The organism is Saccharibacillus sp. CPCC 101409 (genome assembly GCF_030518235.1).
Classification (GTDB): domain Bacteria; phylum Bacillota; class Bacilli; order Paenibacillales; family Paenibacillaceae; genus Saccharibacillus.
Genome location: NZ_JAULSA010000009.1, coordinates 172,517 through 221,949, shown reverse-complemented (window position 1 = coordinate 221,949; position 49,433 = coordinate 172,517). Strand labels below are relative to the sequence as shown.

The 49,433-nt window shown below is 57.5% G+C and carries 41 protein-coding genes and 1 other annotated feature (1 of these 42 cut by a window edge); of the genes, 6 read left to right on the top strand and 35 right to left on the bottom strand.

Annotation, left to right across the window (positions count from 1 at the left end; genetic code table 11):
- Window positions 1-301: transposase (locus QWJ34_RS18925; protein ID WP_302730243.1), on the top strand; the 301-nt coding region annotated here is incomplete at its 5' end.
- A 157-nt stretch (window positions 302-458) separates the two neighbouring features.
- Here QWJ34_RS18925 and QWJ34_RS18920 read toward each other — a convergent pair.
- The 7 genes from QWJ34_RS18920 to QWJ34_RS18890 form a co-directional block, all read right to left on the bottom strand.
- Complete coding sequence (locus QWJ34_RS18920; RefSeq protein ID WP_302730242.1) at window positions 459-1,265, bottom strand: hypothetical protein; 807 nt, start codon at window positions 1,263-1,265, stop codon at window positions 459-461.
- Between the two features lie 501 nt (window positions 1,266-1,766).
- Entirely contained in the window at window positions 1,767-3,320 is a 1,554-nt protein-coding gene (locus tag QWJ34_RS18915; protein WP_302730240.1) for a response regulator transcription factor, read from the bottom strand.
- The gene (locus QWJ34_RS18910) at window positions 3,317-5,131 is read right to left on the bottom strand and encodes a cache domain-containing sensor histidine kinase (RefSeq protein ID WP_302730239.1); all 1,815 of its coding nucleotides are present in this window, start codon (window positions 5,129-5,131) and stop codon (window positions 3,317-3,319) included. Before QWJ34_RS18910 ends, QWJ34_RS18915 begins: the two co-directional genes overlap by 4 nt.
- Before the next feature lie 139 nt (window positions 5,132-5,270).
- Window positions 5,271-6,905, bottom strand: a complete 1,635-nt coding sequence (locus QWJ34_RS18905; RefSeq protein ID WP_302730237.1) for an extracellular solute-binding protein — start codon at window positions 6,903-6,905, stop codon at window positions 5,271-5,273.
- A 61-nt stretch (window positions 6,906-6,966) separates the two neighbouring features.
- Window positions 6,967-7,839, bottom strand: coding sequence for a carbohydrate ABC transporter permease (locus QWJ34_RS18900; RefSeq protein ID WP_302730236.1), 873 nt, complete (start codon window positions 7,837-7,839; stop codon window positions 6,967-6,969).
- 13 nt (window positions 7,840-7,852) lie between these two features.
- The gene (locus tag QWJ34_RS18895; protein ID WP_302730234.1) at window positions 7,853-8,803 is read right to left on the bottom strand and encodes an ABC transporter permease; all 951 of its coding nucleotides are present in this window, start codon (window positions 8,801-8,803) and stop codon (window positions 7,853-7,855) included.
- Between the two features lie 172 nt (window positions 8,804-8,975).
- Window positions 8,976-9,839 carry a helix-turn-helix transcriptional regulator gene (locus tag QWJ34_RS18890; RefSeq protein ID WP_302730233.1) on the bottom strand — a complete coding sequence of 288 codons (864 nt, stop codon included), beginning with the start codon at window positions 9,837-9,839 and terminating at the stop codon, window positions 8,976-8,978.
- A gap of 123 nt (window positions 9,840-9,962) precedes the next feature.
- Between QWJ34_RS18890 and QWJ34_RS18885 the strand changes: the two genes are divergently transcribed.
- Complete coding sequence (locus QWJ34_RS18885) at window positions 9,963-10,808, top strand: NAD-dependent epimerase/dehydratase family protein (protein ID WP_302730232.1); 846 nt, start codon at window positions 9,963-9,965, stop codon at window positions 10,806-10,808.
- Between the two features lie 578 nt (window positions 10,809-11,386).
- Here QWJ34_RS18885 and QWJ34_RS18880 read toward each other — a convergent pair.
- From QWJ34_RS18880 to QWJ34_RS18815, 14 genes are all read right to left on the bottom strand, one after another.
- Window positions 11,387-12,643 carry a hypothetical protein gene (locus QWJ34_RS18880; protein WP_302730231.1) on the bottom strand — a complete coding sequence of 419 codons (1,257 nt, stop codon included), beginning with the start codon at window positions 12,641-12,643 and terminating at the stop codon, window positions 11,387-11,389.
- A 106-nt stretch (window positions 12,644-12,749) separates the two neighbouring features.
- Window positions 12,750-14,261, bottom strand: a complete 1,512-nt coding sequence (locus tag QWJ34_RS18875; protein WP_302730230.1) for a sensor histidine kinase — start codon at window positions 14,259-14,261, stop codon at window positions 12,750-12,752.
- Window positions 14,258-15,022: a response regulator transcription factor gene (locus QWJ34_RS18870; RefSeq protein WP_302730229.1), complete on the bottom strand. Its 765-nt coding sequence runs from the start codon at window positions 15,020-15,022 to the stop codon at window positions 14,258-14,260. Before QWJ34_RS18870 ends, QWJ34_RS18875 begins: the two co-directional genes overlap by 4 nt.
- A gap of 199 nt (window positions 15,023-15,221) precedes the next feature.
- Window positions 15,222-16,850 (bottom strand): tetratricopeptide repeat-containing diguanylate cyclase, encoded by a 1,629-nt coding sequence (locus tag QWJ34_RS18865; protein WP_302730228.1) that lies wholly within the window; start codon window positions 16,848-16,850, stop codon window positions 15,222-15,224.
- Window positions 16,851-17,065: 215 nt separating this feature from the next.
- On the bottom strand, window positions 17,066-17,785 hold the full coding sequence (locus QWJ34_RS18860) for a GTP pyrophosphokinase (RefSeq protein WP_302730226.1): 720 nt from the start codon (window positions 17,783-17,785) through the stop codon (window positions 17,066-17,068).
- Window positions 17,786-18,167: 382 nt separating this feature from the next.
- Entirely contained in the window at window positions 18,168-18,347 is a 180-nt protein-coding gene (locus tag QWJ34_RS18855; protein WP_302730225.1) for a hypothetical protein, read from the bottom strand.
- A 55-nt stretch (window positions 18,348-18,402) separates the two neighbouring features.
- The gene (locus tag QWJ34_RS18850; protein WP_302730223.1) at window positions 18,403-19,041 is read right to left on the bottom strand and encodes an ABC-2 transporter permease; all 639 of its coding nucleotides are present in this window, start codon (window positions 19,039-19,041) and stop codon (window positions 18,403-18,405) included.
- Complete coding sequence (locus QWJ34_RS18845; protein ID WP_302730221.1) at window positions 19,034-19,903, bottom strand: ABC transporter ATP-binding protein; 870 nt, start codon at window positions 19,901-19,903, stop codon at window positions 19,034-19,036. Before QWJ34_RS18845 ends, QWJ34_RS18850 begins: the two co-directional genes overlap by 8 nt.
- The gene (locus QWJ34_RS18840) at window positions 19,900-20,280 is read right to left on the bottom strand and encodes a GntR family transcriptional regulator (RefSeq protein WP_302730219.1); all 381 of its coding nucleotides are present in this window, start codon (window positions 20,278-20,280) and stop codon (window positions 19,900-19,902) included. Before QWJ34_RS18840 ends, QWJ34_RS18845 begins: the two co-directional genes overlap by 4 nt.
- A gap of 438 nt (window positions 20,281-20,718) precedes the next feature.
- Window positions 20,719-21,843 carry a nucleotidyltransferase domain-containing protein gene (locus QWJ34_RS18835; protein ID WP_302730218.1) on the bottom strand — a complete coding sequence of 375 codons (1,125 nt, stop codon included), beginning with the start codon at window positions 21,841-21,843 and terminating at the stop codon, window positions 20,719-20,721.
- Window positions 21,844-22,062: 219 nt separating this feature from the next.
- The gene (locus tag QWJ34_RS18830; protein ID WP_302730216.1) at window positions 22,063-23,058 is read right to left on the bottom strand and encodes a hypothetical protein; all 996 of its coding nucleotides are present in this window, start codon (window positions 23,056-23,058) and stop codon (window positions 22,063-22,065) included.
- Between the two features lie 88 nt (window positions 23,059-23,146).
- Window positions 23,147-23,935: an Rpn family recombination-promoting nuclease/putative transposase gene (locus tag QWJ34_RS18825; RefSeq protein WP_368046870.1), complete on the bottom strand. Its 789-nt coding sequence runs from the start codon at window positions 23,933-23,935 to the stop codon at window positions 23,147-23,149.
- Between the two features lie 317 nt (window positions 23,936-24,252).
- Window positions 24,253-27,060, bottom strand: coding sequence for a chitinase N-terminal domain-containing protein (locus QWJ34_RS18820; protein WP_302730215.1), 2,808 nt, complete (start codon window positions 27,058-27,060; stop codon window positions 24,253-24,255).
- A gap of 201 nt (window positions 27,061-27,261) precedes the next feature.
- Window positions 27,262-28,284: a UDP-N-acetylmuramate dehydrogenase gene (locus QWJ34_RS18815; protein WP_302730214.1), complete on the bottom strand. Its 1,023-nt coding sequence runs from the start codon at window positions 28,282-28,284 to the stop codon at window positions 27,262-27,264.
- 204 nt (window positions 28,285-28,488) lie between these two features.
- On the opposite strand from QWJ34_RS18815, the gene trhO reads away from it, so the two are divergent.
- Entirely contained in the window at window positions 28,489-29,370 is an 882-nt protein-coding gene (gene trhO / locus QWJ34_RS18810) for an oxygen-dependent tRNA uridine(34) hydroxylase TrhO (protein WP_302730213.1), read from the top strand.
- A gap of 223 nt (window positions 29,371-29,593) precedes the next feature.
- Here trhO and QWJ34_RS18805 read toward each other — a convergent pair whose 3' ends face one another.
- The 8 genes from QWJ34_RS18805 to tyrS form a co-directional block, all read right to left on the bottom strand.
- Complete coding sequence (locus QWJ34_RS18805) at window positions 29,594-29,770, bottom strand: hypothetical protein (RefSeq protein WP_302730212.1); 177 nt, start codon at window positions 29,768-29,770, stop codon at window positions 29,594-29,596.
- Window positions 29,771-29,893: 123 nt separating this feature from the next.
- Window positions 29,894-30,145: a YolD-like family protein gene (locus QWJ34_RS18800; protein ID WP_302730210.1), complete on the bottom strand. Its 252-nt coding sequence runs from the start codon at window positions 30,143-30,145 to the stop codon at window positions 29,894-29,896.
- Window positions 30,146-30,343: 198 nt separating this feature from the next.
- On the bottom strand, window positions 30,344-31,414 hold the full coding sequence (locus tag QWJ34_RS18795) for an LLM class flavin-dependent oxidoreductase (RefSeq protein WP_302730208.1): 1,071 nt from the start codon (window positions 31,412-31,414) through the stop codon (window positions 30,344-30,346).
- A 51-nt stretch (window positions 31,415-31,465) separates the two neighbouring features.
- Window positions 31,466-32,515, bottom strand: a complete 1,050-nt coding sequence (locus QWJ34_RS18790; RefSeq protein WP_302730206.1) for an acyltransferase family protein — start codon at window positions 32,513-32,515, stop codon at window positions 31,466-31,468.
- Between the two features lie 193 nt (window positions 32,516-32,708).
- Complete coding sequence (locus QWJ34_RS18785; RefSeq protein WP_302730205.1) at window positions 32,709-33,245, bottom strand: DinB family protein; 537 nt, start codon at window positions 33,243-33,245, stop codon at window positions 32,709-32,711.
- A gap of 75 nt (window positions 33,246-33,320) precedes the next feature.
- The gene (gene cysK, locus QWJ34_RS18780; RefSeq protein WP_302730204.1) at window positions 33,321-34,268 is read right to left on the bottom strand and encodes a cysteine synthase A; all 948 of its coding nucleotides are present in this window, start codon (window positions 34,266-34,268) and stop codon (window positions 33,321-33,323) included.
- A gap of 126 nt (window positions 34,269-34,394) precedes the next feature.
- Window positions 34,395-37,511 carry a beta-galactosidase, LacZ type gene (gene lacZ, locus QWJ34_RS18775; protein WP_302730259.1) on the bottom strand — a complete coding sequence of 1,039 codons (3,117 nt, stop codon included), beginning with the start codon at window positions 37,509-37,511 and terminating at the stop codon, window positions 34,395-34,397.
- 339 nt (window positions 37,512-37,850) lie between these two features.
- Window positions 37,851-39,146: a tyrosine--tRNA ligase gene (tyrS, locus tag QWJ34_RS18770; protein ID WP_302730202.1), complete on the bottom strand. Its 1,296-nt coding sequence runs from the start codon at window positions 39,144-39,146 to the stop codon at window positions 37,851-37,853.
- Between the two features lie 135 nt (window positions 39,147-39,281).
- Window positions 39,282-39,540: a binding site (T-box leader), on the bottom strand.
- Window positions 39,541-39,794: 254 nt separating this feature from the next.
- On the opposite strand from tyrS, the gene QWJ34_RS18765 reads away from it, so the two are divergent.
- A complete protein-coding gene (locus tag QWJ34_RS18765) occupies window positions 39,795-41,948 on the top strand; it encodes a 5'-nucleotidase C-terminal domain-containing protein (protein WP_302730200.1) in 2,154 nt (717 codons plus the stop codon).
- Between the two features lie 254 nt (window positions 41,949-42,202).
- Entirely contained in the window at window positions 42,203-42,793 is a 591-nt protein-coding gene (locus tag QWJ34_RS18760; RefSeq protein WP_302730198.1) for a DUF559 domain-containing protein, read from the top strand.
- A 375-nt stretch (window positions 42,794-43,168) separates the two neighbouring features.
- Here the strand turns inward: QWJ34_RS18760 and QWJ34_RS18755 are convergent, their stop codons facing one another.
- Window positions 43,169-44,149 (bottom strand): aldo/keto reductase, encoded by a 981-nt coding sequence (locus tag QWJ34_RS18755; RefSeq protein WP_302730196.1) that lies wholly within the window; start codon window positions 44,147-44,149, stop codon window positions 43,169-43,171.
- A 30-nt stretch (window positions 44,150-44,179) separates the two neighbouring features.
- Window positions 44,180-44,767, bottom strand: coding sequence for a class I SAM-dependent methyltransferase (locus tag QWJ34_RS18750; protein ID WP_302730195.1), 588 nt, complete (start codon window positions 44,765-44,767; stop codon window positions 44,180-44,182).
- A gap of 278 nt (window positions 44,768-45,045) precedes the next feature.
- On the opposite strand from QWJ34_RS18750, the gene QWJ34_RS18745 reads away from it, so the two are divergent.
- Window positions 45,046-45,768 carry a YoaK family protein gene (locus QWJ34_RS18745; protein WP_302730194.1) on the top strand — a complete coding sequence of 241 codons (723 nt, stop codon included), beginning with the start codon at window positions 45,046-45,048 and terminating at the stop codon, window positions 45,766-45,768.
- A 260-nt stretch (window positions 45,769-46,028) separates the two neighbouring features.
- Here the strand turns inward: QWJ34_RS18745 and QWJ34_RS18740 are convergent, their stop codons facing one another.
- The 4 genes from QWJ34_RS18740 to QWJ34_RS18725 form a co-directional block, all read right to left on the bottom strand.
- Window positions 46,029-47,021, bottom strand: a complete 993-nt coding sequence (locus tag QWJ34_RS18740; RefSeq protein ID WP_302730193.1) for an ABC transporter substrate-binding protein — start codon at window positions 47,019-47,021, stop codon at window positions 46,029-46,031.
- Between the two features lie 230 nt (window positions 47,022-47,251).
- Window positions 47,252-48,469: a winged helix-turn-helix domain-containing protein gene (locus QWJ34_RS18735; protein ID WP_302730191.1), complete on the bottom strand. Its 1,218-nt coding sequence runs from the start codon at window positions 48,467-48,469 to the stop codon at window positions 47,252-47,254.
- A 217-nt stretch (window positions 48,470-48,686) separates the two neighbouring features.
- Window positions 48,687-49,331 carry an alpha/beta hydrolase gene (locus tag QWJ34_RS18730; RefSeq protein ID WP_302730189.1) on the bottom strand — a complete coding sequence of 215 codons (645 nt, stop codon included), beginning with the start codon at window positions 49,329-49,331 and terminating at the stop codon, window positions 48,687-48,689.
- 33 nt (window positions 49,332-49,364) lie between these two features.
- On the bottom strand, window positions 49,365-49,433 hold the 3' end of the coding sequence (locus QWJ34_RS18725; protein WP_302730258.1) for a VOC family protein. Its footprint extends 891 nt past the window's final position; only the last 69 of its 960 coding nucleotides appear in the window; the start codon falls outside the window, past its right edge; its stop codon occupies window positions 49,365-49,367.

Here is a 49,433-nt window from a genome sequence, read left to right as displayed (position 1 = left end):
ACAGCTGACAGCTTTTGCCGGGCTAGACTCAGCCGTTCACGAATCGGGAACCTTCAAATCCAAAAAGAATCGAATCTCGAAACGAGGCTCTTCGTACCTTCGAACGGCGCTTTATCAAGCGACCGTAGCCGGCATTTCCAAGCAGGTTCACGGTCCGAGAAATTCGACTCTCTTCCAATTTTATCAGCAAAAACGGGACGAAGGCAAACCGGCAAAAGTCGCGATTGTGGCGACCTCACATAAACTTTTGCGCATCATTTTTGGCATATGGAACTCCGGATCGGCCTTTCAAGCTCGCTAAGTCCTGAAATTGGATATGGAATCCATTTTTATCTACTTTCTAAGGTAGGTTTATTTCAGTATGTTCTATTTGGAAAGCTCAACGATTGTTTTATTGGAAACTTGACTTTGATTAGCTGGTTTATAAGATGTTGGCGCTTTCTCTAAAATCAATTAACTTATTCTTTTTCATATTTATTAAAAATTTCTTTCAGCTTTTCTTCAATAAGAGTTTTCAGTTCTTCGCATAAATTATTTACGCTTTTCTTCAATTCATTTTTCTCAATTATCAATGTGTTATTATCATACAATTCATAAAAATTGGAATGAGACGCAATAAAATATTCTGGTTTTCCTTTCCATTCAATTATCGGGCTTCTTTGAGGACTATAATGTTTATTTCTATCGGCAAGTGCAAATTCAAACATAGTAATTAATGCCTTACTGTAATATTCATTCTCATATTCAATATAATCTCCCTCTGCATATCTAACTTTATTTAATAACTCTTCATCAAAGGCTATAATTTTAATATTTTCATATTCCTCAGGGTAAACTACATCGTAATCAACAATATATTCTCCATCATAAATCGGTATCTCTCCGTCTATAATTTCTCCATATAGTTCTTCAAAGCCACTATTGAAAATTCTCATGATGATTCTACCGGAAACATCTTTTATATCTATCTTATTAAATTTGTAAATAATATCATCGATCTCCATCAATTTATTCAACAATTCCTCTTCCACTCTATACTTATATTGCTTTGAAATAACTTCGTTTATAAATTCATCACTAATATGATTTACATATTTTCCTTTCGAAATATCGGTAGCAATGGAAATCAATTCTTCCATGATGGGTATATATATCTCGTTTTTTCTACCTATCACAGATTGATACTGAATTTGATGATATATTGTAATTTCACATTCGTTTAAAATAGGACTGTTATCACCACTGGTTCTATTTTTATTAGTCATTAGAGTTCACCTTCATTTCAGAATTATTTATGATAGGACTATTATTCCCTTGTGTTCTAAACTTATTGACTGCATATTTCTTCCCGGAAAAGAAACCCAATATTATACCGGAAATTAACCCTGAAATGATCCCAATTAATAGTGCGCCTATGGTAGTCGAAGGATTAAAAATTGTAAATAAAAAATCCATGCTTGTTTCACTCCTTAGCTTTGTGGTTTGCGCTAATTTCTTATAACGACTTATTCCCGAACCTCGCACCACATTCACTCTACCGAATATTCCCTAACTCCCTTCCAACACATCTCTTTCTTCTCCCCACTCCAAAACCCAAATTCTTCTAACTCCTAGTATATCGCCGTCTCCCTCACTTGAACATCCCATTTCCAGTAAAAATCATTCTTTTTCTCCAGCATTATTCTAATCTCCTCTCCCAAACCGCACAAAAAAAGCACAACCGACTCCACCCAGAATCGGCTATGCTCACCCTCCCATCCAATCCCCTACCTTATCGCCCCCACCACCCTCTTCCTATACTCCTTCGGCGACATGCCTTCCATCTTGTTAAAAATATGCGTAAAGTAATTCGAATCGTTAAAACCAATCGCTTCCGACACCTCGAAGATCTTCATATCCGTGCTTTTGAGCAGCAGCTTCGCTTTCTGCACGCGCAGATTCTGAATATAACCCGTGACACTCTCGCCGGTTTCTTTTTTGAACAGGTTGCTGAAGTAGCTCGGGTTGAGATGGACGTGCGAAGCCAGTTCGGTCAGGCCGCATTCGCCCATGTAGTGCTCTTCGATAAAACGGATCGCCTGCTTGATCGGGTTGTCGTTCTTGCCGGCCAGCCACTGGTTGTGGGCGTGCAGGAATTCGTCGATATACACGCGGAGCCAGGCGGCGATTTCTTCGGGGGTTTCGCATTTGTACACAGAGCCCCAGTCTATGGTGCGCGAAGCCATCGGCCACTCGGCAAATTGGACCTGGACCAGCCGGAGCAGAGCGGCGGCCAGCAGCAGCGCTTCGATTCGCGCGCCCTGGGGAGGCAGATCGCCGATCCGGCCGGCCCGCTCCAGCAGTTCTTTGCTCAGCCGTCCGCTTTCGCCCGACATGAGCCAGGACACGATTTCTTTTTCTTTTTCATACAGCGCTTTCTGGTTGATCAGCGCTTCGTTGACGGCTTTGCGTTCGGACGACGTTTCCCGCTCCGATCCGCCGCGATAACGCGTGTACGCCTGGCGCAGCTCCGCCGCGGTGCGGCACAGCCCCTGCTTGCGGCAGGACAGATCCAATTTCAGATAATGGTAAACCGCATCCGACAGCGACTGGAGCCAATCGGACGGCCGGTCGGCTTCGACGCCGCCGCGATCGGTCAGCAGCGCCCATTCGGACGAACTCAGCGGGAACAGCCGGAAGCCTCCGCCGTACCATTTATGTAAATACTCTTTGACGATATTCCCCACCGCAAACTGCAGCAGCGGAATATCCTGGGCGGTATACTGCTTCTCCGGCGACAGGTACGCGGCGATATCGAGGAAGTACAGCTCGCCGCCCGGCATTTGGCCGAGCAGGGATTCCACTTCTTCTTCGCTGCACGGCATGCCCATCAGCGCCGAGCGAAGCTGGCTGTCTTCGTGCTGGCGTTTCCAGTCTTCGAGCAGTCGGTGGGAACGATTTTCTTCGATCAGCCGGACGTACGTCCGGTCGAGCACGTCCAGGATATCGCTTTCCACGCACGGCTTGGTGAGGAAGTCCATCACGCCGAATTTGAGCGCGGACTGGGCGTAAGCGAAGTCTTTGAAGCCGGTAATCATCACGATCCTGGTGTCCCAGCCGCGGCTGCGGATCTCTCCTGCCAGCTCCAGCCCGTCCATATGCGGCATGCGGATATCGGTCAGCAGCAGATCCGGCACGCAGCGTTCCATCGCGGAGAGCGCGTCGCGGCCGTTGGACGCTTCGCCGGCTAGCTCCCATTCGGCGGAGCGTTTGCCGGCCAGCTTGATCAGACCTCTGCGAAAGTTCGGCTGGTCTTCGGCGATAAACAGCTTGCCCTTCATCCGGTTTCCTCCTCCAGGCTGTACTGCGGGATCGTTTTGAGTGGAAGACGCATATGCACGGTCGTTCCTTTGCCTTCGGCGCTGGCAATATCCACGCCGTAAGAAGCGCCGTAGACCAGCTCGATGCGCCGCAGCACACTTTTGAACCCGATTCCCGTCTGGCCGTTCCTGGGGCGCGCGTCCCCGTCGTTCGTAAGCGTCTTCAAAGCTTGCTCGTCCATCCCGCATCCGTTGTCGGCCACTTCGATATGCAGCGCCGTTTCGGATAAAGCCGCTTTGATGCGCAGCACCCGGTCTTCTTCCATATCGCGAAAAGCGTGCACAAACACATTCTCCACCACCGGCAGCAGCAGGCACCGCATCATGCGCAGTTCGAGCAGCGATTCTTCCGCCTGAATGATCGTTTCGACTTCGCCCGTAAACAGCTCGGTTTGAATCTTGATATAATTGCGCACCTGCTGAAGTTCTTCGCCCAGCGTCGTATCGGTCTGGACGGATTGAAGCGAATACTTGAGCATCTCGGAAATGGCATTAATCAGCAGCGCGGATTCCGTCTGGTCTTCGCCGTACAATTTCCAGTACAATTCATTGAACAGATTATGCAAATAATGCGGATTGAGCTGCGCCTGGATCGCTTTGAGCTCGGATTCGCGCTGGCTGATCTGGGCCAGATACACTTTGTCGATCAGCGTGCCGACCTGCTCGGCCATATCGTTGAAGCTTTCGCCGATATACCCGAGCTCGTCGCCGGAGCGGACCCGGATTCGCGCCGAGAAATCGCCGGCCCGCAGTCTGCGCAGGCCGAGCATCAGGCTGCCCAGCGGAGCCAGCAGCGTGCGCGAAGAGATCGTAATCAGCAGCGCGCTCAGCAGCACGACGCCGATCCCGGCAAACACAAAGATATGGATAATGTCTTTGTTCTTGCGCTGGATCTCCTGCAGGGAAACGCCGCCGTACAGCGTGAACCCGGCGGGTTCCAGGCGGTGGCGGACAAACAAATACGTGATGCCGTTCAGCCGCGCATACTGCGGATCGCCCGCTTCGATTATCCGCATAAGCGGCTCCCGCTCTTCGCGGCTCGTGTTGGAGTAGAGCATCCCGCCCATCGGCTCCAGCAGCAGCACTTTGCCGTTGCCGTTCGCCGTCAGGTCGCGCAGCACGCGCGATACCAGGCTTTCTTCCATCACGACGACCATCGTTCCGTACGGAATCAGCTTGTCGCTTAGCATACGCCGGGCCGCGATCAGCACCGTGCGGCGTCCGTCCGGGTCGATCGCGCTGGGCAGCGTGGCCCGGCCCCAGACCAGGTTGCCCCGGTACGGCTCCAGCTTCGCCATGATCGCATCAAGATCTTCCGGTCCGGGTTCGCCCGACGCTCCGCTGGTGGAAGATATCGCCAGATCGCCGTTCTCGTCGAACAGAAACACGGAACGGATCGACGGCGCGTCCACCTGGAGCGTGGTCAGCTGTTCTTCGACGTATTTGCGGTTCTTGAACTGCGTATACAGATTCCCGGCGGGATCGAGGCTTTCCCGGACGAACAGCTCGATCGAAGGATTCAGAATAATGGATTGGGAAACGCGATTGACCTCCTGAAAAGTCAGCTCCAGCCGCGCCAGCGCCTGCTCGTTGGCAATCGAGAACTGTTTGCTGATCTCGTCTTCCATCAGCTGCACGTTCAGGCGATAAACCAGCCATCCCGCCAGCGCGAATGCCAGCGTGACCATGCAGGAGAGCAGGATAATCAGTTTGAACTTGAAGCTGCCTTTGATTGTTGCGACGATTCTGCCGGGCCAGCTTGCAGTATTCAATCGGCTCCCTCCCCGTCATGTAATCGGTATCATCCCTTACGATTGTATTCCTTTTCCCCGCAATTTCAAAACAAACCTGGCCCGGCTTGCGCCGGACCAAGTCGAGGATTGATTTTGCGCTTCCGGTCTCTCCGGGCTTTTACTTGAGCTGGGAGCGAACCGTTTCCAGTACGTCGTCGCCCAGGAAAGCCGTGTCTTTGTTTTCCTGGTACCAGGTGTTCATATACTCTTCGATCTGCTTGCCGCCGCCTTTGTCCCAGGCGGCTTTGGCGTCGGCGATCGCCTGCTCCGGCGTATAGTCGGCGCCGCGGATAATGCCTTTGACCAGGATATCGCTCGTTTCTTTGCTGACGTTGGTGTTGATGACCGCCAGGTCGCTCGGCAGCACCGGCATATGCTCGTAGTGCGTCAAGCCCGGATATTTGGCGTCCGGGTAATCGAGCAGGAATTGGTCGGCTTTCTGCATCATTTCCAGGCCGGCTTTCTGCTCCGGAATATTGACGTCGAACGCCGAGACGGAAGTCAGGTTTTCATTTTGCGGCAGCGAGTACACCATTTCGTAGTCTTTGGCCCAATCGACTTCTTTCATGTTCTTGTCGAGGTCGATCACTTCGATCGTGCCGTCTTCCCGCTTTTTCCAGTGCTCGCCTTCGGTTCCTTTCATCAGGGTGAGCGCCGTATCCGGCTGGAGAATAAAGTTGATATATTCCATCGCCGCCTGCGGATTCTTGGCCGCCGCATTGATGACGGTCGTCATCTGGATCGGGTTCGTCACGTGGTGGGTAAACTGTCCCAAAGGCGATTCCGGCTGCATCATCGGCTCGATCTCGGCTTCCGGCACGACTTTGCGAATTGTTTTGAGATTGGTGACCGTGGTTTCGAACCAGGTGTTGATCGCCGGCTCCAGATACACGCCCACTTTGCCGTTCAGGTAATCCTGTTTGGCTTTAGAGCCGTTCTTGTCCGCCAGATAGTCTTTGTCGATCAGTCCTTCGTCGAACATCATTTTCTTGAAGCGCAGCGATTCCAGCGTATTGTCCCAGCTGCGGACGATCTTGTCGCCTTCGATCGCCCAGCCGCCCGCGCCGAACATGGAGTCGATCATGCCGCCCGACGTATAGCTGATATTGGCGCCGTAGGTGTCTTTTTTGCCGTTGCCGTCCGGGTCCTGTTCGACGAACGCTTTGAGCACGTTATGGAATTCTTCGGTCGTTCTCGGCACTTCCAGATTCAGCTTTTTCAGCCAGTCGGTACGGATCATCATGACGCTTTGCAGATGGGGTTCGTTGATCTTGCCGATCTCGTACAGCTTGCCGTCGGATTTGGTGCCCACCTGGCGCAGCTGCGGATACTCTTCCAGCAGTTTCTCGTACTCCGGCGCATACTGCAAATAGTCGTCCAGCGGGAGCAGCTGCTTCTGCTGGTAAAGGGAATCCCGGAAGCCGGTGTCGTAATCGTTGACGATATCCGGCGCGCTGCCCGAAGCGAACATGACGTTCAGCTTCTGCACCGCTTCCGCCCGCAGCACCGGCACGAACTTGGCTGCGACCGGCGAATTTTCGTTGATCCACTTGGTCCAGCGGTTTTCTTCCACGGTTCCTTCCGCCGCCGGAATATTGCCCCGATCGTAGTTCGAGACGGTTACGACGGCTTTGTCTCCGCTTTGCTCTTCGTCTTTGGGCTGCGTGCAGCCGGCGACCCCCGTCGTCAGCACCGTGACCAGCACAACGGACGACCAGACCCTTTTGTTTGTATCCCGTAATTTTGTGCCCATGCTTGAAGCTCCTCTCGCAATCTATGATAGATAGATGTACTGCCGCTTTCCGGGATGCCCGCTACCCTTTGATCGAACCGAGCATAATGCCTTTGACGAAGTATTTTTGCAGAAACGGGTATACCGCGAGCATCGGCACCACCATGACCATGACGCCGACCGCTTTCATCTTTTCCGTGACCAGTTCCTGCTGCTGCATTACGTCCATCGCCATCATATTGTCCATACTCTGGATCTGGAGCATGCTCTGCACGACGACCGTCAGGTTCTGAAGCTCCGTGCGGTTGATGTAAATAATCACGTTCATAAACATATTCCAGTAGCCGACTCCGTAAAAAAGCGTCAGCGTCGCCAGCATCGGCAGCGACAGCGGCAGGACGATCCGGGCCAGCAGCTGCATTTCGCCGCACCCGTCGATCTGCGCGGATTCCGTCACTTCGCCGGGGATATTCTCGAAGTAACTTTTCATAATTAGCATGTTGTAGGTACTGACCAGTCCGCTGAACCACAGCGCCCAGTACGTATTCGTCAGATGCAGATTGCTCATGACCAGATACGTGGGAATCATGCCCCCGCTGAACAGCATCGTGAACAAGGCGGCCGTCGTGATCGGTCTGCGCGCATACAGGTAACGCCGCGATAATGGATACGCTGTCAAGATAGTCGTCAGCATGCTGAGCGCCGTTCCGACCAGCGTAATCGTCACGCTGTTGCCGAAAGCGCGCCAGGCCGGCGTGTTCTGGAAAAAGTACTCGTACGCCGTGAAGTCCAGGCCCACCGGCCAGAAGAATACCTGCCCCAGGTCGACCGCGTGCCCCGCGCTAAACGACAGGGCGATCAGATGCAGGAAAGGCAGGATGCAGGTCAGCGCGATCGCAATCAGCACGACGTGCACAAAGACCGAAAAAGCTTTTTCTCCTCTCGACTCGCTCAAACCGATTCCCTCCTTAGAACAATCCCTGGTCGAATTTGCGCGCCAGCGCGTTGGCGGTCAGCACCAGGATGAGGCCGACGACGGATTCGAACAATCCCATCGCGGTGCTCAGACTGAACTGCGCCTGCTGCAGGCCGACTTTGTATACGTAGGTGCTGATGACTTCCGCCGTCTCCATCACCGTCGGATTCTGGAGGTTGTACACCTGGTCGAAGCCGACTTCCATCAGCCGCCCCACGCCCAGGATCAGCAGCAGGATAATGGTGGTGCGAAGACCCGGCAGCGTGATATGCCAGATGCGTCTCAGCTTGCCCGCGCCGTCGAGACCCGCCGATTCGTACAGGCTGGGATCGATCGCCGACAGGGCGGCCAGATAGATGATCGCGCCGAAGCCCATTTCTTTCCACATGCCCGATCCGATAAAGATGGCAATCCAGGAATCGGGACGATACAGAAACGGAAACGGCTCCAGGCCCCACTGCTCGAACAGCTTGTTGAAGGTGCCGCCGTCGATCGAGAACAGCGTCAGCATCAGCCCCGCGATAATGACCCAGGACAGAAAGTGCGGCAGGTAAATGATCGTTTGAATCCAGCGTTTGAGCCAGTTGCGGCGGATCTCGTTGAGCGCGATCGCGATAACGATCGGCGCCGGAAAACCGAACAGCAGATTCAGCAAACTCAGTTTGAGCGTGTTCCAGATGATTTGCAGCGTGACGTCGGACTGGAACAGGATCTGGAAATACTTCATTCCCGCCCAGGCGCTGCCGAGGATACCGTCGTGGAAATTGTAGTCTTTGAAAGCGATCACAAGACCGCCCATGGGAAGATACCGGAAGACCAGATAATACAAGATCCCCGGAACGAGCATGATAAACAGCGGAATGTTCTGCCGAAACCTTTTGCTCTGATAAAAAACCGGTTTGGCCTTCGATATGCGCTTTGTTTCGGCTGCGGGAGTCGTCATGGATCAACCCTCTTTCTGTATCGAGTGGCTTCTGTGCTGACCCTAATGTACCGCAGCCGGGATCGGGCAAACCTTAATAATCCTTAGGTTTTTCTGGAGTTTTTTTGGTTTTGGGCGTTCTCTGTCCATAAAACGGCCCCCGCGGCGGATTCCGCGGGGGCCGCATATTCGGTTAAACGCGCTGCGATTCGGACTGCCGGCCGAGCCCGACGTCGACCAGCTCCCGCAGGCGGCCGGCCGTGGCCGGGGAAGCCATATACGTCATGATCTTCAGGTCCGGATGGGTCGGCAGCCGCAGGGTCATATGCTCGAACTCCATCTCACCGAGCAAAGGATCGAATCCCCGCTTCAGATGATCGGTGGCGGACTGCACGTCGTGCAGCGGCCATTTCTCGCGAAACGCCGGGCTGCTGCGCATAAATTCATCGATCAGATTTTCGAAACCCGGATCGTTCGGGAAATGGGCGTAATCCGCGCGAAAACGCGCAATCATATCGCCGACCCGGTCTTCCCAATCGTCCGACCTCAACCTCGGGTTCCAGTCCGACAAGAACATTCGCATCCAGTTCAAATCCGGCCGCCCGGCGCCCGAAAAAGACGGCAGCCGGAACAGGATCTCGGCGGCCCGGTTCCAGATCAGCAGGTCCCAGCATCTTCCGAGCACGAAAGCCGGGTTGGGATCGAACGCCTGGATCATCCGCTCAAGCCCCGCATCGACCCGCCGGTCTTCCGCCCGCGTCCGCTCCGGTTCCCCGGCTCTGGCCAGCAGATGCAGATGACGGCGCTCGCCTTCGTTCAACCGCAGCGCTTCGGCGATATGATTCAATACTTCTTCGGAAGGATTGACGTTTCTCCCCTGCTCCAAAGAGGTATACCAGGACGTCCCGATATAAGCAAGCTGCGCCACTTCTTCTCTTCGCAGTCCGGGAGTCCGGCGGCGCCCGTAAGACACCAGCCCGACTTCTTCCGGGGTCAGACGCTCGCGGCGCGATCGCAAAAAGTCGCCCAGCGACATCCCCGCAAAAGCTTCTTCCATGTTCCGCTTCCTCCTTCTGTTTAACCTGACACTCCCAGTCGTACGATAAACGCAGGAAGGAAGCGTTCTGCCGCTTTTATTATACTGCACATATACCGTTTGAAAAACTTAGGAGGATGAGAGATGAACTTTTTTATCACGGGAGCAACAGGTAAAGTCGGCAGCCGCTTCGCGCCGCGCATGCTTCAGCGCGGTCACCGCGTCAAGCTGCTGGTCCGCGACGCCGCCAAAGCGGAAAGTCTGCAGCGGCAGGGAGCGGAGATTGTGGAAGGCGAGCTGGCGAAGCCGGAAACGTATCTCGACGCCCTCCGCGGCTGCGACGTAATCGTGCATCTGGCGGCGCAGTTCCGCGGGGTGGACGATCAGACGACGCGCATTTCGAATCTGGACGGCGCGATCGCGCTGGCCGACGCCGCGTTGACGGCCGAAGTGCCGAGATTCGTCTTCTCCAGCACCAACAATGTCTACGGCAATGCGAATCGTCACAGACCCCATCTCGAAGACGACGAATTGAGTCCGGTGTCCGCCGCCTATCCGCAAAGCAAGATCGAAGCGGAAGCCGCCCTGCTGTCGCTGCACCGCGAACAGGGGCTGGGACTTCGCATCGTGCGGCTTCCGTTTGTCTACGGGGAAGGCGATCCGCACATCACGGATATTCTGCCGATGCTGCGCGGCTGGAATCCGGCTCAGCGCATGCATATGGCGCATCACGCGGACGTGAGTCAGGCGCTGATGCTTGCGTCTACAGCGCAGGGCATCGACGGCCGCATCTACAACGTCGGCGACGACGCGCCGATCACCGCCGAAGAACTGTTCCGGCTGCATGGCGCCCAGCTACCTCCGGAAGCGCACGAGCAGGAGTTCAATCCCTGGGGCATGGTTGTCGATACGACCCGTATTCGGAACGAGCTGAACTACCGCCCGATCTATCCGTCGTTCTATACCGCGAAAGATGCGGGGACGCTTTGATTTTCTCGGGTTTCTGCTTTTAAAAAAACAAACAGCAGCGGCCGATCCGTGTTCCGTCAACGGATCGACCGCTGCTGTTTTGCCGCCGACTGGCGGCTCCCCCTGTCCCGTGTCCTCTCCATCTTTTCCCAACTCAAAAAGCCCGTACTTTTGTACGGGCTTCAGGTTGTTGAGCAAGCCTGATATTGTTCCAAACGGAAAATAGCGGCACAGGTACACTTATTTCAGGCAAAGTGCTTCGGTTTTTTCAAATAGCGACGCAGGGGCAGCTATTCGGGAGCCAAAAGCCGAATCGAAGCGGAAAAGCTCGAAATAAATGTATGAGCGACGTTATTTTCTCGAAAACGTAAGATTAAGCCTGAATAATGGCCTATACGCAGCTATTTTAGATTCATCTTACCGCTCGCTTTATTTCTCCAGACCTTTCCCCGAGCTTTCATTCCAATCGACCCTGCCTAGGGCGTGTCTGCAAATCTGCTTCCATCGAGGTTTGAAGACACGCCCTGGCAGCCTCTACGGCCTTTTTTACGAATAGGACTTCCCCAACATCCGCGGCCGTGCAATCGTACGCCCCGCCCTCACCATGAAACCGTCACAATCGTCGTCTTCGCCTCCAGTTTCCCCGTCACCCACTCCGACTTGGTCACCATAATCTTGGTGCCGGACGGATTCCACTTCATCTCGCCGCCCGCGTCCGCCAGGTCCGGCGACAGCAGGAACGATTCGCCGGTGTCGGCGTCCGCGATATAGAAGCCGTTTTTGCCGGAATTCCCGTTCGACGTCACGATATACGCCAGGCGTTTGCCGTCCGGGGACCAGCCCGAACCGAAAAATCCTTTGCCTTCGGCCAGCGTTTTGATCTCTTTGCCGCCCGGTTCGGTCAGCAGCAGTTCTTCTTTCGTATCGCCGACGATCTTCACTACCGCGAGCTGGGTATCGTCGGGCGAAGGCGCGAGGCTGGTAATGGGACTGCCGACTTCCGAATTCCGGTCTTGCTGTTTGTCGTACACGAACATGCCCCATTCCGTATTCGACAACCCGTAATAGATCCGGCCGTCGGAGGCCGCCTTCATGGAACCGGCCATCACGATTTCATCTTGCGACGCCTGCGTCAACTTCGTTTCTTGGCCCGACAGATCGGTTTGATACAATCCGCCGTCGCCTTCTTTGGCGTACACGACATGTTCGTTATCCAGCCAGCCCGCATCCAGCGAAGACACATTCTCGCCGCCGGATTCCACCCGCGTCCGCTCCCGGCTGTCCATCTCCATGATATAAGCGGCGCCGCTCATTCCATTGTCGTTGATCATAAACAGATGCTTGCCGTCCGGCGACAGCAGCGGCACGCCCCAGTTCCTGCCGTCGCCGCCGTAGAGCAGTTCGTCTTCGCCGGTCGACAGGTCGCGGATATACAGGCTGTACGGCTGCATCTGCGTTTCGCCGATCCAGACCTTTTCCGCGTCCGGATCGGGCTTGCGGATCACAATCCGGCTGTCGTCGAGCCAGGTATCGCCCAGCGTCTCGTCCAGCTCGTCGATCTTCTCCAGCTTGAGGCCGGAGTAGACCGACTCGTTCGGATTGTCTTTGACCGTGACGGCCGCGGACTGGCCGCCGGAAGCATCCGAAGCGCCCGAAGCCGGACTGGACTCGGCAGCGGTTTCCGCGCCGCTTCCACTTTTGACCCGCACCGTTTCTTCGCCGCCGCAGCCGCCGAGCAGCGCCATCGTCAGCGCGCCGCCCAGCAGCAGCGGCGCGGCGCGCAGCTTTCTTTTTCGATCCGATAATTGTGCCGTACCCTTGCCGATCATCCGCTTCCCTTTGTTCAGCCTATCCATTTCGTTCGTCCTCCCCTGCCCGATCCCGTGGTTGATACCTCTAGCATAGCCGGGAAATACGTCCAAAATATCTCCAAAGCGCCGCGAAAATGTTGCTTTGCCGCGTTTACTCCGCGCTCTTGCCCGATTCCGCGGCCGGAAAGCTCAATTCGAACGACGTTCCTTCGCCTTCGGTTTGCAGCAGCGCGATGCGCCCGCCCTGCGTTTCCACCAAGCGCTTGACCAGGGACAACCCCAGACCGCTGCCCCCCGACAATCGGGCGCGGTCTTTGTTTACGGTATAGAACGGTTCGAAGATCTTGCCCCGCGCTTCGTCTGGAATCGACAGCCCGGTATTGGACACGACCAGCCGCGCCCGTTTTCCGTCCGCGTCGAGACCGCTTTCGATCCGCGCGAATCCGCCGGGACGGTTGTATTTGATCGCGTTGTCCAGCAAATTCGTGCAGATATGCATAAAGCTTTCGGCGTCGCACCAGATGACGGCCGGAGACGCGTCGAGTTCCAGCGTCACGCCGAACTGTTCGGCTTTGCCCCGCATGCGCGACACGACGTCTGTGAGCGCCGCGGGCACGTCCACTTCCGACGCTTCCAGCTCGAAGTCGTAGCGTTCCAGCGCGGACAGCCGCAGCACTTTTTCCACCATTTCGTACAAACGCTGCGCTTCTTTGCCGATACTGCCTCGCGCTTCGCCCAGGAGCTGCGGGTCGTCGCCGTACATCTCCAGCAGTTCCGTATACGCTTTGATCGTGGTCAGCGGCGTTTTGAATTCATGGCTGATATTGCCGATATACTGCTTCTGCCGGTGCTCCAGCGCCTGAAGCCGTTCGACGGCCTGCGCCAGCTTGGCCCGTTCGTCTTCCAGCCCCGCGATACTGCGCTCGATCTCGCCGCTCATATACGTGATGCCCCGCCCCAGCTCGCCCAGCTCGTCGCTGCGCCGCAGCGGTTCCGCCGCAAGAAAACGTCCCTGCCGAATCTGGTCGGCCGACGCTTTAAGCTTCAGGATCGCGCTTGCGAAGCGGCTGTAATACGCATAACCGAGCAGGAAAGCGGCCAGTACGACCGACACCCCGACAACCAGGAATAAACGCCGGATCGCGTCATAGAACGTGCCGTAGCTGCCGACCGGATAATCGAAACGGATCGCCCCGATCTGCCCTTCCGGCCCTTCCACCGGCGCAAAGTACAGCAGCGTATCCGGATCTTCCGCCTGCTTGAAATAAGCGATCTGCCCGGCAAGCGCGTAATCCAGCGATTCCAGATCCGCGCCCTGCAGCTGCCCGGTCTGGCCCCTGGCCGCGCGGACCGACGAGCCCAGCACGCTGCGGTCTTTGGCATACAGCGTTACCGGCATGCCCGTCAGGTCGGCCAGCTCGCTCGCCAGCCTGACGCCTTCGCGGTTGTAGAACGACGAAGCTTCGATCTGCGGCGTTTCCGTATAATATTCCTGCTTGAGTCTCAAGTTGGCAAGCTGCGTTTGTCTGGCGAGCACTTCTTCGATCTGCGCCGTCTGGTTATCCTGGATGCCGCGCAGCACCAGCCAGCTCAGCAGTCCGACGCTCAGGATCAGCAGCACCGCCAGAAAAAGCGTGAACTTGAGCCGGATGCCGATCTTCATGCGGGCGCTCCGGCGGAATCGTCTCTGGGCGGCGCAGCCGCTTTATAGCCGACCCCGTATACCGTTTGCAGCAGCGTCTGATGCTCGTCGCCCAGCTTTTTGCGCAGCCGCTGCACATGGATATCCACCGTGCGCGTGCCGCCGGCGTAGTCCATGCTCCATACCCGGTCGAGCAGTTCGTCGCGCGTGAACACCCGGGCTGGGCGGGACACGAGCAGCGTCAGCAGATCGAACTCTTTGGGCGTCAATTCCAGCTCTTGGCCGCCGAGTTCGGCCGTGCGGTGCGAGATGCGGATGCGCAGCTGCCCCAGCTCTATGCGGTCGCCCGCTTCTTCGCCGTCCGCTTCGCTTTTGTCCGATCCTTCGGAAGCCTCGCCCGCCGCCGGAGCGCCGTTTTTCTCCAAACGCCGCAGCAGCGCTTTCACCCGGGCCAGCACCTCGCGGATCTCGAACGGTTTGGTCATGTAGTCATCCGCGCCCAGCTCCAGCCCGACGATCTTGTCGATCATGTCGTTCTTGACCGTCAGCAGGATAATGCCGATTCCGCTGCGGTTCTCCAGGCGGCGGCAGACTTCGTAACCGTCCATCTTCGGCATCATTACGTCGAGCACCAGCACGGACGGCCCGAACTCCTCGACCCTGCGCAGCGCTTCCTCCCCGTCGGCCGCCGTCTCCACTTCGTATCCTTCGCGCCTCAGCGCGTAGGATATGGCGCTGCGGATACCCGGTTCGTCGTCGACGACCAGCACTTTTTTGTCCATGAGGCTTCCTCCTTTTCCGCTTCTCTTCCCCTTATTAAACACCATGTCCCGTCCAATCTCCAAAACCGCCCTTTTTCGAAAAGGTCGCCCGCGCTCTCCGCCGCGGGACTCGCCACCGTCCGGCACAGCACGGCAAACAGCCGCAGCGGGGCCGGTTGGCCCGTCTGCGGCTGAGCGATCGAGTCTTAAGTTCCAAAAATCAGCAGTCGGCCACGACCCGGTCCTTGCCGGAACGCTTGGCCGCGTACAGCCGGCGATCGGCCGTCGACAGCAGCTCGGCGCGGCCGATATCGCCGCCCCGCACCGTATGCACGCCGATGCTGGCCGTTACCGGCAGTCTGCCGGTAATCGGGCTCCAGTCCGCCGTGCGGATCGCGTGGCACAGCCGCCCCGCCAGTTCGCGCCCCCTGCGCTCGGCCGTTCGCGGGAACACGGCGACGAATTCCTCGCCGCCGAGCCGGGCGACGACCGCCGGTTCGGCGACCGTCACCGACAGGATCTTGGCGACGTGAATCAGCACCGTGTCGCCCACTTCGTGCGACAGCGTATCGTTGATCCGCTTGAAGTAATCCAGGTCGATGATCGCCACGGTCAGCGGCGTGCTCGTGCCTCTCGCTTCGGCCAGCAGCGCATCGATATGCCCGTCGATAAAGCGGCGGTTGCGCAAACCGGTCAGCGGATCGCGCAGCGCCATCTCGCGGAAATGCTCGCTGCTGCGGCGCGCTTCCTCCGCTTCGAACACCGCCTGAAAGATGCGGGCTTTCGCTTCGCGCTCGGTCGAGCGCAGCGTTTCCGACTCCGCATGGAACAAGCGGTGTTCTTCGTAGGCCTCTTTGTAATGCCCGGCCGCGGCGTGCAGCTCCGCCTGGCGCAGCCGGACCTGGACGCACAGCCCGGTCAGGCCGTGCTCGTCGCACAGATGCCGCGCTTCGTCGAGCGTGACCTGCGCTTCGTCCAGCTTGCCCTGCAGAATCTGGGCCTGCGACACAGTCAGCATACATTCGGGCAGCGAGACCAATTCGCTGAGCTGGCGCTGGGTCGGATCGTTCAGCACCGGGAACAGCGTTTTCTCCGCTTCTTCCGGATGGCCGAGCAGAATTTCGCCTTTGGCGATCGTATCGAGCAGCAGCGCGATCAGCGGAAATCCGTGGCGTTCGGACAATTCGCGGATTTGCCCGATCAGTCTCGACGCGGCTTCCAGATCGCCCAGGTCGTAATAGGTATAGGCCATATTGTTCAGCGCGTACAGCGCAAACTGCACATCGCCCGTTTCGCTTGCGATTTGCAGCACTTCTTCAAAGCGCTGCCGGGCGTCTTCGAACGAACCCGATTCGTCCAGCGCCAGCGCCAGGATCATCAGATGGTCGGCGCGGGTGGCCGGCGCGACGCCGCTCGGCAGATGCTTGAGCGCGCGCAGCGCATGTTCGAGCGCGCTGTCGTGATCGCCGACGCGCCGGAAGAAGCTGGCCAGCAGACGATGGCTGCGCGCCAGGACGTATTCGTTCCCGCACTCTTCCGCCCAGGCGTTGATCTTGCGGATCAGGCGGCCGCTCTCGGCGACCTTGCCCTGCCGGCTGATAATATCGGCATGCACGAGGCGAACCCGCTGCAGCAGATCTTCGCGATCCAGGGCGGCGGCCACGGTCAGCGCCTGCTGGACCGGCGCGACCGCCGCATTGATGTCGCGATAAGGCAGAATTTCCAGGATGTCGAGCGCATGTTCGAACTCTTCGTGCCCGCCGCTCCCCGACTCCGTCCGACGGAAGAGCAAACCCCAGTCCGGCAGCGACTGCGCGTCGGACCCTGGTTGTAGATATGGTTCCGGCAAGGTGACCCCTTCCTTTCACGGCAATATTCGGCTTATGGGCCGTGTGAGGCGTATAAGCCCCAGACCGCCGGTCCCATGTTCGGAAAAATTCCAAGTAACCCTATACTAAGGCGGCGGCGAGCTAAAATCAATGATTTTATCGACCTTTTGTCCTGTTTTATAGGAAAAAAAGACCAATCCGGAAGAACTCCGATTGGCCTGTTACGGTTTGTTCGTTACTGCCCCAGAATATCGAGCAGCGAGCCCGGAAGCTGAAACTGCTGTCCGTTGATCTTGATCGTTTGCAGCAGCTCGCGTTCTTCGGCGTCGTGCGCGTCCTTGATCGCCTGGACTTCATGCTGGAGGCGCTCCATCTGCTGATCCAGCGAGTAGGCCGAGTCGGCCGCCGCTTTCAGTTCGCCGAGCAGTTCCTCCGGCACGTCCTGATTGTATTTATAGAAGATCTTGTGCTCCAGACTGGCCCAGAAGTCCATCGCGATCGTGCGGATCTGAAGTTCCACGCAGACGCGCTCCGTGCGGTCGGACAGAAATACCGGCACTTCCACCAGCAGATGCAGGCTGCGATATCCGTTTCCTTTGGGATTGGAGATATAGTCTTTGATTTCCAGCACGTTAAGATCGTCCTGCTGCTGAAGCATCTCGCTGACTTTGTAAATGTCGGAAATAAACGAGCATGTAATGCGCAGGCCCGCGATATCGCGGATATGCTGCTTGATCGAGTCCAGGGAAACCTCGTGATTTTTGCGGATCAGCTTGTTGACGATGCTTTCCGGCGACTTCAGACGCGACTTGGTGTGTTCGATCGGGCTGTAGTCGTGCAGCGTCTGGAATTCCTGCTTGAGAATGTCGATCTTCGTTTCCATCTCGTCGAGCGCAAACTTGTAGGTCATCATAAAACGGGTGATCTCGTCGCGAAACGACTTGAACTGTTCCATCGGCACACGGCCGCCTGGCAAACTCAAAGCTTTGTTGTCCATGATAAGTCTTTTTCGTTCCTCTCTGTCAGGGCGCACCCGGCAGTCCCGCGACCGGCAGCCTTTAAAATATCGTCCTACCCTGAATATCGGTCACTTTAAGTATAGAGCTTACCCGGACGTTTGACAAATTTTGAAGTTTCTTAGATCTTAAAGTTCCTGTTCGTAAAAGAAGCTTAGGCGCTGCGGGAGATATTCGTTTCGGTCGCGTGTTGAAATTGGGAAGACTGATTGGATTTTTATGTGGAATCTTCCCAATTTCAAAGGCGAACGCTATCGCTCCTACACTGAATATCTCCCTCCGCTAATTGGCTTTCTTTACAAATCGAAATCTTTCAGATCTTCAAACTTCGTTGTGGAAGGAAAAGCGTTTCGCGAAAAGCGGTTCTTCGTTTCGTTCGGAGGGACGGCAGCGGTTAAAGTTCTCGGTGAATGTACAAGCTTGGCGGATAGGAAGCATCATCAGCAGATAAGGATAGCTCATCAGCACATCTTTACGGACCAGATACACGATATTCCGCATCGCTCGTCCCTCCTTTACGCGGCTGTACGATCTTCTCGACTATGGGTTGAAGCGTTTATACATCTCTTCGTTCATACAGCCGCCACGATAGAAGCAGCGACAAGATCAGCAGCAGGACAATCGAAAGCATGGCGATCAAAAGTCCGGGCGCTGCGCGCCAGACGCCGTCGTTAATCCAGCGCTGCATGGTGAGCGAATCTTTCAGCAGATAACCAAACGTGGTGCTGCCGACGATGACCAGTACAATGAATGCGAGCCGGACGGCCTGCATGCCTTTCGGTCCCAGCCAATAGTAGAGCGGGAGAAACACAGAGGCGAGCAGCAGGTTGATCCCGAGCACCGCGACGGATTCCTGCCAGTGAACGGCCGATATCGGTTGTCCCAGCAGTTCCGCGACTATTTTCATCATGAGACCCAGTGCAATTCCGATCAGGGTATAAGGAAGAACGCTTGCGTATCTGGCCAGTACGATCCGGCGGCGGCTGACGGGAAGACTTGCGATAAAGCGCTGATTCGCCGGCTGAATTTCGAGCGTGCAGGCGGTAATCAGCATCATCGCCGACGGCAGAACCGCGTAATACATAAACCCGCCTGTTTGAAGAAAAGCCATATACCCCAATAGCGGAATCAGCACCAGCATATAGCGATAAACGAGCAGGATATCTTTGCGGATCAAGTAAGCGATATTAGACATACGCGGCCGCTCCTTTGCTTGTAAAATACACGATCTCCTCCAGCGACGGCCGCTCCAGCAGCGCCAGATCGCCGAAAGCCCGCTGAGCCGCCGCGCGGTCGGAGACCAGTCCTTCGAAACCGACGTCCGTCTCCCGGATTCCGGTAAACAGCCCGCGCACATCGTCGTCCAGCAGCTCTTTGCCGCCTTTGACCAGCACATGCCGTTCCAGCACATCGTCTTTGGTTTCGTCGAATACGAGCCGGCCTTTATTGACGAACACGATATAGTCGGCGATCCGATCAAGGTCGTTTGTGATATGGCTGGAGAACAGGATCGAACGCGTGTCGTCCTGGATCTCCTCGGTCAAAAGGTCCAGCAGTTCGCGCCGGAACACCGGGTCGAGGCCCGCCGTCGGTTCGTCCATAATCAGCAGATCGGCGGAATGCGACAGGGCGACGGCGAGCGAGAACTTCATCTTCATGCCTTTGGACAATTCTTTGATCTTCTTGTTCTCGGACAGCTCGAACCGTTCCAGATAACCGCGAAACTTCTCCTCGTCCCAGCTGCCGTAAAACGGCGACAGAATCTTTTTCATCCGCTTGATGGTCAGATGATCGTAGAAATAGTTCTCGTCCGATACGTAACCGATCCGCTCGCGCAGCTGCGCCGATTCGCCGGCCAGCCGGTGCCCAAACAGTTCGATACTGCCGCTGTCCGGACGGACCATCTGCATCATCATGCGAATCAGCGTGCTTTTGCCCGAGCCGTTCGGTCCGATCAAACCGGTGATAAAGCCCTGCCGTACGCTAAAATCGATTCCTTGCAGTTCAAACGAACCGTAACGCTTGCCGACGTCCGAAACTTTAACCGCTTCACTCATGACTCTTCCCCCTCGTAGATCATGGACAGCATATGCAGCAGCTCGTCCCTGCCGATTTGCAGCGCGCGGCTTTCTTCCGCCGCCTCGGCCAGCTTGGCTTCCAGCGCTTTGAGCCGCTGTTCGCGAATGAATTCCCGATTGATGCCGGAGACGAACGATCCTTTTCCGACCATTGAATCGATCAGCCCTTCGCGCTCCAGTTCTTCGTAAGCCCGCTTGGTGGTAATGACGCTGATCTGCAAATTTTTCGCCAGCTGCCGGATCGACGGAAGTGCCGCGCCCGCTTCGAGCTCTCCCTGTATAATAGACTGCCGGATCTGGGCGACGATCTGCGCATAAATAGGTTCGCCGGACGAATTGGAAATCAGGATATTCATGGCTGTCCTCCCTGTGCCTGGCGTTGGTGGAGTAGAATCCGCCATCGAGCACTTTGTATATGTTCAATATATACATTATGTACATAACTGTCAATCGTATTTGAGGATGGTTTTTACATGCGAAAAAACCGCGGAAGTGAATTCCGCGGTTGGTGTTGATAAAGTCCTATTCGTAAAGAAGCTGTAAAGGCTGCGAGAGAAATTCGTTCCGGTCGCGTGTTGAAATCGGGAAGACTGATTGGATTTTAAAGTGGACTCTTCCCGATTTCAAAGGCGATCACTATCGTTCCTTCACTGAATTTCTCTCTCCGCTTATGCAGCTATTTATCAAAACGGACTTTTCCAACATATTCACCGCGGAAAATAATTCCGCGGTTTTTCGATTTTGTTTTTGCGGTTTGGATTTGGGTTTGCGGCTGCGGAAATGCGACCTGTCGTTTATTCCGTGTCCAGCAGAAACCGGCGGAACGGCTCAAGGTTGTCGAATCTGCGGATTTCGACGCCTTGTTCGCGCAGATAACGTTCGAGAAAGGTCTCCAGCATATGGGCGGCGGATTGCAGGGCGAACAGATTGTCCGGGTCCAGCAGCGGGGTCAGCGCCGGAAGTTTGGCGCGTTCGGCGATCTTTCTTCCTTCTTCGGCAGCGATGCGGCCGAATTTCCAGGTTCCCGTTTCGCAGAACACGAGAAAGCGGTTCAGCTCGCTGTCGGCCTGGACCGCCGAGAAGAACGCCAGCTCGTAATCGCGGCGTTCGCAGGCGGACTGCACTTTGTCCAGTATGCCTTTGAACTCTTCAAAAAATCCTTCGCCACGCTGCGGGTAATCGGGTTCTGTCTCATACCGCGCCAGCTGACGCCGAATCAGTTCCGCGACCTCGTCGACCAGCCGCTCGCAGGCGGCGATCACTTCGGGAATATTCGCGCTGCGCAAGATGAGTTCCAACGTCGCTTCGAACTTTTCGGGACGAATCGCAAAGTCGAACATCTGCGACAAATTGCGGCCCCAGCCTTTGTTATAAGTCGTCCGGTTGAGCAGCGCCAGCGCTTCTAGCGCCGGTGCCATGACTTCGAAAGCCATCTGCCGGCATAAGGAAAGTTCCTGCCCCGCTCCGCCGCGCCGCAGCTCGTACAGGCAAGGATAGGCATCGTTCAAACGCTGCCGGGCGCGGCTGGCAAATTCGGCGTCTCCTTCGAAGGAACGTATGTCTTTAAGCTGGTGTTTCAGCTGATTGAAACGCTCCAGGTCTTCGTCCGAACGGACGTACAGCAGCTTGCAGTCGGCCAGGATGCCGGCTTTGGCGTCTTCCATTCGCGCCATGCAGCCCGCCCGCTCCCAGCTGATCGGCCAGAAATCGAAGCTGATTCCATTCAGAATAAATGCAAGTCCGGCTTTATGGCCGGCCGGCGTCGCCGGAATAAAGAAAAAATCGAGATCGGAGCGCTCCGTCGCCGTACCGTCCAAATAAGAACCGTAATAAGCGGCGATCGCTACATCGTCGGCGTAATCCCGCCGGATACGTTCGATCAGCGCGGCCGAAACGTCGAATACGTTGAATGCTGCCATACCGTTGTCCCCCGTTATCCGTCCGCCGTACAGCCGGCAGACTTGTTTTTTTATCCTACCATCGGCGCCGGCTTTGAAGCAAAGTCGAGGCAAAAAGCGCGGCGGCAGCCGGGGCGGGAAATGCGGCAGCCGGAACCCGATGAGAGCGTGCGACAAAAAGCACCGGCGGCTGCCGATGCTTTTATTGGATGGAAATTCCCGCTTGGAAACTCCCCCGATCTATTTAACCGATACAGCCATCGCCAGGGCTTCCAGCGGCACATGATCGGTATCGATCTGATAGACGACGTCGCCTTTGTTCCAGGCCACCAGATTGCGCACGCGGTCGCCGCCTTCGGCATATTCCGCCCGCACCCGTCCGGCATCGTCCGGAGCGGGCAGCGAATGCCCTTCCAGGTAATCGACCATTTTCTTCGCGATGCCCGGCTGATCCATTTCGTCTAAGCTGAGCGACTTAACTTGAAGCACCCAGCGCCCTTCTTTCCAGCTCAGGTACTGCGTGCCGGCAGCGCCTTCCTGCATCCCGACGATATCGTGTCCCAGATCCACCGCCATCTCCTGCGGGATATTGTCGAGATCGCCGGCATCGAAAAAGATGTCTTTCACACTTGTCGGATCGTCGTACGTTTCGGCGTTATAGATCGCAAGGATCGGCGTCGATTCGTCCGGGTTCAACGAATCGTCGTCCACCGGAACCGGCTCTTCCGTTTCGTAGAACACGACATTGAACGCATTTTCCTCGTTTTTCTCGATCGAAGCGGTCAGATATTTGCCTTCCGCCAGCTCGAACTTCGTCGGCAGCTCGGCGTCCGCGAGTTTCAACTGCGCGCGCACCTGATCGACGACGCCTTCCGGATCGGCGGCGTTGCTGTCCGGCTGATCGCCTTCCTTCGAATCGTCCGCCGGCGTCGACTCGGAATCGTTCGAGCCGCCGGCGGAATTGTCCGCCGGTTCTTTTTCTATTTCGGCGCTTGCCGCCGCATCCGGCTGTTCGCCGGTGCCCGCGGCCGCTCCGTGCGCGCCGCCGTCTTCGGTTGCCGCGTCGGACGGGGCGTTCGCTTCGTCCGGGGCGTTGCCGGGCGACGTTCCACAGCCGTTCAGAGCCAGCGCCGCGACCAGCACGGCGGGACCCAGCTTCATCCATCTACGATTGGAAGCGCGGCTCATGAATTCGGAATCGTCGGTTTTGTTCGGTCTGCGATAAATTCGGTCCATCATGATCTCCTCCTTCTTCCCTTGTACCTTCCTTTACCCGAAGAAGAAGAGACCAAACAATCGCCAATTTCTTAAAGCGTCGTCCGGCTTACCGGTTATCGCCGCGCAGATTGCGGATTTCCTCCAGTTCCAGACCGGTCGCTTTGGCTATGATCTGCTCGTCGAGATCCATTCCCAGCATGCCGAGCGCCACCACTTTTTTGCCTTCTTTTTCGCCTTGGGCTCTGCCCAGCTCTATGCCTTTTTCAAGGCCGCGGGATTCGGCCGTACGCGCAGCTTTGATTCGCGAAGCTTCGTCCATCAGAAACTTCTGCCGGTCGTAATAACGCTGACGAGCTTCTTCGTCCTGACTCAACACTTCCAGCGTATCCAGCGCTTTGTCCAGTTTCGGTTCGCTCATGCTCAGCACCTCCAGTTGGGATTTGTCCGCATCTTTCGCATTTTTCAAAAAAAGCAGCCAGTTTGCAAGCCCCGCGTCCTTTACGACGACCGTCTCTGCGCTAAGCTTGGTGAGTTCCAGAAAATGAATTTCGATATCGTCCGTAAGTGGAATCCCGGTCCGATCTTCGCTTAAATGGAAAACGTTATGGTAAAGTTCATTATCAAGTAAAGAGAAATTGACAATATTGATTGTGATGCAGCGTTTGAGCATATCGTAAGTTTGACCGCGAAGCAGCTGGCCTGAATACTGTTTACTCCAGTAATACAACGTTCTTTTCTCCATATCGAATTGATTGAACAGCTGCATCTCCACATTGATAAGTTCGCCTTCAATCGTTTTGGCTCGAATATCGAGAATCGACTGTTTCTCTTGCGGAGCGTCTTTGTCCGTGTACGGGTCCAGCAGCTCCAACCTGATCAGCTCCGTTTGATTTATTATAACAGCGGTTCTTATTTACGAACAGCAGGCAAAGCGGACTGGCAGAACCGGTTATTTAGCTCAGAATAGCATATTTCGATTATCTTTCAATGCCTTATCGTTAGAAAAACCAATGGTTTCAAAAGAAATCAAAAACATTGATATATCAGGCTTAATAATTGGAAATCGGCTTGCCGGTTTATAAAAAATATCTGTTTTAAAATAAAATTCCGAATTACTCTTGCGTGCGCGCAAAGAAAAACCGGCGCTATCATTTGGGATCAAATGATAGCGCCGGTTTGTTTTTCTCGGTACTGCTCAGAGATAAGCAAGCTTTACGAAGCGTGCTGCTGTTTGAGGGTATTCACTTTCACCCGCAGAACCGAAGTGTCGGTTTCGCCGGCCGCATTTTTCAGGACGGCTTTATACGCGTAGATGCCCGGAGCTTTGCCGGCAATCTCGGTCACGGCGCGCTGAGCCGCCGGCGTTGCCGCCGTCAGATCCTGCGTATCGATGAGTTTGCCGTTCTCGTACAATTCGTACTGGGTAGCATTCGTTCCCCACCACAGATTCATCGTCACTTTGTAGCTGCCGTCGCCGTCCCAGTTGTCGTCGGACAATACGCCTTCGCCTGGCGAAGCGTCGGTTACTTTGACTTTCAGCTGCTCGCTCTTGCTCGTGCCGAAGCGGTTGGTCAGCTCGACGACGTAATTATACGTACCGTTTTTCTTGCCGGTCACCGGAACGACGACCTGCTGCGCGTTCGGGGAAGCGTCTTTCAGCGAACCGCTGCTGATCAGCTGGCCTTCTTCGTACAGTTTGTACGAAGAACCGTTGTTGCCCCACCACAGATTCATGATGACGTTGTAGCTGCCGTCCCGAAGACCGTTATCGTGGCCGTTGTCGTCCATCAGGACCGGCTTGCCCGGAGCGGCGGTCGCCGGTCCGTCCACCGGAGGCTCTTCCACGCCGGCGGCTTCGACGATATCGGCCGCGCCGCGCGGTTTGAGTTGGAACACGTCTTTGAAAATGGCGGCTATGCCCGTAATATCGACTTTATCGCCTGCGGAGAAAGTAAATTGGCTCTGCGTCAGGCCGGTGCGGCCGTCGACGCGGACATGCGTCGTTCCGTTGTCCGATACGGCGTCGAATTCAAACGATCCCGTCGGCGTTGCGGAAACCACATTCTCCACCGTTACGTTCTTCAGTTGGATCAGCTGGCCCTGATTGGCGGCCGTTACCGCCTCTGCGGCTGCCGGAGCCGGCAGATCGGCTGTTCCGGTCTTCTCGATCGCCACCGGCGTCGTAAGTTCCAGCTCGGAGTTGTACAGCGCCAGCGGAGCCGTTACGCGGATCTTGTCCCCCTGATGAAATCCGCTCTGGCTCTGGTAAACGTAGATCCCGCCTGTTTCGTCCTGGAGATAGAAAGCCTGGCCGCCGAAAGCGCCCGGCTCGGTCGTTACGACGCCTTCAAGCGTCACGACCGTGCCTTCGGACTGCGTGCGGGCCGAAGAGATTGTGCTCAGCTCCGGAATCTGGCTGCCCGGCTCTTCGACTTCCGGCAGCGGCTGCGCCGGCACATTCGCCAGCGTGACGCTCTTGGTCAGCAGGTTCGTGCCGTTCTGGCGCAGGCGCAGGCTCGCGGCGCCGCTGGAACCCGGCTTGATGCGCACGTTCAGGTCTTTGTAAGCGAAGCCGTTGGCATCGGCCGTTACGCTGAACGTCTGGCTGTAGCCGTACGAAGTCGGCCAGGTACCGTCCGCGTTCTGGATCATGGCGACCTGTGTGCCTCCGGTTACGTAGATGCCGGCGCTGTAGCCGGACAGCGTCGCGTTAGGCGCCAGGTTGTCGAGCTGGACGCGGATCTGGAACTGCTCCGCGTTCGGCAGCGGATCCTGGTGCACCAGGCTGTATTCCGGGTTCGAGACCGAAACGGTCGAACCGTAAGAGCCCGGCTTGAACGTCGAAGCGTCCCACCATTTGTAGCCGGCCGCCGGAGCCGCCCAAGGTTCGGCCTGAGGTTCGGTCGAAGCCGAAGGCTCCTCGAACGCCAGCAGCTGCGTCGGCTGATCGAGCGTCAGGTTCTCGACCTGGGTCAGGCTGGTGTAGCTTTCCTGATCCGCCAGCCAGTCGATCACATTCAGCAGCAGCGTACCGTCGTCGACTTCCTTGAAGCCGTCGTAAGTCGTTTTCTTCGCGCCGGTTTCTTCGCGCAGATACTTCGGCGAAGCGTCTTCGACCGGCGAAGAATCGCCGATGAACGCCGCTTTGCCCAGACCGACCTTGGAGACGGCCACGTAAGGGCCTTCTTCGAGGCCGCCGCCGTTATAGACGCCCTGGTCGACCGCATTGCCCCAGGCCTGGTTCGTTTTCGGCAGGTATACGATGCCTTTGGCTTTCTCCGGATCGATGATCGCCAGCGTGGAGCCGGCGTGCATGGCCACGCTGCTCACGCCTTCGGTGATGCCGAATGCCTGATCGGGAGCCACGATATTGTTCGCGTTGATATCGCCGAGCGCGTTGTAGCGGAAGCGCACGCCGAAGTTGTCGGCCAGCCAGTCGGAGCTTTCCACGCCCTGCATCGCCGCGGAATTGCGCTCTTCCGTGCTCATGCCTTTGGCCGGATCGGTCCAGGCGCCGCGGCGGTAGCCGTTGATCGCTTCCGAGCCGTCCCAGCGGTTCTTGTTGCGGTCCGCGTTATAGTGGTCGCCGATAAAGAAAATGCTTCCGCCCTGCTGCACGTATTGAAGCATGGCCGCCTGCTCGCTCGTCTTGTACGGCACGTTCGGCTCCGCAATCACGAAGACGTCGTAATCCGACAGATCGGCCAGCGTAATCGGCGCAGTCTTGCGCAGCTCTTTGACGTAATAGCCGTCCCCGGCGATTCCGTTGCCAAAGTCCGAGAAGCCGCCGTCGATGACCCAGTCCGCCGCGCCCGCCGTCTGGGCGTGCGTGTTGTCGAACAGCACTTTTTTGCCGGCGTTTTCGTTGACAATCTTCGCATTGATAAACGGCGCCGGATCGCTTGCCGTCTCCGCCGATACCGGTTGAACCGCGAACAATCCCGTTTCGATCGTCGCCACCATAGATAGCGCCAGCGCAGCCTTCATTCCCTTAGACTTCAACCGCGAAAACTTTCCCACTTAACCGCCTCCTGTTGGATCTGTTTTTGAAAACCCGTTTGTGAAAACATTTTTCAACAAAGCACGATTTTGGTATCGGGTCTTTTGATCCTCATTCTAGCATGAGTTTCGGCGAGAAGGTTCACAATTTCGTAAAAATCACAAATTAATTTGTAAAATCAGCGTAAAAGCCGAACATTGTCGAAATTTATCACCGGATAGTTAGACAATGACCAATTCGGGTTCCGGTACGAAACCGAACTGTGCTTCTACCTTCTCCTGCACCAGCTTCACCAGATCGGTCACGTCGCCCGCTTTGGCGCCGCCCCGGTTCTGGATGATATTGCCGTGGTGGTCGGAGATTTTGGCGCCTCCGCGCACGGTCCCCCGCAGTCCCAGCCGGTCGACCAGCTTGCCCATCGGCTCGCCGATCGTATAGTTGTTTTTGAACACCGAACCGCAGGACGGATAGTCGAAATGCAGTTTGCCGCCGCGATCGGCGATCACGTCAAGCAGTTCCTGGCGCACGTTCAGCCCGGCCCGGGCGGCGGCGTTCAGCTCGTTTGTGTAATGGCGGAAATAATTCGGCAGTACGGATGTGGGCAAATTTTTCGCTTTCAGCCGCGCGAACAATTCGTCGGTTTGCGCCGGCGTCAGCTGCGGATCGACCGGAAGTTTGAGGTCCGCTCCGACGACGATCAGCGGCCTGCGCATAAAAATGGACGTTTTATAACCATACTCGCAGCCGCTGAGCGGAATCGGAACGATGCCTTTTTCCGGATGCTCCTTGTCGATCACGTAAGCCGTTTCCAGCACGTCGCTGATCTGGTGGCTGAAATATTTGGCGTTCATGTAAATGCCCGCTCCGAGGGTGCCCGGCAGCAGGAAAGTAAAATCGAACGAGTCGATGCCCGTATACAGCCCGAACAGCGCCAGCAGCGTCATCGGCGTGCCCGCGGATACGAACAGGCGGCCCGGCAGCAGTTTGAACTCGATATGCTCCTTGAGCGAGAAAAACAGCATGTCCGGGTCCGGCGCATCCGGGAAAAGGGTGTTGGAGCCCATGCCGAACAGATACGGATTCAATCCTCTCGTACGCGCTCCGTCCAGCAGCAGAGCCACTTCCTCGGTTGAGCGGGGCAGCGCCAGATGCGCGGCTTCCCCGCCGATCTCATAAGTCGAATACGCGGCCAAATCCACACCGCTGCGGCAGAGACGGTCGAACATTTCTTTTTGCGAAGTCATTGTGTTAACTCTCCTTATTTCTGTGCTAGGGGCGGCCCCCGTGCTGCAATCTATGGATAATCCGGTTTTTCGTCCGCGAACCCGTTTGAACCGCAATCCGTTCCGATTGACGAAAACCGATAAAAAGTCTAAAATTTTAAGTTGCACGCCAGCATCCTACAGGAAGCGGCGGCAAAAATCAATGGAATTTCAGGTGATAACGTTATGGAAAAACAACCTTACCGCATTTTGCTGTTCTATAAATTCGTGCGTATCGACGATCCCGAGACGTTTACGGCCGAGCATTTGCAGTACTGCAAGGACCTGGGCGTCAAAGGACGCATCCTGATCGCGAGCGAAGGCATCAACGGCACGCTGTCCGGCACGTACGAGCAGACCGAACGTTATATGCAGGCACTGACGGCCGACCCGCGCTTTGCGGACACGGTGTTCAAGATCGACGAATCCGAAGAACATGCGTTCAAGAAAATCTTCGTGCGCCATAAAGAAGAGCTGGTGACGTTCCGGTATGAAAAAGAACTCGATCCGAACGTTCAATTCGGTACGCGCCTGTCTCCGAAAGAGTTTCACGAGCAGCTGCAAAAAGAAGAGGTGATCGTGCTGGACGGACGCACCGATTACGAGTACGATCTGGGCCACTTCCGAGGCGCGATCCGTCCGGATATCGACTCGTTCCGCGATTTTCCGCAGTGGATTCGCGACAATATGTCCGAGCACAAGGACAAAACGATCCTGACCTACTGCACGGGCGGCATCCGCTGCGAGAAGCTGACCGGCTTTATGCTGGAAGAAGGCTTCGCGAATGTGGCCCAGCTTGAAGGCGGCATCGTGACTTACGGCAAAGATCCCGAGGTGCAGGGCGACCTGTTCGACGGAAAATGTTATGTATTCGACGAGCGCATTTCGGTTCCGATCAATCAGGTGGCGCCGAGCGTCGTGGGCAAATGTTATCACTGCGACGAGCCGACCGACGTGTACGTCAATTGTCCGGTGTGCAATCTGCAGCATCTGGTATGCGAGTCCTGCGCGGACGAGCACAGCCATTACTGCTCGGACGTTTGTAAGGAGACGGTGACGGCGGTGTAAACGTTGGTTAGGGCGCGCTGGGAGATACTGCGACGCGCTGGGAGACGCTGCGGGGCGGGGGAGCTTTCGATCGCTTGTTGAAATCGGATTTCTTGAATTGGCACCCGTTAAACGGGGAAATCCGATTTCAAAGGCGAACGCTCCGCTTCTCCAGCTTCCCCCGCCCCTCCGCTACGTATACGCGTTCAGCCGGGTTTTTGTTGTGGCCGTGAGGATAAATTCCTCACGGCTTTTTGGCGCGGGCTTCGCCCAACGCGAACTGCGGCATGGCGTGGGCTTCGCCCGACGCGAACTGCGGCATGGCGTGGGCTTCGCCCGACGCGAACTGCGGCTTGGCGTGGGCTTCGCCCGACGCGGACTGCGGCTTGGCGTGGGCTTCGCCCGACGCGGACTGCGGCATGGCGTGGGCGGGCGTCGGCAGAAAAAAGGCTCTATCCGGCTTGGGGACCGGGCAGAGCTTCTGATTGGGCGGAGAAACGAGCGCTCGGGCTGCTCCGCTTCGATGAATCGATTGCTTTGCGGATCAATCCCGCGGATAGTTGACGGCCATGATATCCATAAACGGAACTTTGTCCAGTTCTTCGCCCTTTTGTACGTGTACGCGGCCCGTTCTCGGGTCCATCTTCACGATCATGCCGCGGGCGGCTTCTTCCCGTCCCCAGACTGTCAATTCCACGACGGATTGCTCCTGATAGGCCTCAGTCAGTTGATTCCCGATTTCTTCCAGAACGAATTCGTCGCGAGTCGGCCTTTTTGCGACTTTACCTTTTGCCAAACCGCTTCCTCCTTGCGCATTGCGTGATTTCTTCATTATAGCATTATTATGTCATCAAGTCGCGTCAAAAAGATGTTTTTTGTAAAAAAATACGCACAATTGTTCGCATTTATTTTTGGCAATAAAAATCCCCCGAGCCAATCCGCGTTTGAAGGATACGCATCGGCTCGAAGGATAAGAAAAAGTAGGTGTCAAATTTTACTCTACCGTTTGGGACTGCCGAGACGGGAGCGCGATTCCGGCCAGGATCTCATAAGAATGAAGCCGCTCGGCGTGGTCGTAGATGCCGCTGGTCACGATCAGTTCGTCGGCCTGCGTGCGCTGCATCAGCAGGTCGAGGCGTTCGCGGACGGTCGCCGGATCGCCGACGACGGCGGACTCCATGCGCTTGCGCACAGCCGCGAGTTCCAGCGGATCGAGCCGGGACGACAGATCGGCCGGCGGCTGGATCTTGCCCGGGCGGCCGCGGGTCAGGGCGATCACCTGCTGCTGCATGGTGGTGGACAGGAATTCCGCCCGCTCCTGCGTATCGGCGGCGATCATCGACACGCCCAGCATCACGTAAGGCGCCTCCAGCACGCCGGGTTGAAACGTGCTGCGGTAGACGTGCAGCGCGCGGTCGAGATAGTCCGGCGAGAAGTGGCCGGCGAACGAGAACGGCAGGCCGAGCGCGGCGGCCAGGCGCGCGCTGAAATCGCTGGAGCCCAGCAGCCAGATCGGGATATTCAAGCCTTCGCCGGGCACGGCGCGGATCGGCGCGTGGTACGAAGTCGCCGAAGCGTCGAAAAAGCCGCGCAGTTCTTCCAGCAGCTGCGGGAAATCTTCGCCGCTGTTGATATCGCGGCGCAGCGCCTGCGAAGTACGGCGGTCGCTGCCCGGCGCGCGGCCGAGCCCCAGATCGATCCGGCCGGGATACATCGATTCCAGCGTGCCGAACTGCTCGGCGATCACCAGCGGCGCGTGGTTCGGCAGCATGATGCCGCCGGCTCCGACGCGGATCTTCGACGTTCCTGCGGCCAGGTAGCCGATGACGACCGAGGTCGCCGAGCTTGCGACGCCTGGCATATTATGATGCTCCGCTACCCAGTAGCGGTTGTATCCCCATTGTTCCGCGCGGCGGGCCAGATCCAGGCTGTCCCTGAACGCGTCCGACGCGGTATGTCCTTCAAGGATCTGCGAGAGATCCAGCACGGATATCGGGATATCCCCGATCTTTTTCAAGGACGAGTCCTGCAATTCCGCATTGCGCGTTTCTTCTTCGTTCGTCATTGCATTCATTCCTCCATCATCAATTATTCGCTTCGAAGCCCAGGGCGTGTCTTAGTCGTTTCTCGGCTGCGGCCTGCGCTCGCGCCGTCCTCCGCTTCCCTGTTCGGCCGGATCGGCTTTCTTGAACCATCGGTCCAGATTCGGCTCAAGCAGCCAGCGGAAGCGGCTCATTACCGGCTCCGACGAGAGGAACGCGGTCAGCAGCAGGCCCAGCGGAATCAGCGCCGCCATCCACCAGCCCGCTCCGTAATGGTCGTACAGCCAGGAGGTCGGCAGGCTTCGCACGACAAACCCGTGCAGCAGATACGCGTACAGCGTATTGCGTCCGAGTTTGGAGACATGCGGAACGGTGCGTCCGGTCATCAGGATCATCACCGCGCCGCCGATCAGCACGGATGCGGCGTAAGCGGCGATCCGATATAGACCGGCCGTCCATTCGGGATGGCCGAGCGCCCGGTACGGCAGGCTTCCGTAGAACCATTCGGCCCGGATAAAGCTCCCGTACTTTACCATGATAACCCCTGCGGCTGCCAAAACAAAAATCGACAATCCTTTCAGCAGCGGCGTGCGCAGGCGGATAATCGTTTTTTTATCCAGATAGTAGCCGGCCAGGAAAAACGGAAAAAACACGATCGTCCGCGAGATGCTGGCGTAATACTCGGCATCGGTCGCATAACCGGCCAGCACGGCGACCACGATCGAGATCGGCAGCGCGCCTCGGATCTTTACCGCATAAGGCAGCACCGCTTTCCAGATGATCGAACTGAAGATGAACCACATCAGCCAGTACGGCGTAAAATAGGAAAACGTCAGCCGCTGGCCGCCCGAGAACGCGTAATCGTACAGCGAATACAGCGTCTCGAAGATCAAATAAGGCACGACAAGCGATCCGACCACTTTGATCCGGTAATCGGTGCTCGTGATATTTTTACAAAAGTAACCCGAAATCAGCACGAACAGCGGAATATGAAAAGCGTAAATCGTTAAGTAAAGCGGCCGCAGGGCCGGATCTGAGCTGAGCGGTTCGATCGCGTGGCCGACGACGACCAGCGCGATCAACAGAAATTTTAGATTGTCGAAATAGGCGTCCCGATGGGCCATCCTCGTCCCTCCTCTGCACGGCTTGTGCCGTTCCCGCCGCAAATCCGGCGGGCTTTTGTTGCCTGGGGACCTTATACCCGCCACATCGAAAGCTGAACCTGCAAAAAAGCGGCTCCGCGTCCAAAAACCCGGCGGGTCCCCGTACTCAAGCGAGAACCCGCCGGGTTTTCTTTTGCCTATTCCGCTTCCGTCTTCACGTTCGTCTGCGCAGTTGTCCGATCATCCGGTAAATCTGCCCCCGATGATGCGCTTCGTGCTCCAGCAGATGATAGACCGCCCATTCCGGCGTTACGTCGTATTCGTCCGGCAGTACCCGGATTCTTCTCCAGTCTTCGGAATCGATCGCTTTGAACCGATTCAGGAAATCGCGGCGCACGACCGCCAGCCGTTCCATATACCGGTCCAGGCTCTCGCCCGTCTCGTGGCTCAGCATCCCCTGTTCGTCGCGCTCTTCATCGCGCAGCCATGGCTCGATATCCGCACCGAACCCGTTCGCCTGCAGGATATCGAAATACAGCCAGCCCGCTTCGACGCGGGCGATATGGTACAGCAGAGCGCCGATCGTCGTCGGATAGCCGTCGATTTGCGCGTCGAGTTCCGCCTGGGTCAGATCGCCGATCTTGTTCAGCAGCTTGCTCCTTACATCTTCCATCGCCCAGAGCCAGCATCCGATTTCTTCGGGATAACCCGGCAGCGCGCGAACCTCGAGCCTGTCTCGCTTTGTTTCCATGCGGTATCCGCCTTTCGTCGATTGAATTTGGAGTACCAGTACCGAGTACCGGAGCGTCATCGGCCCTAAGCCGTCTCAGTCGAAAATTCCCATGCTCAAATACCGCTCGCCCGTATCGGGCGCGATGCAGACGACCTTTTTGCCACGGCCGAGCCGGCGGGCGATCCCGATCGCCGCATATACGGACGCTCCCGACGACGGGCCGAGCAGCAGGCCTTCAAGCCGGGCCAGATCGCGCATGGTACGCAGCGCTTCGTCGTCTTTGATGCGGACGATCTCGTCGTACACGTCCGTATTCAGGATCGGCGGCACGAAGCCCGGACTGGTGCCGACCAGTTTGTGCGGACCGGGCGCGCCGCCGGACAGTACCGGCGAGCCTTCCGGTTCCACGACCGCGATATGCAGATCCGGCAGCTCAGCGCGCAGGCTTTCGCCGGTGCCCGTAATCGTTCCGCCCGTGCCGGCGGTCGCGACGAAGGCGTCGAGACGCCCCTCCGTTTGCTGGAGAATCTCGACCGCGGTCGTGCCCCGATGCGCGTCCGGGTTCGCCGGATTCTCGAATTGCTGCGGCACGAAGCTGCCGGGAATGCCGGCCTGAAGCTCCGCCGCTTTGCGGATTGCGCCGGGCATCCGTTCCGCGCTCGGCGTCAGCACCACTTCCGCGCCGTACGCTTTGAGCAGATTGATGCGTTCGCGCGACATATTGTCGGGCATGATCAGGATCGCCCGATAGCCTTTGGCCGCGGCGATCATCGCCAGGCCGATGCCGGTATTGCCGCTGGTCGGCTCGATAATCGTGCTGCCGGGAGCCAGCAGGCCCCGCCGCTCCGCCGTTTCGATCAAATTGCGCGCCGCGCGGTCTTTCACGCTGCCCGACGGATTGAAGTACTCCAGCTTCACGTAAATCTCCGCCGCGTTCTCCGGCGCCAGGCGGCGAAGCTTGACCATCGGCGTATTGCCGACCAGTTCGTCGATGCCGCCGTACACTTTTTTCGCGCGTTCACGCACTTCATGTCCTTGCATGTCGTATTCCTTCCTTTCCGCTGCGCAGCCCCGGACTTGCCCGCAAACAAGCGACAAGCGGGAGAGAACGCTTCCGCAGCGCTTCTCACGCAAATCCCCTCATGATCTACGCCGGATGCCGCCGCTTCAACTCTCGGGCGACAATCCGCGCAGCGTAAACGAATATTCGTATTCCCGGTTCGCCGGCAGCGTGAATTCCTCATGCGTTCTCGCCTGCCAGCTGTCGTCGCCGCCCACGCCCATCTGCCGATGATTGACGCGCAGCACGGTCCGGTCGGACGCCGGAAGCTTATATGCATGGTCCGCCGCTTCCAGCGTTTCCGGCGCATGCGGCAGCGCGTTCAGCTCGACGTCGGGCCGGCCTTCCACCCGCAGGCCGAAGCCGTCCGCCCCGGCCAGTTCCGCCCAGCGCACACCGGTCTTGTTACCGGCTTCCTGCGGCCGCAGATACGGCGTAAGCTGCTCCGCGACAAGCCCCGAGTAGATCCCGAGCCGCGCTCCCGCCCGGCGGTCCCAATAGTTCTCGTGCGGACCGCGGCCGTACCATTTCAAACGGTCCAGACTTCCGTCCAGCTCCAGCAGCACGCCGATTTCCGGAATCTCCGGCAGTCCCGCGCCCGGCAGCAGCCGCAGCGAGACCCCGATCTCGCCGGAGCCGAGCACCTCGTAGACCAGCAGCGCTTCGGATGCCGGCTTCGTCGGCAGCTCGTACCGGACCTCCACGTTCAGCCGGTCCGCCGCGCCCGACACATCCAGGCTGCGAAGTTTGCGCTTGGCGCCGGCTTCGCGCCAGATTCCGCTGCGTTCTTCCAGTTTGCTGCCTCGGTCGTTGTCGGTCAGCGCGCGCCAGAAGTTCGGACGAACCGGCGCTTTGAGCCGTTCGCTGCCGTTCCAGATCCACGAAACCAGATCGCCGCTCTGCTTGTCGAAACGGACGGCGAACATTTCTCCCGAAGCCGTCAGCGAAGTTCCGTCGTCTTCGGTCTTGAGCGGCGCTCCCGCTGCCGCGCCCCCGAGTTCGTCCTGCGCGGCAGCATTTTCGCCGGAAGAAATCACGAACTGTCCGAAAGCGACTTCGTGCCCGGCATCCGCCCAGAACCGGTTCTCCGGCTCGACGAACGTCAGCGTCAGCGTATACTCGCCGCTGCGGTCCGGCAGCGTATACGGGATCTCGAGCTCGGCGGATTGCCCCGGCTCAAGCTGGAGCGGCAGCGTGCCGCGCTCGACGACTTCGCCGCCGCGCGCCGTTTCCCAGCACAGTTTGTAGCGGTTCAAGTCGGTAAACAGGAAGTCGTTGCGCACGCGCACTTTTCCTCGATCGAGATCGACCGCTTCGAACCGGACGTTCTGGTAGCAGGCTTTGACTTCCGCCAGCTTCGGGCTGACCGTGCGATCCGCGAAGATCAGGCCGTTGCCGCAGAAAGTGCCGTCGTTGGGCGATTCGCCGAAATCTCCGCCGTACGCCAGGTATTCGATTCCGTCTTCCGTACGCGAACGAATCGCCTGGTCGATCCAATCCCAGATAAACCCTCCCTGAAGCACCGGATAGCGGTCCGTCAGCTCGGTATATTTAAACAGATTGCCGCACGAGTTGCCCATCGCATGGCTGTATTCGCACAGGATAAACGGTTTTTTCGGCCCGCTTTTCGCATACTCTTCGACTTTCTGCGGGCTGGTGTACATATGGCTTTCGATATCGGAAGCTTCGTCCCACTGCCGCGCATGAAAAGTCCCTTCGTAATGCACGACCCGGGTTTTGTCGACCGCGCGGAAGAAATTCGCCATATGCAGGAAGTTCTCGCCGCCCCACGATTCGTTGCCGAGCGACCAGATTACGATCGACGGGTGGTTTTTGTCCCGCTGGTACATGGAGTTGGCCCGGTCGAGCACGTTGGCGCGCCAGTGCGGCTTGCTGCCGGGCACGGTGCGTTCGGATTCTTCCGCCTGCCCGTACTCCCAGCTGCCGTGCGTTTCCAGATTGGTTTCGTCGATCACGTACAGCCCGTATTGATCGCACAGCTCGTACCAGCGCGGATGGTTCGGATAGTGCGACGTGCGCACGGCGTTGATATTGCTCGCTTTCATTAATTTGATATCCGCGATCATATCGTCCACCGACACGGCGCGTCCCAGATCGGCGCTGAATTCATGGCGGTTGACGCCTTTGAACACGATGCGTTTGCCGTTGCTCTTCATAATGCCGTCTTCGATCTCGAACCTGCGGAAGCCGATACGCAAGCGGACCGCTTCGAGCACCCCTTCTTCGCTCGACAGCGTCAGCAGCAGCGTATACAAATTCGGCGTTTCGGCGGACCACTTGCCCGGCTTCGGCACAAGCGCCGACAGGGAAGCCGCGTACAGCGTATCTTTGAGCACTTCGACGTCTGCCGTCATGCGCGCCGAAGCTTCGCGGCCGGAGGCGTCGAGCAGCTGCGCTTCGATCGTGTGGATCCCCGCCTTTTTGCCGAGCGGACTTGCGATTTGCACGCCGATCCGGAGCAGCCCGTTCTCGAACGAATCGTCCAGATCGGCCGTCGCCTGCACATCCGCGATCTGCACGTTCGGCTTGGCATACAGATAAACGTCTCGGAAGATGCCGCTCAGCCGCCAGAAATCCTGGTCTTCCAGCCAGCTCGCGTCGCACCAGCGGTACACTTCCACGGACAGCATGTTTTCGCCTTTTTGCAGATAAGGAGTCAGCAGGAATTCGGCCGGCGTAAACGTATCTTCGCTGTAGCCGACCAGATCGCCGTTCACCCAGATGTAGAAGCACGATTCGACGCCCTGGAAGCTGATATAGACCGGCAGGTCCGTCCATTCCTCCGGCACGGTAAACGAGCGGGTGTAAGAGCCTACGGGATTGTATTCGGTCGGCGCAAACGGCGGCTCGATCGGCTCGCGTTCGTGCCACGGATAGCGCACGTTCGTATAATGCGGATAGTCGTAACCGTGCAGCTGCCAGTGGGCGGGTACCGGAATATCGGCCCAGCCCGACGTATCGTAACCGATTTCATAAAAGTTCTGCGGACGATCGGCCGGCTTGTCGGCGTGATGGAATTTCCACGTTCCGTTCAGCGAAAGCACCCGGCTCGATTCTTCGCCATCCGCCAGCGCTTCTTCCGCGGTCGCATAAGGAATCCAAGCCGCATGGGCGTCCAAGCGGTTGAGCTGAAAAATCTCGGGATTGTTGTTCCACTCGGGATACCCGTTTTCGGGCGCGACATACTTGTATTTTTTCGTCAATGTATTAGGCAAAAGCTCCACCTCATTATATAAGAATAAAAGAGTTCGGCTCTCGGAGTCTGAACAGGATGTCCTTGCCCGAATTATAATGCACCGCGGGACTTTTTACAAAGAACGCTCCGCCGGGCCCGGGTCGCCGATCAGCTCTTCCATTATGAAGCGATTTCGTTTGGATGGGCAGCAGATCCGTATAACCGGAAATAGAGCACAGCGGCGTTTTGAGATCGTGCGTGACCCCGGGATGCAAAAAAAGCCCTGCGGCGGCGGGAACGGAAGATCCGTTTCCCGGCCGCCGCAGGGCGGTGATGCTCGGTTTATGCGTGCTTGCGTATACTCATTTTATTGAAAACGAACCACGAAGTAGTTCTTCTTGCCGCGGCGCAGCACGAGCGTCGTGCCGTGCAGGCGGTCTTCGGCTCCGATGACCGTTTCGATCGAGGTGCGCTTCTCGCCGTTGACGGAGATCGCGCCGCTCTGGATGTCTTTGCGCGCCTGCCCTTTGGACGGAGCCGCGCCGGTTTCGACCAGAAGATCGATCAGCAGCGGCTCGGAATCGGCTGCGGCCGGCGTGGTCGGCATATCGGCCAGCGCTTCCGCCAGATCGGCTTCGCTCAATTCGGCGAAGTTGCCGGAGAACAGCGCCGCCGTGATTTTCTCCGCGCTATCCACTGCTTCGTTTCCGTGCACCAGGCCGGTCACGCGGCGGGCCAGTTCGCGCTGCGCGGACCGTTTTTCCGGCGCCTGCAGATGCTGCGTTTCCAGCGCTTCGATCTCCTCGCGGCTCAGGAACGTAAAGAATTTCAGGAACTTGATGACGTCGGCGTCGTCCGTGTTGATCCAGAACTGGTAGAACGCGTACGCGCTCGTCTTGCCGCGGTCGAGCCAGACGGCGCCGGATTCGGATTTGCCGAACTTCTTGCCGTCGCTCTTGGTCACCAGCGGCATAGTCATGCCGTATGCGTCGCCGCCGCCCGTTTTGCCGATCAGGTCGAGGCCCGCCGTGATATTGCCCCACTGGTCGCTTCCGCCGAGCTGCAGCGAGCAGTTCTCGTCTTCATGCAGCCGCTGGAAGTCGTATGCCTGCAGGATCATGTACGAGAACTCGGTGAACGAGATGCCGTGCTGAAGACGCGAATCGACCGAATCTTTGGCCAGCATGTAGTTGACGGTAAAGTTCTTGCCCACGTCGCGCAGGAAATCGATCATCGAGATCGGTCCCAGCCAATCGTAGTTGCTGACCATCTTGGCCGGAACTTTCGCGTCGCCCGTGCCGAAGTCCAGGAAGCGCGACAGCTGGTTCTGGAGTTTTCTCGTCCAGTCCGCTACGGTATCGGCCGTGTTCAGCGAGCGCTCGGTGGAACGTCCGCTCGGATCGCCGATCATGCCCGTGCCTCCGCCGACCAGCGCGATCGGACGGTGTCCGGCCAATTGGAAACGCCGCATCGTCAGCACCGGCAGCAGGTGGCCGATATGCAGGCTGTCCGCCGTCGGATCGAAACCGTTGTAGAACGTGACGCTTTCCTCGGTCAGTTTCTTCTGCAGTTCTTCGCGGTGCGTGACCTGGTAGATCAGTCCTCTGTATTCGAGATCGTCCAGCAGCGCATTGGCCTCGATCGGGGTATGTTCGTTCGTCATTGTGTATTCCTCCTTCAAATTTCGGCAGCATCTTCAAACCGGCCGCGCACGGTAGTCTTCGCTCCCCCGGCCCGGGTTCTTCCGGCGCGAGCTTTCGGGTCCAAACGTCAAAAAAGACCCGTCCTGCTGTATTTCTACAGGGACGAGTCTTAATCGCGGTACCACCCTCATTGAACATGCGAGCCGCTTGCGGCCGGTACATGTTCCACTCGACGCCGGATAACGGAGGCGGGTTCCGTCCCGCTTCTTCCGCTTCCGGATCACCGGAAGACGGGTTCGAAACGGGAAGCTCCGGGACGTAATTCGCATTCATTCGCATACCGGCTCGCACCGACCGCCGGCTCTCTGGTTATGCAACAGATGAATGCTACTGGGTTCCCTTCAACGCTTGCTATGGCGATTCCGACGGGCGGAAACGCGGCTGGATCTTGCCGAAGTGCTTTGCTCATTGCTTCACTTTATATCACGGACGGACGAAAATTGTCAAACTGATTTTTTTCGCAAGCGCTTTAAGGGATTCGCAAAATATATTTAACACAGAGTTTACACAACCTTTGATTATAAAAAATCCCATGTGATACAATGTCACCGGACTACCAGTGACCGAGACAAGTCACTGCATTCAAACTTTGGGAGGCATGCAACTTTATGAATTGGAGAAATTGGAAACGGCCGGTCGTCGGCACGGCGGCAGCCGCGCTGCTGTCGGCTCAACTGCTGGGCGCCGCGGGCAGCGCGTCTGCGGCCGAAAACGATGTCGAGGTTCACCTGCTCGGCATCAACGATCTGCACGGACAGCTCGACACGACTTCCACCGTCGGAGACAAAGCGGCGGGCACCGCCCCTATTCTCGCTACATACCTGAAACAAACGCAGGCCAAGTACGCCAACTCGCTGCTGTTCCATAACGGGGACTCCGTCGGCGCGTCGGCGCCGATCTCTTCGCTGGAACGCGACGAGCCGACGCTCGAATGGCTGAACATGATGGGATTCGATGTCGGTTCGCTCGGCAACCACGAATTCGACCAGGGCATCGCCGCGCTCAAAGCGCAGCTCGGCGGCGGACTCGATCCCAAAGAAGGCAAAGTCACGCACGCCGGCGTCAAATTCGACTACGTCAATGCAAACGTTGTGGAAGAAGCGACCGGCAAAACGCTGATTAAGCCTTACGTAATCAAAGAAGTCGGCGGCGTGAAGATCGGCTTTATCGGCCTGGTCACCAAATCCACGCCTTCCAAAGTGGCTCCGTCGGGGACCAAAGGCGTACGCTTCCTGAGCGCCGCCGAAGAAGTGACCGCGGTCAACAAATATGCGAAAGAACTCCAGGATCAGGGCGTCGAAACGATCGTCGTGCTGGCGCACGATCCGGCCACAACCAAAGAAGGCGTCACAACGGGCGAAGCGGCCGACCTGGCGAAAGCTCTGCCGGCAAACTCCCCGATCGACGTGATCGTGGCCGGCGACAACCATGCGCTCGCCAACGGCGAAGTCAACGGCAAGCTGATCGTACAGGCTTACTCGTACGGCACGGCGTTCGAAGACATCAAGCTGCTGATCGATCCGGCTACGGGCGACGTAACGGAGAAATCCGCTACGGTTACGACCACGTATCAAGAAGGCGTAACCCCCGACGCCGCTACCCAGGCTTTGATCAAGAAATACATGGACAAGCACCCGGAACTGACCAAACCGGTCGGCACGACCGACGGTTCGGTTACGCGCACGGACGCTTACAACAACGAAGCGGCACTCGGCAACCTGATCGCCGACGCGATGCGCGCCGCCGATTTCGGCGACGGCAAAGAAGCGGCCGACTTCGCGTTTATGAACCCGGGCGGCATTCGCGCCGACCTGCCCAAAGGCGACGTCACATTCGCCGACTTGGCGAAAATCCAACCGTTCGGCAACACGCTCGTCAAGCTGACGCTGACCGGCGCGCAGATCGAAAAACTGCTCCAGCAGCAGTGGGGCGTCAACGCCGACGGCACCCCGAATACCAAAACGCTGCAAATCTCCGGCCTGAAATACAGCGCCGACCTGAACAAACCGGTGGCGGAGCGCGTATCCAAGCTGACGCTGACCGACGGCACGCCGATCGACCCGGCCAAGTCGTATACGGCCGTCGTCAATAACTTTATGGCGGCCGGCGGCGACAACTACGCCGTGCTGACCGAAGCCGGCGATTCCCTCGCCGGCCCGATTGACCTCGACGTGTTCTACAAGTATATCGTCGACACGTTCAAAGGCGGAGCGATCACGGCCAAAGTCGACGGCCGAATCGCCAACACGCCTGCGGCCGGAGCGGAAGCGCCGGATGCCGACGGGCCGGCAACGGCTCCTTCGACGCCTGCGGCGGACTCGCTGACGCGCGCCGAATTCGTATCCCGGCTGGTTGAAGAGCTGGGTCTGAACGCGGTATCCGCGCCGAGCAGCGCATTCACCGATGTGAAGAGCGACGCGCCTTACGCGGACGCGATCGCCGAAGCGGTCAAAGCCGGCTATATCAAAGGCTACGGCGGCGGCAAATTCAACCCGGACCAGAAGATCACCCGCCAGGAAATGGCGACCATCCTCGCCGGTTTCCTGAAAGATCGTCTGGAGCCGCTCAACGCGGCGACCGTACTTGGCAAGTACAAAGACGCTTCGTCCGTTGCCGCTTATGCCAAGACTCCGGTAGCGCAGCTGCTGAACGTCGGCATCCTGGCCGCGGACAAAGACGGCAACGTGATGCCGAAAGGCGCCGTCCAGCCGGCGGAAGCACAGGCGGCGATCGAGCACACTTTGGCCGCTTCGGCTTCGTAAATTGAATTTTAAAAGTCTGGTAAAAATCCGGTAGAACGCCTACAATCAAGTTAGCGATATTAAAAAAATCAACATCGGCGACGAAGCACGTCCCTCTCCTTCCCTGCGAATGGAGACGGGACGTTTTTTTGCGTTTCCGTCAGCCAGGCGCGTACGCAAATTCAAGGAGGAAAAATACTATGGAATTCGAACAAGCCCATTCCGCATTTCTGGAACAACATCTCGAACGCTGAAGCGGCGAGCGGAAAGACCGTTTGCAGCGCGGACACCGGGAAGCCGAGAAGTTATTTTGCCAAAACGTCTGGTGGCCGCTTCGCCGCGACTTCGAGCATCTGCACCCGGAGTACGAGGTGGCGGATTGGCGCGGACTGCACTACTTTTGCGACTTCGCCTGGATTACGCCTTACGCCAAAGTGATTGTAGAGATCAAAGGCTTCGGCCCGCACGTCCAGGACATGGACCGCCGCAAATTCTGCCGGGAACTCAATCGCGAAACGTTCCTGACCGCGCTCGGCTTCCAGGTGATCTCCTTCGCCTACGACGACGTCGCCCGGCAGCCCGACCTGTGCATCACGCTGCTGCGGATGGTGCTGGGGCGGTACCAGAGTGTGGGAGGAGAACGGGCTCGCGCTGCGATTATGGAAAAAGAAGTGATCCGGCTGGCCTGCACGCTGCTTCGGCCGATTCGTCCGGTCGACGTCAAAGTTCATCTCGATCTCGATTACCGCACCGCGGTCAAAACGCTTCGAAATTTGTGCGAAAAAGGATGGTTTGAACCGTATCGCGCAACGGGAAGTCGTGTAACCAGCTATCTACCGCGAGATACGGCTTTTTTGCAGATTTAAAAATAAGGGATGGCTAAAACAAAAAAAATTTAGACAATCCCGAATCCCCGAGGATCGCCTCGACTCCTTGGGATGCAAAAATCCACTTTATTCGCAGCATTTATCCGAAATAGGGTTATAAGATGCAAAAATCCACTTTATTCGTCCGAACAGAGCCTTTTGCCGGCTCGTACGGAAAATAGAGTGGATTTCTGCACTTTATCGATCGAAAATCGGCTTTGTCCGGAAGATAAGATGGATTTTTGCATTTCGCGCGCTTGATTGTTCACTTGCTCACTGGCTCACTGGCTTACTGGCTTACTGGCTTACTGGCTTACTGGCTTACCGCAATTTTATTCCACCGCAAATCGTTCATCCATCCTTACCGCGACCCCCTCACCGATGCCCCGTCACCGCGTGCGGCACGTAAGGTTCTTCCAGCCGCCGGATCTCTTCGTCCGTCAGTTGGACGGACAGCGCCGCGGCGGCGTCTTCCAGGTGATACGTCTTGGTCGCGCCGACGATCGGGGCGGTTACCGGGCGCTTCTGGAGCACCCAGGCGAGCGCGATCTGCGCGCGTGGCACGCCGCGTTCCTCCGCTACCCGGGCGACGGCTTCGACCACGCGGCGGTCGGCGTCTTCGGTGTCGGCGTACAGCGTTTTGCCGAACGCGTCGGTCTCGGAGCGCTTGCTGCTCGCTTCCCAATCGCGGGTCAGGCGGCCGCGGGCCAGCGGGCTCCACGGAATCACGCCGACGCCTTCCGCGTCGCACAGCGGCAGCATCTCGCGTTCTTCCTCGCGGTAGAGCAGATTGACGTAGTTTTGCATACTGACGAACCGGGTCCAGTTATGGCGCTCCGCCGTATGCTGCGCTTGGAGGAACTGCCACGCGTACATCGACGAAGCGCCGATATACCGGGCTTTGCCCGCTTTGACCACATCGTGCAGCGCCTCCATCGTTTCTTCGATCGGCGTGTTCGGGTCCCAGCGATGAATCTGGTACAGGTCCACGTAATCCGTGCCGAGCCTTCGCAGGCTGTGATCGATTTCCGCCATAATCACTTTGCGCGACAGCCCGCCGCCGTTCGGCCCTTTGCGCATATTGCCGTGCACTTTGGTCGCCAGCACGATCTCGTCGCGATTCGCGAAGTCCGCCAGCGCGCGTCCGACGATCTCTTCGCTCGTACCGTCCGAATACACATTGGCCGTATCGAAAAAGTTAATGCCAAGCTCCAGCGCTTTTTGGATAAAAGGCCGGCTTTCTTCCTCGCCCAGCGACCACGGATGCGGACCCCGTTCCGGCACGCCGTAACTCATGCAGCCGAGACAGATGCGCGAGACGTCGAGTCCCGTTTTGCCCAATTTGACGTATTCCATTTGTTTGTCCACCTTTCGATCGCAAAATGATTACACCCGGATGTCCACGGGATGCTCCAGCGGCAGCCGCACCGTATACGTGTATACTTTGGTGCGGTACAGATCGCCGCAAACGGCGATCGTATCCGGTTCCCAATCGTCGAATGCAAAAAAGACGCTGACTACGCGGGTACCGTCCGCGACGCGCTCGCGCAGTATCGGACCGAGCCGCCGCATGGCCGCGGGGTGCAGGTAACAGACGACCAGATCCGCGTTCTCGTATTCGTAAGCGAACAGATCGCCGCGCCGAAACGACAGCCGGGATCGCGGCATCCGGTTCGCCGACGCCAGCAGCCGGGAAGACAGCAGCGGGATCAGCGAGTTCTCCACGCCCGTCACCTTGCACAGCGGAAAGCGCCGCGTCAAATTCAGCGCCAGCGTGCCGAAGCCCGATCCGGCTTCGACGATATGGCCGCGATTCGGCAGCCGTCCGATTTCGCGCATCACCATGCGGCGCACCGGACGGCTGGTCGGCATCGGACTGATGCCGTTGCGGACGCTGGCATACACGATCAGCAGCAGAAGCAGCAGCACGATCCCGGCCAGCGACCAGCTTACAATCTCGTACAGTCCGTGCACAGGCAGTCCTCCTTTTTCCGGAACTTCAAAACCGGCGGTTTGCCCCGTGAACGCAAGCAGGACAAACTGCCGGTTTGCCGCCCTCTTATTCATCATAACCTTTTTGCGGCTTTCTGCCGCTTCCGCGCACGCTTTTTTTACAAATGCCGCAAGCTTTCTGCAAGCCCGGCCCGTCGATAATGAAAATTCTTTTGCGCATTTTCTTGAAATCCGCTCTTTTTCTTGCGAGAATCGTAGAGTGGGTTTCACCAGCCGCATATTGGAAAGGAATGAATGTATTGCACGTCAAAACCTGGCGCAGCGGCGTTCTCATGCTGCTGTGCATGTCGGCCGGTATCGTCGACGTCATCGGCTATATCCATCTGGGCCGCGTCTTCACGGCGAATATGACCGGCAACATCGTGATCCTCGGCATGTCGTTCGCGCATGTGGCCGAGCTGTCTTTTTTGCGGGCGGCGCTCGCCTGCCTCGGCTTTATCGCCGGCAACGCCGCGGCGGCCGTGCTGCTCAGCGGAAGCAAAGCCAAAGGCTTCTGGCCGGCGCGGATCACGCTGATCCTGTTTATCGAGCTGGCTTTCTATGTGCTGTTCGCGGCGCTGGCCGGTCCGGATATGAGCGAAACGATGCTGCATCTGCTGATCCTGCTGCTGAGCAGCGCGATGGGCATGCAGACGACCGCGGCGCGCAAGCTGGGCATCGCCGGTATCTCGACCACCGTCCTCACCAATAATCTGGCGAGCGTGATCGAAGACTTTGTGGCTTACTTCCGCAAACGCTTCGGCGCCGGCGCGGGCAAACCCGTCAAGATCGGCGGCGATACCTGGCTGAGATTTATCGCCGTGACCATCTACTGCTTCGGGGCTCTGGTCGCGGGCGTGGTGGAAGTCCGTCTTCCTTTCAGCGCGATCTGGATTCCGATCCTGGTCATGGTCGTCGTGCTGATCGTCGTACTGAAGCTGTTTCGCGGATTGGACGAGCAGGGCGACCGGCCGAGCCGGTAGATCGCAAAGCGGCCGCCAATCGCAAAAAAACGCCCGGAAACGCGCGGCCCGATCACGATCGGACCCGCTTTCCGGGCGTTTTTGTATACCTGACGACTAGCACGTTGCCAACTCTTAATCAGAGGTTTACGTTCAACTGAAACGCACACGCTTTAAGTGCGATTCAGGAGGGCGTAACCTTACCTTTAGTGTTGACAAGGTACTAGGGCGTTGCCAACGCAAAAGGTACATGCGCGGCGAATCTTCGCTCTTGTACGCTTTTACTTCGAATCCCCCAGGAATCCTTTTTCGAAAATGTCCAGCAGGTATTCGAGCGTCGTCGGGTCGCTGTACGAAGAAGCCGTCGATTCGAATTCGATCACATGTCCTTCTTTGACCGCCGGAATCTGTTTCCACACATTGGAGTCCATGATTTCGCTGTCGGCGTTCAGCTTGCGGCTGACCGCGATAAAGTCTCCCATATATTCGGGCAGCACTTCGAGCGACAGCGAGTAATAGCCTTCTTCCGAGACGGCTTCTTTGACTTTATCCGGCATTTTGAGCTGCATGGCCTGGTACAGAATCTCGGTTCCGCGCGCCCAGTTGTCGCCCATCACGAACGCGCTTTTGTCGTCCAGCTCGATCGCGGATACCGTGACGTCTTCGCCGTATTTCGCTTTGATCCTGCCGCCGATTTCCGCGGTTCTCGCGGTAAAGTCGTCGACCCACTGACGCGCTTCGGCTTCTTTGCCCAGCAGCTTGCCGACTTCCGCCTGCTGGTCCAGATAATTCAGCTTGCCCCAGGTGTAGACCACGGTCGGCGCGATCTTGCTCAGCTGATCCAGGTTTTTCATATGCGCGCCGGCGATAATCAGATCCGGCGCCTGCGCGGCGATCGTTTCCGGGTCTTCTTCCGAGACGATGGCCGCCTCTTTCAACTTGTCGGTAAACAGCGGATTCGCCGCCGTCCACTGATCGACGCCGATCGGCGTAATCCCGAGCGAAATCACGTTCGGCGCATTGGTCAAAGCGACGACGCGCGCGGGGTGGGCCGGGATTTCGACAGGTCCGGTTTCGGATTCGTACGTAACCGTTCCCGATTCTTCGGCCGCGCTGTCCGCCGGATTTTCGGTCGCGGCCGCGACCGAGGCTTCCTGCTTCGGCTCCGTCGAGGCTGCGTTTTGTTCTTGCGCCCCGCCGCCGCAGGCGCTCAAAACGAATACCAGCAGCAGCATGAAAGCCGCAGCTAAGTAGGATTTTTTGTTCGTTTTCATAGTCGGAAAGGTCCCCTTTGCATCATCGGCTTTTTTTATTCTTTCGCCAATGATAATCATTATCACACTTTTCGAAGTTTAGACGGTACTTCCCGGAATGTCAAGACAGAAACAAAAAAACGGCTTTTTTTCCGGAAAAAGGCCGTTTTTGGGGTCGAACTTTTTTAGTTGAATTCATGGAAAGTTAGACTGTTCCGTGCCCAACTTCCACCCGGCGGCCGATCATCTCGCTATACCGGCAGCGCTCCTTCAAAAGTCGTGCCGAGCGAGTCCGCGAAGCGGCGCAGCGCGCGTTCCACGCTTGCCCGCACCGCTGAATCGGCGCCTTCTCCGCCCTCCCACCACCACTGCTTGATCGCAAGCGGCGCCGTACCCCGCTGTTTCTCCGGTTCGAACCGGGCGACGAAGCGTCCGCCTGCGATAACCGGCAGCACGTAGTAGCCGTACTTTCGCTCGGCGGCCGGTTTGTACACTTCCCACCGGTAATCGAAACCGAACAGCTCCAGAATCAGCCGGCGGTCCCACAGCAGATTGTCGAGCGGTGCCAGAATGCAGGCGCGCATGCGGTCTTCGGCTTCGCCCGCCGCCTGCGCTTCCGCTCCGTCCGCTTTCCGCTGCGCAATCAGCGAGGCTTCCAGCAGTCCGATGTCGCGGGAGCGGATATACAGCGGATGTTCGATGCCTTCCACCGCGACCGGGGCGATCTCGCCGCGATCCAGCAGCGCGGCGAAAGCGTTCAAGCGCGGCGCGCTTTTCAGCCCCGTCATCAGCAGCGCGTCGCCCGGCCGGTTCCACAGCAGGCCCACGCTGCCGATCCGGCGCATCAGTCCCCATTCCCAGTAAGCGGCATCCGTTTCGAACGGATCGGGCCGGCCGTACAGTTCGGCGGGGACAATCCGCTGCGCCAGCTCGTAGTATTTGCGCCCGCCTTTCTTGTGATGCACGACCAGCCGGCCGGCAAAATACGAACCTTCCAGCGCGGCGCGGGCCAGCCGCGTCGGTCCCCAGGCCCAATCGACTTTCTCGTCGTATTCCAGATCGGCCGAGCACAGCGGTCCGCGCCGGCCGATCTCGTCCAGCACGGCTTCGGCGGCGGCCGGATTGGCCAGGCACCACGCTTGGTGACGCTGACGGTGGCGTTCGAAGAACGGCCAGTCTTCTATCGCGAAGATCGACATATTCTTATCCCAGTAATCGACCAGTCGGCGATCTTCGTACAGCAGTTCCCACAGCATGCCGCGCCGGAAATCCGCGATCCTCGATTGCAGCACCAGCTCGGGATTGGTGCCCACCACGTTCAGCGGATCGAACTGGATGCAGCCGACGCGGCGTACGTAAGCCAGAATACCGTCTTTGCCTGCCGAATCGAATGCGTGCGACAAGCCGTGATAATCGAACAAAAAACGTCCGGCCTGCTGCTTGCTCAGCGTATAAGCAGCTTTCTCCATTTCGGGTCGCCCCTTTCGCTTTCCGTCATCGCAAATCGGTGTGCCGCCGCGCCGGTCGAGCGGCTTTTTCTTCAATAGTCTTAGTGTACCCGCCGAAGCGTGCTGCGGCAAGAACCGCCGCCCGTTTTGCTCCCTGCCAAGAGGCGCGCAGCGGACACCGTACAAAGAACCCGTCCGGGAATGCGGCGGGTTCTTTGTCGTTTGCTGCGCTTATCTTTTATTGTCCGCTTTCCTGCTCGCTTTCGCCGTCCGCGCCGCCGAAATGTTCCGCAAACCAGCGGCCCGCCGCGTCCGCTTCGCTGCGCGTCAGCTGATGGCCTGCGTGTTCCCAGCTGGCCGCGACCGAAGCGCCCGCGCTTTCGAGCAGCCCGATCAGCTCTTCCGTATTGGAAGACGGCACCATGCCGTCGTTGCGACCCGCGCCGACAAACACGTTCACCGCGCTCAGGTCCGGCAGTTCAAGGCCGCGGATCGGCACCATCGGATGGTGCAGCAGCGCGCCGCGGAACACTCCGCCGTCGTGGAAGATCAAGCTGGCGGCGATATTCGCGCCGTTGGAATACCCCAGCGCCACCAGATTGGCCGGATCGAAATCGTATTCCGAAGCCGCCCGCGTCAGAAAATCCCAGATCTCGTTCGTACGGAAGACCAGGTCTTCCTCGTCGAACACGCCTTCCGCCAGCCGCCGGAAAAAGCGGGACATGCCGTTCTCCGAAACATTGCCGCGCAGCGACAGGATCGACGCGCCCGGCGCGATCGTTTCGGCCAGCGGAATCAGATCGTGCTCCGTCCCGCCCGTTCCGTGAAACAGCACCAGCACCGGCAGGCTTTCTTCGCTTCCTTTTTTAAAAATATGCCTCATTTCGTTCTCCCCTTTCCTAATATACGACCGTGTTCAAACGCCGTCCCCGGTTCTGCCGCCCACCTCCCGCACGGTAATCGGCAGCAAATTGTTTTCCAGCTC

Bases quoted from the DNA above. Each gene is read 5' to 3' on its own strand.
- QWJ34_RS18920 (WP_302730242.1), bottom strand. From the start codon at position 1,265: ATGACTAATAAAAATAGAACCAGTGGTGATAACAGTCCTATTTTAAAC.
- QWJ34_RS18915 (WP_302730240.1), bottom strand. From the start codon at position 3,320: ATGAAGGGCAAGCTGTTTATCGCCGAAGACCAGCCGAACTTTCGCAGA.
- QWJ34_RS18905 (WP_302730237.1), bottom strand. From the start codon at position 6,905: ATGGGCACAAAATTACGGGATACAAACAAAAGGGTCTGGTCGTCCGTT.
- QWJ34_RS18895 (WP_302730234.1), bottom strand. From the start codon at position 8,803: ATGACGACTCCCGCAGCCGAAACAAAGCGCATATCGAAGGCCAAACCG.
- QWJ34_RS18890 (WP_302730233.1), bottom strand. From the start codon at position 9,839: ATGGAAGAAGCTTTTGCGGGGATGTCGCTGGGCGACTTTTTGCGATCG.
- QWJ34_RS18885 (WP_302730232.1), top strand. From the start codon at position 9,963: ATGAACTTTTTTATCACGGGAGCAACAGGTAAAGTCGGCAGCCGCTTC.
- QWJ34_RS18880 (WP_302730231.1), bottom strand. From the start codon at position 12,643: ATGGATAGGCTGAACAAAGGGAAGCGGATGATCGGCAAGGGTACGGCA.
- QWJ34_RS18875 (WP_302730230.1), bottom strand. From the start codon at position 14,261: ATGAAGATCGGCATCCGGCTCAAGTTCACGCTTTTTCTGGCGGTGCTG.
- QWJ34_RS18870 (WP_302730229.1), bottom strand. From the start codon at position 15,022: ATGGACAAAAAAGTGCTGGTCGTCGACGACGAACCGGGTATCCGCAGC.
- QWJ34_RS18860 (WP_302730226.1), bottom strand. From the start codon at position 17,785: ATGGAACAGTTCAAGTCGTTTCGCGACGAGATCACCCGTTTTATGATG.
- QWJ34_RS18855 (WP_302730225.1), bottom strand. From the start codon at position 18,347: ATGCGGAATATCGTGTATCTGGTCCGTAAAGATGTGCTGATGAGCTAT.
- QWJ34_RS18850 (WP_302730223.1), bottom strand. From the start codon at position 19,041: ATGTCTAATATCGCTTACTTGATCCGCAAAGATATCCTGCTCGTTTAT.
- QWJ34_RS18845 (WP_302730221.1), bottom strand. From the start codon at position 19,903: ATGAGTGAAGCGGTTAAAGTTTCGGACGTCGGCAAGCGTTACGGTTCG.
- QWJ34_RS18840 (WP_302730219.1), bottom strand. From the start codon at position 20,280: ATGAATATCCTGATTTCCAATTCGTCCGGCGAACCTATTTATGCGCAG.
- QWJ34_RS18835 (WP_302730218.1), bottom strand. From the start codon at position 21,843: ATGGCAGCATTCAACGTATTCGACGTTTCGGCCGCGCTGATCGAACGT.
- QWJ34_RS18830 (WP_302730216.1), bottom strand. From the start codon at position 23,058: ATGGACCGAATTTATCGCAGACCGAACAAAACCGACGATTCCGAATTC.
- QWJ34_RS18815 (WP_302730214.1), bottom strand. From the start codon at position 28,284: ATGACTTCGCAAAAAGAAATGTTCGACCGTCTCTGCCGCAGCGGTGTG.
- trhO (WP_302730213.1), top strand. From the start codon at position 28,489: ATGGAAAAACAACCTTACCGCATTTTGCTGTTCTATAAATTCGTGCGT.
- QWJ34_RS18805 (WP_302730212.1), bottom strand. From the start codon at position 29,770: ATGCCGCAGTCCGCGTCGGGCGAAGCCCACGCCAAGCCGCAGTCCGCG.
- QWJ34_RS18795 (WP_302730208.1), bottom strand. From the start codon at position 31,414: ATGACGAACGAAGAAGAAACGCGCAATGCGGAATTGCAGGACTCGTCC.
- QWJ34_RS18790 (WP_302730206.1), bottom strand. From the start codon at position 32,515: ATGGCCCATCGGGACGCCTATTTCGACAATCTAAAATTTCTGTTGATC.
- QWJ34_RS18785 (WP_302730205.1), bottom strand. From the start codon at position 33,245: ATGGAAACAAAGCGAGACAGGCTCGAGGTTCGCGCGCTGCCGGGTTAT.
- cysK (WP_302730204.1), bottom strand. From the start codon at position 34,268: ATGCAAGGACATGAAGTGCGTGAACGCGCGAAAAAAGTGTACGGCGGC.
- tyrS (WP_302730202.1), bottom strand. From the start codon at position 39,146: ATGACGAACGAACATACCCCGATCGAGGCCAATGCGCTGCTGGACGAT.
- QWJ34_RS18765 (WP_302730200.1), top strand. From the start codon at position 39,795: ATGAATTGGAGAAATTGGAAACGGCCGGTCGTCGGCACGGCGGCAGCC.
- QWJ34_RS18755 (WP_302730196.1), bottom strand. From the start codon at position 44,149: ATGGAATACGTCAAATTGGGCAAAACGGGACTCGACGTCTCGCGCATC.
- QWJ34_RS18740 (WP_302730193.1), bottom strand. From the start codon at position 47,021: ATGAAAACGAACAAAAAATCCTACTTAGCTGCGGCTTTCATGCTGCTG.
- QWJ34_RS18735 (WP_302730191.1), bottom strand. From the start codon at position 48,469: ATGGAGAAAGCTGCTTATACGCTGAGCAAGCAGCAGGCCGGACGTTTT.
- QWJ34_RS18730 (WP_302730189.1), bottom strand. From the start codon at position 49,331: ATGAGGCATATTTTTAAAAAAGGAAGCGAAGAAAGCCTGCCGGTGCTG.